The following is a 44,710-nucleotide window of genomic DNA, read 5'->3' on the forward strand; positions in this document are numbered from 1 at the left end:
TACCAAATATAAAAAATTAACTTTTATGAAAGCAGAATCATAAATATCTATTTTTTGGGCAATAGCTATTTCCTCAAATGAAACATTTGAAGCTGATAATGAGAGGGTAAACTATGAATCATATAAAAAGCTAAGCCTTATTTGTGGTGAATGTAGGGAAGCTATCTTTCTTAAAAAATGTGAAGTAAGGATCGCGAATTAAATAATTTACACTCTTGAAAGTGGGATGGGCGTCCCGCCCGTCCAGAAAAGACGGGCGGGACGCCCATCCCACAAGAACCATCAAATTGTAAGTTATTTAATTCTCATTCCTAAGTAGTCCCCACTTTTCGCATTTCAGAGATAGCGGTAAAAATGGCCACTGGAGAAAAGGGAGCGATAGCAGTAAACAAGAGACTGATTCAGCGAATAGAAAACAAAGCTTAGGAAAGTTCCAAACTAAATTTAAAGGGATTATTGAACGGGGATAATTCAATATCAACAAATTTCATACTTTCAGATTCGTAATCAAATATAGCCTTTCGAGCGTAACATGAGGTACTATCTGGCATAAGGCTGACGAGCCCACGGGCTCGCGGGCATACCTCAACCACGCGATCGAAGCGCTGTAGTAGTGGTTTCAACAAACAAAACCCCCATAACCTTTTGGATTACAGGGGCTTGTCTGATTTAAGTTGGTAGCGGGAAGTGGATTTGAACCACTGACCTTCGGGTTATGAGCCCGACGAGCTACCAGGCTGCTCTATCCCGCGTCGCTTTGTCTCTCTCTAGTGGTTTCCAAAAACAAAACCCTAAAACCTTAACGATTAGAGGGTTTGCTTGAATTTGGTGGCGGGAAGTGGATTTGAACCACTGACCTTCGGGTTATGAGCCCGACGAGCTACCAGGCTGCTCTATCCCGCGTTGCTTTGTCTCTCTAATATAAACATATCTTTCTGAAAATTGCAACCCCTAAATCCAAAAAACTTTTTAGATGATGGGAGGGGTTGCTCAAATCGACTCAGAGTGTCGTGAGCCCTAAAGCATCGAAACTTCGCCGACTACCTCCAAGCGCTTGAAGTCGCTGAGAGTCAGGTAAGTCTCCGAAAGAGTTTCGGCGATGGTCGGAGTAATCCACCCCAACTGCTTGAGCAAGTGAATCGCCACAGCAAATTGAGCGCGCTTTCCCCCATCCGTCACCTTAATTGCCAAGCCCATGCCTTCGCCAACGCGGCCAATGCACTGCACCCCTTCGGCGCCGGACTTGCTCACCAATTCCCCTTGAGTCAAGCGCATCAGTTCCGTATCAAATTTGCCCTCACCGGCAACCATCATCGGGTGGTGAGTCATAGCGCGGACAATCCGCTCCATATCCACATTGTGGCCGGAGGCTAACTGAGCGTACAAAGACGCCATTTGCCCCAACTGCAACAGATAGGTAGGAGCGCCGCAGTCGTCGCGAGCGCTGATAAACTCTTCGGCCGGCATGGCCAGCAAGTCAGCCACTTTGCCCAAAATAAGTTGCTGGACGGGATGTTTGCGGCGCAAATAAGTTTCCAGAGGCCAGTGCAGTTGCTGACAGACAGCGAGCATTCCGGCGTGTTTGCCGGAGCAGTTGTATTGCAGGGCGCTCTTTTTGCCTTCGGGAATGGGGCATTGAAGTTTAGAGGGGTCAATGTCGCAGCGCCACAGGACGTTAAATACTTGGCGCGATTGCTCGATCGTACCTTGATGGGAACTGCAAATAATCGCTAAATCTCGATCGGTCAATTCGTAGCGTTCTAAAGTGCCAGTCCCCGTCACCGCCAAAGCTTGAAAAGGCTTGAGTGAAGAACGGACAAAAGAGGCCGTTTCCGAGTTACCAGCAACGGACAGAACGCGGCCGCGGTTGTCGCAGACAGCGGCCTGGGCGCGGTGCCTCGATTCCACAATACCTTCGCGCAGCAGTGTGACTTCCAGTTCGGGAGCTTGGGTTCGTTTTCCCCTTGTCATATCAATTTTAGATTTTAGATTTTAGATTTTAGATTGAGGTCGGTGGAAGTTTTGAGTTGCGAGCTGCCTGTTACGAGTTATAAAGTTAATTTTTCTGCGATGTTTCTGACTCATGCAGGGGAGCGTGCACAGGGAGTGCCCTGCGCGGCCATCTCAAAACTCAAAACTTCCTTGCCGAACCGATTACAAACAACTCCAAGTTAGTCCCCCGGCAACCAGCAATACTGTCAAACCATAAAATGTCTGCCGCAGACGCCTGAGAATTGGTTCTAGTTGGTAGTTAACAATCAACTGGTCTTGAAGCAAAACTTCGGGAGTTTTAGGCCAAGATTGACAATCGTACCAGCCAGACTCTTCGTAGACGACCGTGGGATTTGAAAGGCGCGATCGCACGTAGAACCAACCCAAGTAGAGTCGCAGCAAAGCTAATCCTAGAATAAAACCGGCACCGGCGGCACTGCTGAGGACAAACTGAGCTGGATACTTGACAGGAGCAAAGCTAGAAGCAGCTATCGGCCCAGATACCAAGCAACTCCAAGCCCACACCCAAGCTAGTTTTGCCAGATATTGGGGCCAATTGAGTGTCACCCAGCTAAAAAACCAGGATTCTTTAAGTTCTTGGTATTCATTGATCGGTCGCTGTTCTTGCGGAACCGGACAAATAGAAACAGAAGCGTCTTTCACATTAGCCATCCTCAGGGCGCGGGGGAAAACTCAATGCGTTCGGCGTGTCCCCAGAACGCTTCTAAATTGTAGAATTCGCGCTCTTGAGGCTTCAAAATGTGAACGATCGCGTCGCCGTAGTCCATGACGACCCAACTAGCGTCTGATAGCCCTTGTGTACGTAGCGGCAAGCGTTGCCACTCTTCTTCAACTTTGTCTGCTATCGCTTGGGAGATGGCTCGTACCTGCACGTTGGAAAATCCGGTGATGATGGCAAAGTAGTCTGCCAAGTAGCATACTTCGGCCACCCGGAGCAATACAATATCTACTGCTTTGCGGTCTTCCGCTGCTTGGGCAACGGTCACGATCAGGCCGCGAGCTTCGTCTGGGGAGGTGCCGTCTGTTGCTGTAGACTGAGCCCTGGAGTATTCGAGTTGGGTTAGATCTGACATTAAGTGTTTAAGTTCCTAATTGATACGGTAAGGAAGAATGGGTGCGCTATTGGCTTGCGGTTGTTGGCAGTTTGAGACGGGAAATAGGAGTGAGGTTGAAGCCAAAAGTAAGGACAGGATTGCTGATAAATTTTACTTTTAACTTGTGATTTGTTCGATCGACTTTTCTGTCGAATTTCCTGTTTCCGGCGAGCGAGCCATAAGCAGCGCCCAATTGCGGGTAAGTACGGTGCGGGGGTGGATGTAGCAGCGAGTTTCTAGCAAATATTTAAGAGAATAATCGCTAGTTTGCCACACGGCTGCATAAAGATTTTGCAAGCTTGCCTCGCGCAGTGCTTCTAGTTGGGCTGTATTGCCGCGGCTCGGCTCTATGGTATCTGCTATGAATACGGTACAACTGAGCTGGCTCATGTTTGGTCTGCCGAGGGTGTGATTGGCTATGGCGTCCAAAATTTCTCGATCGACCACCCCGAATTCGTCTCTGGCGACGATCGCGCTCGCGTCTGCGTGCAGCAAATGCGGGTGTGCTTCCAACACTGAGTCTAACTCTAAACCTTCCTTCTGAGCCATTTCCAGCAGGAGTTGAGGTTTGAAGTATTTTGCCAAATCGTGCAACAAACCGGCCGATCGGGCTTTTGCTTCGTCGAGCCCGTAATGGCGAGCCAAGTCACCTGCTACTTGTTCGACTCCGAGGATGTGTTTGATTCGGGCAGCAGGAACGCGCTCAGAGAGCCAAGCTAGGACGTTTTCGCGCGCGGGTGCAAGTGTCAACTATTAACTCCGAAATTGTGTGATCTACTATTTTTATTTTAGCGTTTTGTTTCGAGCGGCTACTGCGTCGTCTGACAGGGGTGCGGTGACATCTGGGATGGGGAGGGGCGAAGGGGGCGATCGCATCAACACACCTCTCTCTGCTAGCTAGTTTCACACTTCACCCTTAAAAGCTCAGTCAATAATTTACTTCATTCTCGAACATCCACCTCATCATTCAATCCGAGTTCTTGCAGTGCAACTTTAGTCTCATCCCGCCTTTGCTGAGATACCTCGCCTTCGATAGAAACTTCTATTTTCACTGTGAGCTTAACATTTTTGTCACTGGCAAATTTACTCAGAACTTTAGTATAAAAATTCATCCACTTCTGAGGACTAATTTCACTAATCCATTTCAATCCTTTAGGTGGAAGTGGGATGGTTTGGTGGTCGGCTAATTGATAATTATTAGCATTTTCCTTGGCTCGAACCGCGGGAGATTTTACGGTAAATTCGGCAATAGCACTGATTGTTTCTACTGTTGCTGTCACAGTGAAATTTCCCTCATTTTCTCCACCCGTGAGTATGCCATTGGGTTCAATATTACCGCCTGTAGTAGTCCACTGTATTTCACCAATAGCAATTTCTTTATCATATTGATCGCGTCCCCGTGCGATAAAAGTTTGCTTTTTACCCGGTTCGAGTTGCACTTTGGTGGGGGAAATTATCAACGCGCTCAACTTTGGCGGATCTGTGATACGTTGCAGGTAAGCGGCGGCTACCTCTGATTTAATGATAAACAAATCGTCTGAAATTTCGATTTGGCTGGCTGTTAAATCTGTTTTGAACTCGAACGGTTCGTATCGATCGCCTGATGCTTTGCCAACTAATGCTAAAGTACCATCTTTGACACCGCGAGCGATCGCCTCTTTCACGGCATCCCCTTTCAAAAGTCGCGGAAACGAAGGTGAAGCAAAGAAGGCATCCCGCACCAACTTGGTACTCCACTCCTGGAAAGCACCAGACCAATTGCGAACTAAAAACCTAGGACTCACCGCATTTTCCACATCCCCATCCATACGCAACCGATTGATAATTAAGTCTACAATTGATTTAGCAGAACTCGACGTAACCAAACCCAAATCCACCACCCGTAACTTATTATCTTTCCCTAACAAGGCGACGTATTTATAAGCGCGCCACACAGTTTCAATCAAATCGCGCTGAGCCTTTTTCAGGTTTTCAGATAATTGCTTTTTCTGCACCTCATCTAAATTGGTTTCCTCATCCCGAATGTCTTCCCAGGATAGCATCTTGCGGGCTTCTTCGCGCAATTGAACATCTGAATCGGCGATCGCAAAAATTAGCGCACTCTTAAACGTTCTCGCTGACGCACCAGACTCGCGAATCATTGACTCCACCAACTTTAGGGTACTCTCATCATGTTTGGAATGGGTGGGAGACATCACTGCTAAAGTCAGCACAGCTTGATTGGGAAGATTGTTAGGTTGTTCGGGAAAACAGATAACCTGAATTCCCTGATTAAGAGCAAATAGCTTCTGAATCTCATGGAGAATTCGCTCATCAATGCGATGCCTTTGCACGTTAGCACGGCGATCGGCTAGAATTTTGTTGAGGTTTGGATAGAGACTGAATCGATACTTAGTTTGCCCGACAGTTAAGTAATAGCAATCGCTAGTTAGAGATTCCAAAACCGTTTCTACATTGCCAATATCTACATTTGGCTCACCTACAGCCAGTCGAATTTCTGGGACAGTTGCTTCTGTGCGAGTGCAACCACCATTAGACTCAAAAAAGATAGTCGTATTAACTTTGCGGTGCAGCCGTGATTTCTTAATATCTTCCGTAGCTTCTGCATCGAGGCGAATGGCGTGAGAGTCTTTTTTGCCGCAAATATCAGTTGTCACCGGCCCTTCTAGGCGATCGTTTCCCAGTTGATCGAATACTGCCGCTCGAAATGATAGGTCATCTAGGGGTGCAGTTCCTAATCCAATTAAGGCATCGCGGTGGTTGCCTTTATAACCCTCCTGATAGGCAATAGACACCCACAAAGCTAAGAGTCGCAGGACACCTCTGGTGCGTTGAAATCGAGGTAAAGCCTGCCATTTACGCTCGAATACCGATAGCACTGTGGGATGAAAAGGGTAAGTCGCGAGAAAGGCTTCCCGCGCACTTTCAATCTGGAAACTGGGCAACTGTTGCTTGTGTTCAATTACCCAATCTGCATACTCGTTACAGGTAGTAACAGCATCCTTGGGAAGCATGATTTTACCTTCAGGGGTGACAGCATTGGCTGTCCATTCAAATAAGCGACGGCGGATAATTTCTGATGTCTCAGATTCGGCAGACATCATAATTGCCTTACCCAATCTGTCGAGCACTTTCTTGAAGCGCTGTTCGTCGGCTTCGTCAGCCGCAGTATATTCCATCTCTGAAGCGGGAATAGATACTACTAAAACGACATTTTTTTCACCTCGGGCCGTTTCTGAGAGGGCTTGAATGAAATTATAAAGCCGATCGCCATAACCTTTGTTGCGATAGGTGCTGGCGTAGTTGATAATCTCATCCAACAAAATCAAACAGGGCTTATCTTTGGGGAGAAATTTGCGGATGACATCGCCCTTGGGTTCGATAAATTGATTTTCGTGTTCGGCGACAATATTAAAAGCCGCTTCCCCTCCTAATTGATAGGCAATTTCACCCCAAGGTGTTTTGCGTAGAGGAGTGCCATCATCGCCACCGCGCCCGGCGATCGAGTCAAATTCAGTGCCGACAAATACGGCTACAGCCGCTTCGGGGATAGCGGAAATGGCTGCTTGCTTTAAGATTTTATCGACTCCCGTCCATTTGTTAGCAGCAGCGCCGTGTTTTGCTAAGTGATAGAGTAGAGTTAATGCGTGAGTTTTGCCACCGCCAAATTGGGTAGAAAGATTAAATATAGCTGAGGTTTCTGTGGTTTCACCGGAGAGTCGCCGGACTACTTGAGCGGCGAGGTATGTTAAATATTTGGTAAGATAAGTGCGATCGAAAAAGCGATCTGGTTCTTGATAATCTGCGGGCGCTCGTTTGTCTCGCACTTGGTCGAGATGTACCGCAAATTCGGAAGCATCTAAAGGTTTGCCTTCGCGCAAATCTTCGCGGGGGATAAGTCCTTCAATTTTATACCAAGGTTTGATCGTTGCCATTGCTTATTATCCTAAGAGATTATCGTAAATTTTCCGGCATTTATTTCCAACTCCCACCATTTAAAAAAGCCGTAGGGAAAGGTAGCAGAATCGTCTCGGCTACCTACGACTACAAGGGTTTCACCTCCGAGTTTCCTCCTGTCGGCTAGACTCATGGCTTGCAGCACTTCATCACGCAGGAACGCCATCACAGAAGCGCGTTCCTCTGCACTGCGGCGGTAGCAAAATACTATTCGTAAATCTGCACGCACGCATAGCACTTTCCATAGTGAATAGGCACTGCGGTTAATATCGCTACTGTTCTCTAATTCCATCACGGCGATAGGGAACCGCCAGCGAGTATTACCAGGAGCAAAGGACATTACATCTAAGGCTAGGTATTCACTGGTTGAAACAGGAAACAAGCCTAGTGAATTTCCTCTAGCGGAAGACTGCCAACCCATTGCTGTAGAAGTGGCGACAACGGTAGTGGTTAAAGCTGTTGTCCATTTAGTAAGTTGTCCATTTAAGGCAGCTTGTTTTAAAGGGTCAGCATTTTCAGGTTGTTGCAGGGTTTGCCAGAATTTAGTTTGCCACTGGTAGGCGATATTTTGCATCATTAGAACCCCAACCCTTTTTTGCGAGCTAAAACTCCATCCACCCAGCGCTTTTCATCGGTGCCCGCGGGATACAAGGCCGAGAGGGACTGGGCTAATGTCCAGAAGCGCTTGTCACTTCCCACGCCGTCATCGACTAAGAAGCGTTTGAGGGCTTCGCTGCCTCCAGCGGCAAATAAAATCATGGTTTGGTGGATGCGATCGAGTACAGTTTTACCTTGATTCTCAATATTGGTATCGCCCCATTCTTCTGACACTTCATCGGCTGTGCTCTCTGAAGTATCAAAGAGACTCAATTGCTTGTGCTGTTTTTTCGGGCGCTTGACTGGGGCTTGGCTCGCGTCTTTGCCCAACAAATATTGCGCTCGCTCCGAGACGGGCAGCAGTCGGGCTTTATCGCCCTTGACTTGTACTAAACTGGTGAGGTTTTCCAAGTTAGCACCGAGTCCCTGAGCAATCTTGCGGGCGGCATCATATTCGAGGCTAAAACCTGTAATTTTTGCTTTTTTGCCACTGCTTTCGTCATCATCATCGCTAACATCTTCTTCCTCTTGTGGAACAGGCATCTTGCCTGTTTTTCCATCACCTTGTGGAACAGGCATCTTGCCTGTTTCTCCATCACCTGATGAAAGTGTCCACAACCACATGGCAGTTAATCGAGCATCTTCTTCAAAGCTGGAAGTGTCTGCATCTTTGAAGATGGTGCTGAGTGCTTCTTTGGAAATCGCAGCCCAGACATATTCGAGATATTCGCGCAGGGTGACAATTTCGCCGCTTGCTTTTTCGACGCTGGAATAGCGAGAGAAAATTTCGAGGGCGGGGCCTAAACAAGCAAAGATGGCATCGGCACCGACTACGCCTTGATCCGTGAGGCGCGGCATCCATTCTTTGATCCGTTGCGGTAGTTCTTGCAATACATCGCGCCAATCGCCAATTTCTTCGTGTAATGTGCCATCGGGGTTTTCTCTGGGGCGGCAAACAAGGTGAACTGATGAGGCAAGGGCGGCTGAATTTTGTGCGCGAAGTCTCGTTCCCCATTCCGTATCAATTGCCCATGATCCTGTAAAAATCCAACCTGCATCGATCATTGCTTGCAGTTGGGCTTCCCATCCTGCTGTGGATTTGTGGGCAAAAACAATTAAACCGATGCCATTTGGAGCAACAACTCGCCTCCCTTCTGCCATTGCTTTTTCCATTGTGCGCTCGAAGAAGGCTTTATCTTTTCCTTTTACTTCATCAACGATGCACTCTTCATCTTTAGGTGTAAGTTCATTAAAAAAACTTGCAGCAATATTGGGCGGTAAAGTTCTTTTTAACCAGACATAGAAGAAGTCGGATAAGTCAGCGTAGGGTACAGCATCGTAGTAGGGAGGATCAGTACAGAGAACTTGGGCAGCATCATCTGGTAGATAATAAAGATTGGTAGCTGAAGTTTGTTCCGTTGCTCCACTATTATAGAAGTTATTTACATCTCTCTCAAATACTTCAAGAAAGTTTTTTAACGTAACTTTGTAATCACCTGCTGCATCGGATATAGGAGATGTCTCTGCAAAATCCCAAGCCATTGGGATAGCTTGTCTCGTAAATAGATGTCCTATACGATCCATTGTTATTTGCCAAGTACAAAGTGAATTTACGACATCAGCTATTTTACTGGCAGCAATTGCCAAACAAGTTTGAACTGCATTTATTAACTCTCGATCATTTTCTAATTTATTGATTTCTCGATCGCCAAACTTTTTAACCAGTCTGGTTAGTGTCACTAATGCCAGCAATTGGCGTGGTGAGAACAAATCAGCAAAATTATCCATACCATAATTACGCTGTGAGAATGCTCTGCCCGCACCACTACCGCCCCCCATTGGAGTTGGTTCATTTGGAATTAGGTCTAAATTTGTAAATTCTTTCAGCGCTACAACTGCTTTTTCAGTCGCTTCTAAATCCTGTAAAGTAGGCAAACTATAAAATCTGCCCTGTGTACTCGGCTTGGTCAACACTACACAAAAAAGCCTTGCATCATTTGCCCCGCCCTTACGCTCTTTTAACTGCCTTCTTGTCGATGCTACAGGGGTTGTATATCCCGTCACAGGACAAGTAGCCGAACCCCTAGCCACCGTTCCCTTCTCAACTTCCTTCTCACTCTTGGGCTCAAAAATCTCCAACAAAGGACGGCGCACCTTGCGCGTTACCCCATTGGCATAAGTCACTTCTATCGTCTCAGTTTGCACAATAGCCGAAGCATCCCGTACCCAGCGCAAAGCCCTATATCTCCCAGCTTTCTTTGCCAACCAGAGACTACGCATTAACGGCACTTCCACAGGAATCCCCGTCCCATCATCAGGAGCCTCAGAAATAATTGTCCTAGCCCAAAGATAAGCAATCGGCGTACTTCCATCAGCGTCTTTCGGATAAAATTCAGCTAATTCTTTCTCTGCTTCTTCCTTAACCCACTGTCCCCACTTCCGCACCTCATCCGCTAACTTTTGCCCATATTTAGGAATATATTCCAACACCACTTTATTCAACAAAACCGCCACCGGATTCAAGTCAGAAGCAAAAGCATCCGCCCCCACCCGCAGCGCTTCCAAAGGAATCGAACCACCCCCAGCAAAGGGGTCAATAACTAGGGGACGAGTTCCCGGAACTCCGCCTAAAGCTTCATGAGCTGCTTGAGTTAAAGCGCGACTGGTTTCTAAATAGTCTGGCTGTGTGGAATTATCCCAATTAGCAAAATCCGCAATAAAATCCAATAACCGATAGCGGAGCATATTTAAATGCTGGGGATTATTAGGATATAACTGATTTTTTGGCTGAGCTAAAACCTTCCACTTACTCCAACTTTCTGTAGAACAATGATTAGCTAAATCCTTATCCGTCGCCACTTTCTTAGCAAAATCATTAATAATGCTGGCTGCTTTATCCCGAAATTCTTGAGGGCAGAGTTCATCAACTGGATCGATCCACAAGGAAGCACAAATCACCGCTCGACACGCGGCCAAAGGTCGCCTCGCCCACCAAATATGCAGGGTGGAAATATGCCCGTGACGGATAGATTTTTCCCGTCTGGCGTGGGCGGAAATCCGCTTGATGGGGAGGTCAACTTCGATGAGGCGTTTGGGATAATTAGTTTTGTTACTCACTTGCTGGACTCCAAAATTTTCTCTGCATCAACATGATAATGTTCAATCTTCACCAGCGCTTCCCATCCCAACTGCACGGGGTCTTGTATTGGACGCACTTCTGGAGTAGAAGCGCAGTTAAAGACTACATACAGCCAGTAGTCTTTTTTTAAGCGTTCTGCTGTCTTGTATTCGTTGGTGGTGAGGGCTACTTCACCCACCCGCGATCGCCCTTTAACCTCAATAAACCTCACCGCGATCGCCGTGTTTGGATCTTCTGGATGAGGTTTGCGGGAGATTAAATCAAAGCCGCGATTCTCCTTTTCTACACTCACCACCAGCCAGCCCCTCGCATTTTCATAGGCAATAACTGCCTCGACTGCAATTCGCTCAATTTCGCGATCGCTAACCATAGCAGCCATTTCAGGGGATGTGCGTTCTGGATGGGGAAGTACCCAAGCCCGTCCGTGATGTTGAATATCGGCGATCGTGCAACTGCGCTCTTTTTCCAGTTCCTCCTGTCGCGTTTCCAATCGCCCGTTTAACTCAAACAATCGGTCTTCCATTTGTTTGATGCGGCCGTCTAGTCCAGATTCCTTGGCACCAGATTCTTGTCGCGAAATTAACTCAGCAAACTGACACTGCACCTTATCAATAATAGCAAAAAAACTAATTTCCATGTGCTCGCCAATAATCTTAACTTCCTGCTCTCGTTGAGTCCTGATTTCTGTCAAAAAACGATTCAATTCTTGTTCGATCAACGCTTGTTCTGTTTGGTCGCGACTGGGTAAATCTGCATCGTTTGGCAAACCATCAACCAAATTGGTACTATCAGTTACTGGCACCAAATCTAAAAATAAAGTCGGCTGTCGCACGGTCATCGTCCCGTCGATTTCCGTCTGCACCACATAGACACGTTCGTGCAGCTTGTTACCGCGTCCATCGGCGATCGCAGCCGAAAACACATCCAATCTCGCAGGTCGATCGCGATGCAAATCGAAAAATAGTGCCCCGTGGCGCAAATCATCCTGTACCCGCCCTAGCACATCTTCCCGCACGCACTCAAACAGCGGATGTCCGGGCGTCACCCATTCCAGAGTTGGGTCATCTGTCAACTTATGTTTATCAAACGTAATCTTTTTGTATTCATGGCCCAATTTGCCAAAGCGAGTTTCCAAACGTTCCCCGAGAGACCACAGAGTACGGGGTACTCGCCCAATGCGGTACACCTTCTGATGCTGGCGCGTTTCCTTGGGGTGAATCCCCGAAATCGGGGCCGCTTGCACAAAAAAGTCATCAATCACTTCTGGCACTAAACGTCGCTCTTTTGCTTCTGCTGATTTACCAATAATCGCACTTAAGTTCAGTTCCCGCTTGGCTAATCCTTCTAAAGCGGAATTGGTGAGGCGGCGGAATCGATCGGTGTCCACTTGCTCGACAATGCGGTTCTTAATCACATCTTCCGTCAAGTTGTGAGCGTACATCTCCCGAATCATCCGTTCTAGCTGATTGGCCGGAAAAATATCGCCCAAAACATTAAACACTTTGCCAGTGCGTTCTGGATCGATGTCAATCTCGATCGCCCGGATGCGCTCAAACAACTTCCACAACACCCGTCCTTCGCGGGTATTCGTCGAAACAAAGTTAAAAATCAGACAATCCTTATCCTGACCGTAACGGTGGATGCGACCCATCCGCTGTTCCAAGCGCACCGGATTCCAGGGAATATCATAATTAATCAGAAACCAGCAGAATTGCAAGTTAATACCTTCCCCCGCCGCTTCCGTCGCCACCAATACCTGACAATCTTCCCGAAACTCGCGTTCAGAATAAATCCGCGTATTGGGCGTATCCCTGTCTCCAATTTTCATCCCCCCGTGAATCTGAGTCACCGATAGTCCCCACTCCCGCAGCTTACCCACCAAATAATCCAAGGTGTCTTTGTGCTCGGTGAAAAGCAGCAGTTTCATCAGCGGGTCTTGGAATATGCCTTTCTGGGTAATAGCTTCTTTCAGCTTCACCAGTTTCGATTCAACTTCTCGTTTTTCCAACGTCCGCGCTTGGTCGATCAGTTTGTTCAACTGATAGATTTCTTGTTGCAGCGCTACGGGGTCAATGGAAGCGACGACTCCTTCCAAATCTCCCAGAATTTTTTCCTGTTCTGCTTCAGTCAGTTCCTCAAAATCCTCTGGAACTTTCTTAGCAATCTGTTCGGCCCGATAAGCCTCTGGGTCTTCCAATATCCGCTGGCGTTTATCGCGCATTCGTTCTAAACTTCGCCGCACTGCGTAGACGCTAGACGCGAAACGACGCTGCAACATCGCCATCGTAAAACCCAATGCCCGACCGCGGGCGGAATCATCTGCCGATGCTTTGATTGACTGGTCTTCTACATATTTAGTCAAGTCGTCGTAGAAATCCAATTCTTCGTCATCAATTTGAAAGTCGATGGTTTCAACTTTGCGATTAGTAAATAGTTTTTTGGCTTGACCTGTCTCTGTATCGGGAAAAGTAACGAGAGCTTCTTTGGTGCGCCGCAGATAAAACGGAGCATTGTTCCGACGCATTGCCTCTTCTAGGCTAGTAACATCGCCATACACATCGCGGTCTAAAAGTTCTAGGAATAAACAAAAGTTTTTGGGGTCGCCTTTATGAGGAGTCGCGGTCATTAATAAGTAGTGGTCGGTGAGTTTGGAGAGTTCTTCACCTAGTTTGTAAGCCAAGGTTTTATCATCGGAACTATAGGCGCTCATCTTGTGGGCTTCATCCACAATGATTAAGTCCCAATGACTCCGCAGGAGACTATTTTTGGCATCTTCAATGCGGGAAACCCAGGATATTGAGGTGATGACTTGTTTCTTTTCTTTCCAAGGGTTAGAGCCGTAATTTGCCCGCAGGACATCGCCCCGAATCACCTCAAAATCTTCGCGGAATTTGTCTTTGAGTTCCCGCTGCCATTGAAATGTGAGGTTGGCGGGGGTGACAATTAAGGTACGTCTGACTAAGCCCCGGACTTTGAGTTCTTTGAGTAGCAGTCCGGCCATGATGGTTTTACCAGCACCGGGGTCATCGGCTAGCAGGAAGCGGATGCGGGGTTGTTTGAGAAAGTATTCGTAGACGGCTTCTAGTTGGTGGGGCAAGGGGTCTACATGGGCGATCGCCAGGGCAAAATAGGGGTCATACTCGTAGGCTAAACCCAAGCGCAGGGCTTCCACGCCGAGGCGAAAATGCAGGGCGTTGCCGTCAAATGGTTCTTGTTCTGGGGTAGCTTCTAGTTGAGCCAAATGTTCTTTGGACAGAATTGACTCGTAGACTTGATTGGTATTGATTCCTTTGCCGATGAGTTTAATGGCATCTCCCATCGGCACTGCCACAATTACTTTTACAGGTTCTGGGAAGAGGGAGCCTCGCAGAATTACATTAGACTTCATTTGCTCTACTTGCATCAGCTTTCCATTCCCAAAACAGGATTTTATTTAATAGGGTCTAGCTGCTATTTTTACTTTTATAGGTATAAATTAATATGACTTTAAGTTGCTGTTTTGCACCCATCTTACTAATTTTATCTTGTCAACTGGATCGATTTCATTTACCGGAGCGATCGCCCAAATGCGATCATTTCGGCAAAGGCTCCAATATTTTCTCACCATGACTCGCTGCCACCGCCGCAAATAAAGCTTCATAATGATTCAAAGCTTCCTCAAATCCGTAATTCTCCACAGCATAATTTCTGCCTTGCTCGCCCAACGCATCCACCTTAGCAGGGTGCAAGTACAAATCCTCAACAGCATCCGCCAAAGCCTGCGAATCTTCCGGCGCTACCACCACCCCGCCACCGCTTTGCTGCACAGCTTTCTGGGCCGTACCAGTTTCTGGAACCGAAGCCAAAATTGCCCTACCGCTGGCGAGAATTACTTGAATTTTTGAAGGCATATTGAAGTTAGTAACCCGGCGCTTTTGTACGACTAAACTAACGTCAGCAGCAGCCAACAATTCGGGGAATTTTTCTCGCGGTTCAAATGGTAGCAGCATTACATTATCAGCTTTGTAAGTTTCGCAATCTTGTTGCAAGCGCGCCAGTGCTGTTGGTTCCCCCACAATTACAAAAGCGATTTCGGGTATGTGTTTCAAACGAGCCGCTGCTTGGACAACTGTTTGCAAGCCTTGAGTGAGGGCAATATTGCCAGCATAGAGAACGACAAATTTGCCATTGAGTTTGTGAGTTTCTCGAAATGAGTTATTTTCCTTGGGTAAGGGGCGAATGAAATTAACATCAACCCAATTGGGAACGCAAACTATTTTTTCCGGGGGTACTCCCTGAGAGTGCAATTTTTTGACAAAACCGCTGTCGATGACGCTGACTTGGCTGGCTGTGCTGTAGGCAAATTTTTCTAAGGCGTCAGCAATCCGAATTAACAGTCCGTTTTTTTTGATCAAGCCGACGCGCACGGCTGCTTCTGAGACGATATCCTGAACGTTGAGGACGATCGGGCAAGCGCGAATCCAGGCGTAAAAGGCGACTGGGACGCAAATCGGTAAAGGGGGCATTGTCGAGAAAATCACGTCGGGACGCCAGCCTCTGAAGGCTTGGACGGCGCTAGAGGCAACAAAACTGCCGTCTAGCAAAAGTCGGTCTAGCAGGGTGGGGTGGGGACCGTTGACGCGCAGATAGCTGCGCTGAATTGTCACACCCTTGTGTTCTTCGGTGAGGTAAAATTTGCCCTCATATTGCGGATAAATCCGGCGCTGGGGATAGTTGGGCATTCCTGTCACTACTCGCACTTGGTGGCCGCGCTTGACTAGGCCTTGGGCTAGTTCTGTCATTAGGGGGGCAATGCCGATCGGCTCTGGATAGTAGTTATAGGAATAAATTAGAATACGCATAATATTTATCAAGCAAATTGTCCTGCAGCGGCCTGCGTAGAGCCTGCACCCCTGGAATTGCAGAGGATGTGGTTGGGTTCCCGGTAGCACAACAGGGGGCGACCTTGGGACCTTCCACTCCTTGCGAAAGAAGCCGCCCTGACCGGGCGGGTATCGTGCCCTCAGGTAATGTTTTTGCGCATTACCAGGCAGTTGCGGAGATCGTCGGTACGGATATACCGAAGGTCGTCTGTGAGCTTGTACATGAACAACAGTCCCCTTCCTCCTTCACTCTCCGGATTGTGCTGCTGTTGCACGATCGAGTGCAGCTTTGCTTCTAAATTGAAGGGTTGACCCCTGTCCCAAATCCTAATTTCTAAGTAATCGGCAAACACTTTTACCTCAAGGTCTATCGGCGTCGCGCGGGGCAAGTTCTCGTGAGCGTGGCCCACAGCGTTTATAAAGCCTTCGGTGATTATCAGCTTGCACTGCCACCGGAAATCCGCTGGTATCATGGGCAAAACGATATTCTCCAACCATTCCAAAACGGATGTTAAAGCGTTCTGGTGTGTTTCAACCTGAAGGTGCCACTCGGCCTTTGGTTGCTTGTCTTTCATCTTTCTTCTCCCTGGTAGGCCCCCACCAGCGCTGTACTCAGCCCCGGAGGGAGAGAAAAAGGAGGGCAAGGTCTTGGCAACATATTAGTTAAGTCAAGCTTGAGTTGAAGAAGCCCATTTTGCCTCAAGGTGAGCATTCCTTTCGCACCATTTACTCGCACAGCAAATGAGAGACTTCCGAGACTCTAACCCGTCTCGGTAGGGCGTTTAATTGACACTCTCCGACCTCAAGGAACGGAGATTTTTAATAAATTACCAAAAGGTAATTCAAAAAGGCGGTGTCAAGACGCCTCCTTACGTTCAAAACAACTACCTTTCGGTGCTGTAATTACGCTTACTTTTGGTTTATGCTTTCGTTGGCAATGCGTCAACACTAGCGAGTTCGGTACGCTCATCATCCTGCCTTTACTTACCTGTACCAAGCGTCTTACTCAGCGGTGCTGGCAGTGTCTTACTGGTCAGGATTGCACCCTTACTCTTGATGATTCATCGCGTAGTTGATACGGCTAATTGTTGGACACACTAACTATGACATAGATCGCTCGAAGCGATCCTTGCTGCTACTGCGTTTGATTAAGAGCTTGAAAGACCGGGGTTGGCGCGTGACGCCCTAGGCGTGAAAATTCCCGAGTCAGCTTGCGAGGCAGTGATTTGAGCTTGGACGATGTTAGCAGTCGGTACTTTTCTAAACACAGGTGAGTTCTTCTCGTCTGGGGAAATCATGCTGGGTTCATTCGAGTACGACCTCGAACGCGCAAATTGCTAATTATTAATGCTCTGATTCCAAAGCAGGCCACTAGCTGCGCATTTTTTTTCTGTGTGAATTTTAACACTTAATGCTAACGTAGGTATCGCTACCGATCGCCTGCTTGAGTAAGTATCTAGTTCAAGTCCCCCCCGCCCGTCGGCAACAGCACCTGAAAATTCAGCCGTGGGTTGTAGAGGGATTCTACACAGCGCCGCTATTTTTGTTAAACAGGACTGTTATGGTTTTAACAATTAGTTTCAAGTCATACATCAGGCTCCAATTTTGTTGGTATTTTAAATCTAAACGGATGACATCTTCAAAATCCCGGACTTTAGAGCGACCGTTGACTTGCCATTCGCCGGTCATCCCAGGCTTGACATCCAAACGCTGCCACTGAGGGACTTCGTAGCGCTCAACTTCGTCTGGGGTAGGCGGTCTGGTGCCGACTAGACTCATATCGCCTTTGAGCACGTTCCAAAACTGCGGCAGTTCGTCGAGACTGGTTTTGCGCAAGATGCGCCCGACTTTCGTAATCCGCGGGTCGTTGTCATTTTTGAAAAATGCGCCAGAAGCTTCGTTTTTGATTTGGGCTTTCATGGCTTCGGCGTTGGTACACATCGATCGAAATTTCCAAATCCGAAATCGTCTGCCCATCCAGCCACAGCGGGTTTGACCGAAAAATATCGGGCCTGGATCGTTGATAGTGATGGCTGCAGCTATGGGTACGAGCAAAATTCCTGTAATCGTCAAACCGACGATTGCCCCAACGATATCTATCAGCCGCTTCACCCACGATTGCACTGAGGGGTGGGTCATCGGTAGGTAATTGTCCGAGGGGTCGGTCTCTGTGGGAGTTGAGGTTGCAGAGGGCTGCTCGATCGTCAGCACTTGATCTAGGCTGGTGAGAGCAAATACTGCCATCACCTGCGGCTTGAGGCTTCGGAGCACCAAGTCGCTGCCGCGCTGTTTGGCAAATTTCAGATTGCTGACTAAAGCACCTATCCCGCTACTGTCGATGAAAGTCGTCTGACTGAAGTCTAGGACTATTTTGCTGGGAACGGTGCTTCCGGAGAAAAGTTGCTGGCAGGTTGTCTTGAAGTTTACGGCTTCAAGTACGCTCAAGCGCACGGGTATGTGAACGGAGGGAATCTCGTCCAAGTACGTAACCCGAAAATCTGCCTCTGGGGTTTGACTGACCATGAAGTCCTGGTTTCAAATTTCAAGCTGATGTCTTTAGCCTATTGTGTCTTAGCAGCTCCACCTTACGCTAGGTTTATATCAAAGCTTTATAAACCTGAAAACTGTGGCGCCGAGCGCGAGCTCAAAGGCAAGGGTAGAGTTGAGTTTACCAGTCCCAGTTTTGACCCAAAGATTTTTAAACGCAGTCGCTGCCAAACTTTCACTATATCGGCCTCAAGATTTTTGTGGAGGGGGCCGATTAATCTTGTCGTTAATAATTGAAGTGCCCCTCTTTGGGCGGATAGCCACCGCAGTTAACAGTTAACAGCTAACACAGAAGTCAACAGTTAACCGTTAACTGGAAAACCCCCGTACCAAGCGTCGGGGGATGAGGTTAAGAATTGTAGACGTTTTCTGACTGGGAGGTTTCGCGGGTGATGGGTTTGACTTTGGCTTTAGCTTTGGCTGCGTTGCGTTTGAGGGCCTGGAGACGAGCTTCGTATTTAGCCCGCTGCTGTTTTTTGGAGGTTTGCTCGATTAAGGTTTTTAAGGCGCTGCCGAGGCTTTTGTAGGCGTTTGGGAGAGTGTAGCCGAAGCGGGTGGCTAGGGCGAGGGCTTTTTCGTCGGCGTCTACTGCTTCTTTTAAACTTTTCTCTCCGTTGTTTTTTTGGTAAAGTCTCCAGCCGGAGACGCCGCACAGGGATAGGGCCAGTAACAGCAGCAAGCCGTCTTGCACCCAAAGTTCGCCGACGGCGCCGCCTAAACCAATGGCGAGGGCTGCCATTTCCCAACCGTCTCTGGGGATCGTGTCGTTTTGGATTCTAGCGACTTCGTGCCAAAATAGTAGGTTGCGCTGATCCATTGCTAGCTGTTCCCAGCGGATCAGGTCTATTTGGATTTCTACCTGGTCTTTGCCTATTTCTTCGCTGCGGATCAGCGTAGGATTAACTTCTATTGTTTTTTCTACTGTTACCCAACTTTGGAGTTCTGGGGGCAGTATGTTTTTCAAGCGCCGGATCTCACTCATCTCGGCTCTTGCTGTAGAGGTTGCATAGGATGTCATAGCTCCGGCCTATTGATTTTCCAAAGGTTAATATGTGTCTATTTCTGGAGTATAGCAAACCTTGAATCAAAATCCAGTCTAGCAACGGGGGTCGATCGACCAATACTTGCAATTTTACTTGATTTTACTCTCTGGGGGCGATCGCAACTGCCTGCTAGATCATTGAATTTCGACTATTTCATCAACGGTTCGATTTCTTGCCGCAATTTCGACCAAGCCGACAAAACTTCCGGCTTAGAAGTTATACCTTTTTGAACTAAAACAACTCCGTCCAATACTTCAGCAATTCCGTACAAACCTCGCCGTAGAGCTTCATCGGTAAAACGCACTCCCCCCCGAACTCTACCTCTGTCAACGGGAACTTTTAAATTATTTTGCTTCAACTGCCACAAATCTAACAGCGCATAATCGACATCGACTACTTTTCCCTGTTCGTCTTTCATCTGCATCACTTCTAAACGGATGATGTTCCGGCGGCCCGAAAGGTGGGAAACGATATAACCGCTGGTAGAAACGCTAGCATCTTGGGGAATCAAACTTAAGACTTTTTTGACATTAGCTGCGTGTCCGAGTTGAGCCGGCAAAGATTGATAAACCCAAGGTTGAAAAGAATAAGGAGAGATGAAATACAAAGCTCGATTCGGATTGGAAGTGTACGTAAGCAGTATTGACAGACCGATACACCCAATCCAGAAGCGGTGGAACCTGGGTTTGAATTTATCTTGATGTTGCGACCACCACAGGATTGTACCGTAAAATAACCCCGGAATTATAGCAAATGTGTAGCGAGTGTTGATAGAAGTAGCGGCCTTATTAACAACTTGCAGCAACAGAACCAGTAAAGGAAAAACAGTCATTAACCAGGCGCTAGGAGCGATCGTAGGTACAAATGCTAGCGGCAACCAATGACCTAAAAGATATAAAATTCGCCTACTTGCATCTTTAAAAAATACTTCAATTATGAGCTGAGGTTGACTGATAATCGCCCAAAGCAGTTCTAGTGTTGACGGGTTCTCGGTTTTAACAAATTGCCTAAAGTAATTAGCTAAGTACAAGCGGGAATTGTCAGCCGAAAACATCGGCATGATTCTATTAGTTATGAACACCACGTAGCTAAAGCTGAGAGCGCACAAAGCTATGCCGACGCGGGGGTAGCGCCGACTGACAATTAAATAAGCTCCGATCGCAAACAAGCTAATTCCAGCATCTTCGCGAGTGCCTAATGTTAAAACTGCGAACAGCCAAAATAGCGGCCAGCGCTGCTTTTCTAATGCTAGCAGCAAGCTAAATATAAATAAAGGAATTTGGCAGTGTTCGTAAAAATTTCCCAGCGTCGGGCCGATGACACCATTTGCTCCGTAATAGCTGGCTACTATCATTACCGACAGGGGAACAGATAGATAGTGTCTTGCTAAGAAATACAGCACTATTCCGGCTGCGGCAATTAAAGCAACTTGCAAAACTATCAGGGTAATGGGAGATGGAAATAAGGCATAAATCGGCATCCAAATTAGAAAATCGATGACGAAGTGTTGACCTAAATGGATATAAAATGGGTAGGAAAGTTGTCTGTCCATCAGCGAGGCGCTGGAGGCGGCTGAGGACATTGAACTTTGAAAAAACTTGCCGTGTATGCTATTCCAAAATACTTGGTTAAATAGACCGTGATCGTAGGTGGCTAAGAAGCTTTCGTAGCGGATTATGCTAAAAATTAAAACTAATATAAAAAAGATGGTGGCTAAAATTGTAACTTGACGCAATCCTGTTTGATTGTTCCAGTAGTCGAGAGGTTTAAATTTCATAGTTTTTGCTGAACCCGATATTTGCTCTAAGGTTGACTGAAGTTGTGCTTAAATTCGGAAATAGAAATAAATTTGCCTTGGGTTTTCAGCTTGGTGAGATATTTTTCTAGTTTTTCAACCATTTTGCTGCCTGAGTCTTTTTTGACGTAACTGGGTAATTTAAACTGGGAAATATCTGTGAATTCCCAGGGGTGAAAGTAGATGTTCAGATAGGAGTCTGTTTCTAGCGTTAGCTGGGTTGCTAATTCTATCATTGAGAGGGGGAAGTTTTTAAAGCTCAACCAAAATAAAGGAAATCTGATCAGAGGAGTGACTGAAATGGGAAGGTTGAGCAGTTTATTCGTATAATATGCAGTTCGGGGTTTAGATAGGTTGTTGTATCTGCCGGGGATGTAAGTTGGATTCATTGATGAGTTGTATTCGTAGCCTGCTTTTTCTATTTCTGCGTCGTCAACGGGCTGAAGTCTTGCCATCCTGAATCCAGTGATTTCAGTATTAGTTATTTGTTCTAAGGTTTGTTTAGATTTCTGTAAATCTTCTAGGCAAAATTGAGAGTGATAAAAGCCGTGGGAGGCGATTTCATGGTGTTTTGAAATTTCTCTGATTGTATCTGGGTTGTGGAGTGCAAAGTTAGCTGTCACAAAAAATGTGGCTGTAATATCTAATTTTTCTACAAGTGCAATAATCTTTGACAATCCTCGATTAGAAATTTCAAATTTGATGTCCGATTCCAGGGGTTGACCGTATTCTTCGGGGATGTCAAATTCTTCTATGTCAAAGCTCAACAAGATTGATTTATTCATAGTAGCCTGCGCGGTCGTTGGCTCTAATTTTAAATAAGCAGAGCAGCATATTTAGGGAATCTTTAAATATATTGACTTGAGAATTTTTGTAGAGATGGTGCTGGGAAATCTTGGCGGGAATTTCACCAATGGTATATCCTTTTTTTTTTGCTAAAAAAAGTAGTTCCGCATCAAATGAAAAGCCAGTAAGTGTTTGTATTTTAAATATTTCTTGGGCTGGCATTTTGTTAAATCCTTTGAGTCCGGCTTGCATATCTCTATATGGTAGATTCAGAATTTTTCCAGAAATTAAGTTAAATATTTTGCCTGATATTTTTCTGAGTAAGGTAAGATTTTGGAAGTTTTCTCGATCGAGGTTTCTGCAACCAATTACGACATCAAATTCTTCTAATTTTTCGACCAAGAGTTCAAGGTGTTCGAGGGAGTAAGCTAAATCGCCATCCATGAAGCAAATGCAGTCGGCGTCTACACATTCGCTGCCTTTTTTGACGGCATATCCTTTGCCTTGACGGTTGCTGTAAGAAATTAGTTTGATGTGATGTGTGGGGAAAGCTTTGAGTTGGTTTTCGAGAATTTGCAGTGTATTGTCGGTCGAGCCGTCATTAACAATAATAAAATTGTAAGCATGGTTTTTTTTGGAAAATTCTAAAATTCTGTCAAAGGTTTGGGCTATGCAATTTGCTTCGTTGTAAACAGGCAGAATTACCGCTATTTTCATCATGGTTGTGCGATCGGGCTTTCGGTCAAATATGGTACCACCTCGGGAGGTAAATCACAAGTAAAAAATTTACAGATAAAATTTGACAGAGAAATTTTCTGACGGGGAGAGGTATTGTTCACTGCTGCTGAAAAAATTGACTTTAACTTTGCCTTGAAAGTGCAAAGATGAAGTTGGACTTTTTGGAATCTTTGAACACCGGGCAGTTTAGGGGGTTGGAGGGTGCTGTCGGAATTGCTGCTGTCGATCGCCCATACTGGCTAATCTATCTCAAATGATGACTTTTGAGCAAGCGGACGATCGCCACTCCTCTAGCACCACTTCTGTCCTGTGAACCGGGGTTGCGGGATAAGTGCGATCGAGACAAATTGTATCATGCTGGAGTTGGGCCAGCTTATCTTTAGGGAAAACGCGGGCGATCGACAATCTAGATGCTCCCAGCAGCCAGAAAAACCCTCTTACTCCCACCCGAACCCTTTACCTCATGAGCTTGTAATTGTCAATGGTAAATTATTTAATTAACAAATTGCCCGAGTATTTTCAACCGCGTATTACGCTCCGAAAAAAACGCATTATTAGCTTTTTACTAGCATTTATCCTAACTTTCCTCACTTCAAAAGTAATCTTAGAAATCATCACAGTACAAATTCCGATTTTCGGCTTTCATGATATTGTTGACCTTCAGAATCTCCAGGAAATACCACCGCAGCGGCGAGAATTTCCCGGCGACTACAGCCAGCAAAATTTGGCACTTTTTTTAGATTACTTAGTGAGCAATAACTATTGGTTTTTGTCATCCCAAGAGCTTTACGAGTATTTCATAGCAAATCCCAAAAAGCCCGTGCCGAGTGAATATCGGGATCGCCCAAAAGTCATGATTACTTTTGATGACGGGAATAAAAGCATTTATACGCACTTACTACCGATTTTAGAAACACTCGAAAATAAATACGGCAAAAAAACCAAAGCAGTTGTATTTATCAACTCCGGCTTCTTGGGTCATCAGCACTCGCTCATAAAAAAGGTAACTTGTCAAGACTTGAGAGACGGAATGCAAAAAGGTTTTTATGATATTCAATCCCACGGACTGAATCACGAAAATTTAACAAAAATTTCTCTGACAGCATTAGACCGAGAATTATCTGAAGATCAAATTAGACTGAGGAAATGCACCCAAGATTTAGACCAAAATCGAACAGTCGCCTCACACATAGCCTACCCGTTTGGCGCTGTCAACAAACAAGTTGAAAAATACGTTGCCAAATATTTCTCATCAGGATACTTGTACGACAGTTCAAAATTAAAACTGCGGTTTTTTCCACCCAATAAATACCGAATTTCCAGGTTGACAGTCAATAAAAAACACTCCGCCCAAAGACTCAGCAGGCTAGCTTCAGGAAGCTGGCTGCACAAATTAATTGGCAAATAAGCCGGAGATATTCTATCATTTTTGAGCAAATAAGATTTTTAGTAATATCATGTGCCGTAAATTAACCGTGATTCCGATCCGGGCTAGGTTCACCATTATCTATCAAAAAGCGCAAAAACTCCAGTAAACCCGCCCCGGCCGATATCTGGCGGTCAACCAACCGTACTTGATATAAATTAGCATCCCAAAAATCAGAGGTAAAAGACATGGTGAAACAAGAAAATAGTTTAGCAGTTGCTGCCGTTTCCCAACGCGCAGACGCCCTGGATGCCCTGCGCGGACTAGCAGTTTTAGCGATGGTTTTATCCGGTACAATAGCCCGGAAAACATTGCCGGCGTGGATGTATCACGCCCAACTGCCACCGCCCGACCACATTTTTAATAACAAACTGCCGGGATTAACCTGGGTTGATTTAGTTTTCCCCTTCTTTTTGTTTGCAATGGGGGCCGCGATACCGCTAGCTTTGTCGCGCCGCATCGCCAAGGGATGGGATACAAAAAAAGTGATTTTATCTATTTTGCAACGAGGCTTTTTGTTAGCATCATTTGCGATATTTCTCCAACACATTCGCCCGACTACAATTAACCCAGACGCCTCCATCCCGCAGAAGTGGTGGATGGCCTTGTTTGGATTTTTAATATTATTTTTAATGTATGTTCGCTGGCCGTCCAGGTGGTCTGTGTGGTGGCGAACCTCCTTAACCCTTGCTGGTTGGAGTGCCGGGATTAGCTTCGTATCTCACATCAAATATCCCAACGGTGTAGGCTTTTTAGTTAGCCGTAACGATATTATCTTGATGGTACTAGCAAATATGGCTGTTTTCGGCTCGCTAATTTGGCTGTTTACTCGTTCAAATACGTGGTTGCGAGTGGGATTTTTGGGCTTGCTGTTGGCGGCGCGGCTGTCTTCTCCTACTGACGGTTGGATTAATTTAGTTTGGCGGTACTCTCCTGCACCTTGGCTGTTTCAATTTGATTATTTAAAGTATTTGTTTGTAGTGATTCCCGGTACGATTGTGGGCGATTTGCTGGGTCGGTGGATAGAGTATTGTTCGCCGGAAGAGGCGAGTTATGCTAGCTGGAAGAGTTGGCGCTATTTCAGCATTATGGTTTTGATGTTTGCTGTCAATTTAGTTTTGTTAATTGGACTGCAAGCTAGATGGGTGTGGCAGACTGCATTAGTGACGGTGGTGCTGTGTTTGGGCGCTTTGGTTTTGTTGAAAAAGCCAGGGAATGTCACGGAAAATTTATTGAACCGCCTTTACAAATGGGGGTTTTATTGGGTGGTTTTGGGTTTGATGTTTGAGCCTTATGAAGGCGGAATCAAGAAAGATTCAGCGACGATGAGTTACTTGTTTATAACGGCGGGAATGGCGATTTTGCTGTTGATTGGGTTGATGATAATTATCGATGTGTTTCACAGAAAATGGTTTTTGCAGTTGTTTATTGAGAACGGGGTGAATCCGATGATTGGCTATGCAGGATTTGCGAATATTATCTGGCCGATTCTGGTTTTAAGTAAATTGGAACCAGTGATTATTGAGATGACTTCCACCAATCCGTTTATGGGTTTTTTGAGGGGGTTGGGATATACGACGATTCTGGCGTTAATTGTGGTAGTGTTTACGAGGTTTAAACTGTTTTTGAGGACATAAATTTTGAGGCGGGTAGTAAGAATTTTAGTGCTTATTGATTCAAACTAAGGGAGAGGACTTCCGTCCTCTCTAGGAACTTATTAAGATTGGAGCGATTTCAAAATACCGCTTTCCAACTGATAAATTGCTGCCATAATCCCGCTTTCAGGATTTGTGAGCAGGGACTTTTTGACATCTTTTAAGTATTCTACAATGTGTGCCCGCAAAATCGGTCTTTCTACTTTGACTGTGTGATTGTAATCCCACAAGTCCCAGATGATAATCCCGATGCCGACAATCGGGTCGATTAAACTTACTCCCAACTGACTAGCAACTGTACCGCCTGTTTTTGTTGCCATTTTGGCGGCGGCTTTGCTGGCAACTTTTGCGGTAACTTTGCTGCCAATTTTAGTTGCTACTCCCAAAATTAAGGGTTTAGCAATTAAGTAGCCGCTGCCCCCAACTAATACTTTTAATGATAAATTCGAGACGTTTCCTTTGTCGCTAATTGTGGTAGCAATATCGTTCAGATATTTGTCCCACTGTACTTGCGGTATATTATAATTGTTTTGAACTACTTTCACATTCTTGCTAACTTCGGCTATGTACAAGTTAGCAGTATCTTGAGTGATTAATTGAAATCGCAGTTGAGCATTTTTGGGTACGAGTACGCGGTTAGCAAATTCTCTTTGAAAGTCTTCGGTTAATTTTTCGGAAACAGCACGAGATGCTGCATTCATATCAAATCTGTTGAGTACGGCAGATTTCACGAAATTAAAAGGTACGGTAAACTCCATCTTTTTTTGATTGAAGTAATCGAAGTACCAATCGAGGAAACTATTGTCTAGTCTTGCAATTACTTCGGCTTCCCATTTGTCCAATTCTTGGGAGGCGAAAGTTTCGGCTGTTGTATGGGATTGTTGGATAGCGTTTTTAATGTCTTGGTTGACTTTGCTAAAATCGTGTGGCGGCGAGACTACAACTGCTGTGGTTCCGGTATTTGTTAGTGACTGGGAAATTAGAAAGTTACCTAATAGGGGAATGATGACTACTAAAATTACGATCGTCCAAATCATCGGTGTGACAGTTTTGATAAACTGAGCGATAACTCTGAGACGTTCTGTTTTCTCTGAATAGCTAATTTCTTCCTTGTCTTGACTCATCTGTCTTCCCCCTTGGAAACTCCCGCTGTACCTGTACCCAGGTCAGCGGTGAGAGGAAAAGGGGGGCAATGTCTATGCTGCATACGAATAACCATCCTTTCTGTGAATAATTGAACAATATTTGTAGCTAATTCCCGACACCAATTCGGATGCGGAAATATTGAATGAGCCACTCGTTCTTACGGCAACACGTCCAACGTATGTACCAATTTTTTTGCCAGAGGTAACGACTGCTTTGACAATATCTCCCGTTTGAAACCCTTTAACAAACTTAAACCGGGGAACATAGCGAGATGGAAAGCCAAATTTGTCGGTACGGCACATTTGACGTGTCCCGTGACCAGTTGCTTTGATCAATAGTGGCTTGTTTGTTAAAATCTTCAACGACTCAACCTTTCCGACACAAGCTGCGTCTAGCCAGTGAGTTTTAGCTAAATTTAGTCGAGTACGGTTGAATTTTGTCAAGCCGCCACTGCCAGTAGAAACAGGCAAGTCAGTTGTACGGAGTCGATTAAATAATGCCCAGCGAGTCGAATTGACTGCTGCTGCGTCTTTTAATGGACGTTTTGCTTGAGATAGAATCCGCTTCAAAATCTCTGGTTTTTTAGACAAGAATTGCTCAACATCTTGAGTACCTTTCTTTTTGTTGCAAGCGTCGCAAGCAAGACAAAGATTAGAAATGCGATTAGAGCCGCCTTTGGCTTTGGGATGAATATGTTCGACTTGTAATGGTGTATTGGTAACGCCACAGTAAGCGCACGTTCTCTCCCATTTGTTTAGCAAATATTCGCGGATCTCGTAACCATGTAAAACGCCTTGTTGATACTCGATTCCAGAAATTTCTGGGTTTTCTAGCTGTTGTAGGTCAAATCGCACAAGTTCTTGAGTAATAGAAGCAATAGGAGCGACCTTCGTCAATCTAGTTACCCAGGTTAGAGTTGTTTCAACACGATGTTGTAGGCTTGGAGCTAGCCACCCTTTAGGGCGAGTTCTATTTGAAAATTTAGCTTTCCGATAGCGAGTATGGCGATTTCTCCGGCCTCTACGCAATGAACAACGAGATTCTATACTAGCTTTGATAGCTTGACCTCGGTGAGTTAATTCTGCACCAAAGATTACGTCCTCTTCTTGCACTAATGCGATTCCAGTAGTTTTGGAGCCAGGGTCTAATTTAAGAATGATTGGTTTTTGGGGTGCTATTACCTCTACTTTGAGAATGAGTGTGAATGGATACCTTTTAAAAACAGCAGCTTTGCCATTGCTTAGCAATTTACGAGCTAGTCCTGGGCGGATTGGATTGAGCGGTCTTTTTTGGGTATCAAGTACAAAAACTAAATTAGACATTGAAGTCCTCCCTTGTGGGGTAATGTTTGCTTCGTCAATGTTTAAGGTCGGTAACTATATCAAAAGCACTGGCTTAACCCTTACACCTGTTTAACTTCTGATTTCTAGGGCCGAAAACTAGCACGCATCTTCGGGTAGGTACTTGAACACTTGCCTTAAACGTAGTGGGCGAACCACTTAGACTGGTCAACTAGGCAGTTTCTGTGCCCGCACCGTATCGGTAATCCGATCGGTGCCGGGTGATTGACGGCGGTTTCTCAACTGATGAGAGTTGGGCTAGTTTCGATTATAGGCGATCGTACCTGCGATCGTGTTACGGGTGTGTGGCCTGAGATTCTGGAAAGGTTGGGGAAAAGTCCGCGCGAAGCTACCCCAAAGGGAATCGCCAGTTTTTAATTTTTGACTGCATAGAAATTAAAGTGGTACTATTTTTGAATATATCTCAAGCTGTTAATATGACCTTAGATCCTTATTCTAAATTGATTGAAAAGTACGATCGCACTCTTCATCCGCGTTAATCTGCGTTAATCTGCCTGCATCAGCGGTTCATAAAAAAATAAAAGAGCGATCCCCCTTGAAGCGTGCCTCAAACTTGATAATCCTTATCTGATTATCTTTTAGCCTGCTTTACTTAACACAAGCAGAATGTACTGGTCAAGACTAACTCCTTCCCTTTCTGCTTTTTCTGCTAAACTCAAATGTAGAGATTTAGGAATCTGTAAAGATAGACTTCCACTATACTCAACCTCCGTTGCAGGTAAAGGAATCTCATCGCCGCACTCATAAGCAGTCTCTATCCACAATTCCCTAGCTTCCTGAATATTCTCCATCGCTTCGGACAAAGTTTCACCCTGAGACATACAGCCAGGAAGGTCTTTTATTATAGCTGTATAACCTTCAGGTTCAGGATAAAAATTGATAGGATATTTCAGGCTCAAGTAATAATCTAGGGATTTAAGCTTGACTTTCATCTTCTGATTCATCGCTCCATTCCTCTAACTTCAATAATGCCACAATTTGCCTGACGTAGACTCCTTTTACCTTCTGACCGCCCTTTTTAGGGACTGTAATCTTTAATCCATCGGCATTTCGGAAAGAATGGTGACTTCCTTTCGATCGCTTTTCTTCAAACCCAAAAGCAGTTAGGATATAGCACACATCGTCAAACCGCACTTCAGACGGGTTTGATAAAAATTGTTCGATCAGTTTTCCTAACTTACTCATCTTAACCAAATTTTCCGACTATCTATCACAGCTTTCCATGACTTACGCAGTGATAACGATTTTTTGTCATTCTGAGCGATAGCGAAGAATCTTAAGGTCGGATACTACCGTTACAATGCGTAAGTCCTGTTTCATTAGGGGGTTGTACTTATATCTAATAAGTTATTGTAATCCTCGGGGAACTCTGGAGGAATTTCAATCTTTAAAAGAGACATATAGCGATGACATATTTCTCTCGCCTCATCGATCAGTTTTTGCAAGTCATCTTTGTCAAGCCTAGTCATCTCTTCAGGCATTGGCAAGAAGACCGGGTTTTCATCTTCCTCATTGTTTAATATATTCCAGTTTGTATTCATAACATCTAAAGCGTTTTTATATTTAAAATGTTCTTTCTTGTCATAGTGAGCTATTGCTTTGTCTCTCTGATTAAAAAGTATTTTTTTCAATCCATCTAGATTCGGATCGTAATCTTGGTCACCCGGTTTTTTATATGTTAATTTAGTTTGGTCTTTCTCTAATTGTTTTCTGTCTAACTCACCTATTTCCTGGGAGTGTTCTTTCCATGATTTATAATTACTATCAACAATATTTAAAATTTTGGGAAGGCTTACAGCATCTTTATGTTGGTCATATACTTGAGACACATATAATACACACAGGTTGCGAAATCCCAAGGCAGTCATCCTCCAGAAACAAGGTGCTTTCGCGTATTTTTCTGGCGTACTATTGCAACCATAATATAAATCATAAGCTACCGACAAATAGTATTGAGCCTCCGATAGCCTATCATCAATAGAGCGAACCATATCACCAAATTCTTCTTTTTCAACTGTCATTTTGATAGTCTTTTATTGATTAACTTATAAAGTAGGGTAGGCATTACCTACCCCACTTATATAATTATAGCGGTTTTTACAGCAGTGAAAACCGGAAGTAGATGAGCTAGAGATTAAACCTGAGCCTCATTCTTCACCAAATTACCCCAACCCAAATCCTTCAGCGAATTATTCCGGCGCAGCGGACGAGTCACCAACTCCAGAATATCCCGCGCATTACCAAAGCCGTGAATCTGAGCAAAAGTAAACTCAACAGACCACTTAGTATTAATTCCCCGCGCTTCCAAAGGATTAGCGTGAGCCATACCCGTAATCACCAAATCAATATTCTGCTCGTAAATCCGCTGAAGCTGATTGTAATTGTCCGGTTTCTCCACAATCCGAGGAGTAGGAACTCCCATCTCGTGACAAGTCTTTTCTAACAAAGCCAATTCCGCCGCCTGATAGCGCTTGTCCATATAAGGAATGCCAATTTCCGGGCAAGTCATGCCACAGCGAATCAAGAAACGTGCTAAAGAAATCTCCAGCAAATTGTCGCCCATAAAGAAGACAGATTTACCGCGAATTATTTGCAGGTAATCTTCCAAACCAGCCCAGATTTGCGCTTCCCGTTCGTCCAAACCTTTTGGTTCAATTCCCAACACTGAGCAAATCTTTTCAATCCAAGCGCGAGTTCCGTCAGGGCCGATCGGGAATGGCGCACCAATTAGCTTACACTTGCGGCGGCGCATCAACGTAGAAGCAGTACGCGACAAGAACGGATTCATACCCGATACATAATAACCTTCTTCCAAGACTGGCAATTCAGTGTAGCGCTTGGAAGGAAGCCAACCGGAAACTTTGATTCCTTGCTTCTTCAATTCTAGAGTTAGCTGAGTAACAACCGGATCGGGCAAAGAACCGAAAAGTACCAGCGGTGTGTGCTTGACATATTCCGATTCATCTGCTGCAACTTCCTCTTTTTTCTTACCGAAATTCAGCAGTTGAGAGATAGCATTTCTTTCTTGCTTCTGAGCTTCTACAACAGGAGCTTTGTCAGGGCATTTAGCAGCCATCGCTGCCAAAACGGTATCTTCCCCTTGAGTAAAAGCGTAATCCAAACCGTTAGCGCGCGCTGTGACGATGGGAATGCCAATTTCTGCTTCGAGTTTCGGCGCTAAGCCTTCCAAATCCATTTTGATGATTTCGGTGGTGCAAGTGCCGATCCAGACAATTACACTCGGGTTACGATCGCGCTTAATTTGCAAGCACAGCCGCTTCAACTCATCATAATCGTTTAACTGAGCGGAAATATCGCCCTCTTCCAACTCAGCCATCGCATAGCGAGGCTCAGCAAAAATCATCACGCCCATTGCGTTTTGCAAGAAATAGCCGCAAGTCTTAGTACCGATGACCAAGAAAAAGCTATCTTCAATTTTTTGATAAAGCCAAGCTACGCAGCTAATCGGACAAAATGTGTGATAATTGCCTGTTTCGCATTCAAAGTTTAAAGCTTCCGGTTCATTAGTAGTAATAGCAGTCATATGTCAAATCTTCTCCCTTTAAATTGTTTTTAGTCTGAAACAGGACTGGATCGCCTAGCCAGGAAATACCTGTATTTTGCGATCGCATCTGTTGCTGCAGACAAGCATCAGTAGTTTTTCAGGTTGTTTTTCCTCTCGATCGCGAACAGGCCGAGCGGCGAGAAAACACCTGTGAAAGTGCGATCGCCCCGAAGCAGCGAACAATAATAGAAATACCTGGTTTTCGCGTAAATCCTCTGAAAAATAGATGCAGCCCACTCAATATTTCCGCAGCAGCCGCAGCATCCAAAATTTTGGCTAAAAAATTCTGCGCGAGGGCATACAATCCCTCACAGCAGGGATTTAGTGTTCTTCAACTCCCTCGCGGCAAAAAGCCTTTTGGCAGTTGTGAGTTTGAGCTAATTAAAAATTAACAACTCGCAACTCACAACTCACAAATAGACCGGGAAACTTCAAGAGTAGGAGAGACGCGGGCGATCGCGCAACAACCTCACTTAAAATCCGACAAAAAGCCCGAAATTTCTTCATCCTCATCGTCGGAATCCAAATCGCCGAGATCTAAAGCATCTAAATCATCTTCCTCAGGATCTCCGGTAGTTGCTTCCCCGAGATCGTCAAGTCCGAGATCGTCGAGGTCATCGTCATCAGATACAGAGAAATCGTCAATACCGTCTTCGTCCAAGTCGCCCAGATCCATGTCTAGGTCATCTGAGGTCGCTGTCCCAAACGGATCGGGTATTTCTTCGGCGACAAAATCTTCATCTTCTTCCCCAAACGGATCTGATATCCCCCCTTCGATCTCCTCAGAGGTCAAAGTTCCAAATTGTGAGGATTCTTCTTCATCGTCATCGCCGAGGTCGAGACCGTCCAAAGCCGAGGCTTCTTCATCATCGTCATCGCCGAGGTTGAGACCGTCCAAAGCCGAGGCTTCTTCATCATCGTCATCGCCGAGGTCGAGTTCTTCATCCTCATCGCCGAGGTCGAGATCGCCCAAAGCCAAGGCTTCTTCTTCCTCGTCGTTACCGAGGTCGAAGTCAGATGCAGCCTCTTCCTCGTCGTTACCGAGGTCGAAGTCAGATACGACATCTTCCTCATCCTCGCCGATGTCGAAGTCAGATACGGCGTCTTCCTCATCGTCGCCGAGCTCAAGACCGTCCAAAGCCGAGGCTTCTTCCTCATCGTCGTCCATGTCGAAGTCGGCGACTGCTTCTTCCTCATCGTCGTCCATGTCGAAGTCGGCGACTGCTTCTTCCTCATCGTCGTCCATGTCGAAGTCGGAGACTGCTTCTTCCTCATCGTCGTCCATGTCGAAGTCGGAGACTGCTTCTTCCTCGTCATCGCCCAGGTCGAAGTCAGAGACTGCTTCTTCCTCATCGTCGTCGAAGGATTCCTCCTCGGAACTCAGTGCTGACGCAGCAGCAGCCAGACCTGCGGCTCCGGCGACTCCGGCGACTACTCCGGCTGCTGCTAAGGCCGCACCACCTAATTTATTAGATTTGGCATCAGCGGGTGCAGCAGTTGCAGTTTGAGTCGCTGCGGGTGCAGCAGTTGCAGTTTGAGCCGCTGCGGGTGCAGCAGTTGCAGTTTGAGTCGCTGCGGGTGCAGCAGTTGCAGTTTGAGCCGCTGCGGGTGCAGCAGTTGCAGTTTGAGCTGCTGCTCGTGCAGCAGTTGTTGGAGTTTGGCTGGCCGTCTGTTGCGTGGTATTTGAGGGTATACCCAGCGCCAGGTCCGGGTCAAAATTTAGCCCCAACACTTCGATCAGGCTGTCTGCATCCGGCTTGAGTTTTGAGAAGGGCAGCATTAATTGCTGGAGTTCCGGCTCCAGGGCAGCCGCAATTCCCAGGATGAGGTAAGAAACAGGCCTTTTCCCGCCGTCGGGTGTGGCGACCGTGTTGTCAGCCGTCATGTGCAGGAGCAGCCAAGCCCGATTAGCCTGGTAGTAGTCCAACCACTTCTGTTTGAGAGCAACTGAAAAAGTATCAAAAAAAGCCATAACCTCTTTATCCTCATCCTGATCGCTAGACCTATTAAACCATCATCAGGTCTAGCTCATCTTCCTCCTTCTTGACCACTGGTTGGACTGGATTTAGGTAAAAATCTGATAGCAGCGAGAATAATTCGCGATCGGGCGTGTCGTTGGGCACTACTCCTTCGGGCATTGCCAAAATCTGGTCGGCGATGTTGAGGTAGTAATCGCAGACGTAGTTGAGGGAAGGATCGCTCTGGGCCATCTCAAACAAGGTTTTACCTTTGACGCGAGAAACGCGGATGTCTTCAATCAAAGGCAGCACTTCCAGCACCGGCATGGGTACAGAGTCTATGTACTTGTCGATCAAGTCGCGCTTGGAGGTGCGGTTGCCAATTAAACCGGCGAGCCGCAGCGGGTGAGTGCGGGCTTTTTCGCGGACTGAGGCGGCGATGCGGTTGGCTGCAAATAAAGCGTCGAACCCGTTGTCGGTAACAATCATGCAGTAGTCGGCGTAGTTCAAGGGGGCTGCAAAACCGCCGCACACTACGTCGCCGAGCACGTCGAAGAGGATGATGTCGTATTCGTCGAAGGCATTGAGTTCTTTGAGCAGTTTGACGGTTTCGCCGACTACATAGCCGCCACAGCCAGCTCCTGCGGGAGGGCCGCCTGCTTCCACGCAGTCAACGCCACCGTAGCCTTTGTAGATGACATCTTCGGGCCAAACGTCCTCGTAGTGATAGTCCTTTTGCTGAAGGGTGTCAATAATTGTGGGGATTAAGAAGCCCGTGAGGGTAAATGTGCTGTCGTGCTTTGGATCGCAACCGATTTGCAAAACTTTTTTGCCGCGCTTGGCTAGGGCAACGGAGATGTTGCAGCTTGTTGTCGATTTGCCAATTCCACCTTTTCCGTAAACTGCGAGTTTCACTCTTTGTTCTCCTATAGGTTTCTATCAAAACTATGAGGGCTGGGGTTTCATGCTTTTTTTCGATCGCCCAACTGCAATAGCCCCATTGCAATAGCAGGCGTTGCAATAGCCCAACTGCCATGCCCTTACTGTCAGTCGATTTGAGCCTTCCGATTTGAGATTTTAGATTGACTCCACAGATGAATCTGATGGTTCTCCCTAATGTCTAAAATTTTTCGCTCTCGACGACTTTTGTTTGGGGCTTGTATCCGTCTTTCGGTTAGGCCAATTTTGGAGCCTGCCCTGAGTCACCTCGTTGAAAGCATTATTAGCTAACTTGCGATGAAAGGAAAGGGGGCGTCTAAATGAAAATGCTAGTAAATTTGTTTATTTTGCACCTTTTGGAATCTTAACTGGTTTTTTGACTTAAAAATCTATTTTTATATTTTTTTTACATTTTTAATTGATTTTAAAATACTTTTTTAATATAAAGAGGTACAAAAATAAAACACAAATTAATGAATCAAACAATCAGGGCTTTTGGCTTTGGGGCTAGGATGCTGGTCGTTGAGGGCTTGTACGGGTAACTTGAACACGCACAAAGGCGCTAGTGGATGAGGCACACGGGATAGTGAGTTCGGTCCAGTTGGATCAGGGGAGGGCAAAGTTATAGGATTTTTGATTTTTGATTTTTGATTTTTGATGGGGAAAGAGTCATTTTGCTGGGGTTTCTGGTGTTTTGTAAAAAATTGTGAATTTTTAGGAATTGGTGGGGCAGTGTCCGAGTGTCCGAGTGAGGGAGTGTCCGAGAGTGGGGGAGGGTCCGAGGGAGAGTGGAGGATTGTCCGTATATTATGTCTTCCCCATGACTACTGATACCAGTTAAAAAAAAGAATGCAACTGTAGGCCCGTGCTCCCAACCACGAGCTTCATCAGTCATTTCCAATTCTTCACTTCTTCAATTCTTTAATTCTTCAATTCTTTAATCGAAAATATAAATGACTACTGATACCAGTTAAAAAAAAGAATGCAAATGTAGGCCCGTGATCCCAACTACGAGCTTCAATTCTTCAGTTCTTCCATTTTTCAATTCTTCAATTCTTCAATTCTTCAATCGAAAATCTAAATGACTACTAATACCAGTTTAAAAAAAGAATGCAAATATATAGCAATCCTAAATGATTGTACTCGTTACCAGGCTCTTCCTGGTAACGCAGATCCGGAGGAAGAGCCTCCATAGTCTGGGCCGAGGCAGAGCAAGAGTGACATCGGTTCCCAGGAAGAGCCTGGAATTTAAAAAAAAGAATGCAACTATAAGCCCGTGCTCCCTCCCAACTATGAGCTTCCTCAGTCATTTCCAATTCTTCAATTCTTCAATCCTTCAATCCAAAATCTAAATGACTACTAATACCACTTTAAAAAAAAGAATGCAACTGTAAGCCTGCGCTCCCAACTATGAGTTCGAGCAGTCATTTCCAATTCTTCAATTCTTCAATTCTTCAATTCTTTAATCGGAAATCTAAATGACTACTGATACCAGTTAAAAAAAAGAATGCAACTGTAGACCCGTGCTCCCAACCACGAGCTCGATCAGTCATTTCCAATTCTTCAGTCGAAAATCAAAAATCGAAAATCGAAAATCCTCTGACTGCTGACTAATGACAGCTGACGATCGGAATCTCGATCGCAAACTCAGTGCCCAGTCCCGCTTCCGAAACACAGGTGAGCCGCCCCCCGTGCTGTTCCACCACTAAATGGTAAGAAATCGACAGTCCCAACCCAGTGCCCTTGCCGACTGGTTTGGTAGTAAAAAACGGGTCAAATAATTGGCGGCGAATCTCCTCCGGTATGCCCCGCCCGTTGTCGGAAATGCGGATCGCCACAAAATCGCTGCTAACAACTTCAGTGCGAATTGTAATAGTGGGAAAAGTCAATGGAGAACTAGGATTTGAGGGGGGTGAATTTTTCCCATTTTTTGTCGCCCATTTCCCTGTCTGGATTTCTTCATCCAAAGCATCAATCGCATTGCCGATAATATTCATGAACACCTGATTGATCTGACCGGCACAGCACTGGATGTGGGGCAGATTGCCGTATTCTTTAATGATGTGAATAGATGGATGTCCGCCGTAAGCTTTGAGCCGGTGCTGCAAAATCAACAAAGTGCTTTCGAGTCCCTCGTGAATGTCAACGAGCTTGATGTTAGATTGATCCGATCGCGAAAAATTGCGCATCGACACAACTATTTGGCGGATGCGCTCGGTTCCTACTTGCATAGAAGACACGATCTTAGATAAGTCTTCTACCAAAAAATCGACTTCCATGTCTGTTGCTGCTTCCCGAATTTCCGAGACTGGTTCGGGATAGTGCTGCTGGTAAAGTTCCAACAATTGGATCAATTCTTTGATGTAGTGGCTGGCGTGGGAAAGGTTGCCGTAGATAAAATTAACAGGATTGTTAATTTCGTGAGCGATACCGGCAATCATTTGTCCCAAAGAAGACATTTTTTCGGTTTGCACTAATTGAGTTTGAGTTAGCTGCAACTTTCGCACAGTTTGCTCTAATTGCTGCGCTTGATCTTTTAAGCAACTTTGCTTTCGCCGCAGCACTTCTTCAACTCGCTGGCGCTTGATAATATCCCGTCTCAACAATTCATTTGATTCTAAAAGTTGAGCGGTGCGTTCTTCAACTTGTTTTTTTAAGTCGTCGTGAGCTTGGCGCAGGGCTTCTTGGGCCCGCTGCCGCTCTAAAACTTCTTGCTGCAAAAGTTCGTTGGCGCGCTGCAATTGGGCGGCTCGCTCGTCCACTGCTTGCTGCAAAAGCTCGATCGTCCCGTAAACTTCAGATTGGTTAAAAACTTGCGGCAAACTTGTCTCAGAGACAACGCCCAAAAGTTCTCCCTGGCTGCCAACTACTACCAAACGCCGGACGCTGTGCCGCTGCATGGACTGGTGGACACTCCAGAGGGAATCGGCGGGAGATATGCAATATAAAGGCGCACTCATGGCCTCAGTTGCCGAGATTTCCGAGAGGTTTAATTCGAGGGCGTGAAACTGCACGATGTCGCGCTCGGTGACAATGCCGATCGGAATTTCGTATTTTTGTGTTGGTGCCATCGCCCGCTCAGGATGCTGAATTTGCTCTTCGACAATGACGACGGAACTAACTTGATGCTTGACCATGAGCTGGGCTAAATCGAGGGCTGAGGCAGTTTTTGGGGCCGAAATGACTTGGTGCGTCATGACATCTGCAGCACAGCGCAAATTGGTTAGCAAGTTAACCGGTTGCAGGGCTTCGTGGATGGCTTCGCGGGTGATGATGCCCAAAAGTCGCGAGTCCTCATCGACTACGGGCAAATGCCGGATCTGGTGCTGGCGCAACGCGAACATAGCTGTGAAAATATCTGGAGACTCGGATCGTTTGAGGGTAATGGGCTCACGAGTCATTACGTCAGCAATTGTCAGTCCTACCGCACAAGCTGCGACGGTAGTTAGCTTGACGATAATATCCCGTTCTGTAAAAATGCCGATCGGCCGATTATCTTCCACGACGATGACGCAACTGCGCTTGGCCTTGCTCTTGAGAGCGTTTTGTTTTTCGCCACAAAGCTGACAGGAAACGTGCATCGGGTTCATGAGTGCCAACACTTCGGCTATCGGGGTTTCTGGAGCCACGGTGAGGGGGTGGGGGTCGATCGCCCGATCTAAAGGTGACGAGTAGATCGGCCCGCTGTTGGGCCGTCCGGCGGGTTCTGATAATTTTATTGCTGGCGACGGCAGGGCTGAATCTAGGAAATGCTGTAATTGTTGTTGTTGTAGCATGGGTGATTATTAATTTTACTTAATCAATTGTTACAAATTTCCAGACAGGGGTTGGCAGACTTAGCATTAATTAAGGGGGTGACAGATTGTCGATCGCCTAAAATCTTATTGCTAGAACACCCTTATTTAATTTTTATTTTTAAATCCTATGTCCTGGACTCCCTTAATTCATCGAATTCATCATTTGCCGCTCATCCTTGCCGGTCCGATTTTGCGCCGGACTCAAACAGAGGTCGTGACTGTGTGGCTGGCTCTGAAAGCACCCCGCCAAGTCGAACTCAAGGTTTATGCGACTGAGGGCGGAACCGGCGAAATTGTCGATCGGCCCTTGCTCCAAGGTGCGAGCTCTACCGTGCAGCTCGGCAAATACCTGCACGTAGTGGCGGTGACTGCTAAACCAATTAACAGCAATGTCTTGACATACGGGCAGATTTATGCTTATGACATCGAGTTTGCTGGGAGTCGCGAGTCGCACTCCGGGGTTCGGGTCCCAGAAAATGAGAAAGAAAATCTCATTTCTTGCCTGTGGCCGGCCTCCCCTGATTTGTCGGCTTTGGGGCCGGAGACGATCAGTTATTTCCCTCACCAGTTGCCGACTTTTGCGCTGCCGCCGAAGGATTTAAATTATTTGCGTATCGTTCACGGTTCTTGTCGCAAGCCCCACGGAGACGGGAGAGATGCCCTGCCAATCTTGGATAATTCGATCGAACAGTTTGCAGGAACGGCAAATAGCAGACCCCACCAACTGTTTTTAACGGGCGACCAAATTTACGGCGACGACGTTGCCGATGCGATGCTGTGGGCTTTGACTGATGCTGGCGATACCCTGTTGGGCTGGGAAGAGAGTCTACCCCTGATGGATGACGCCCAAATTAAAAAGAATTTGTGTATCAGTATACCTAAAATTTCGGAAAACGAAAATGCAGGCGGCCCAGAGAGGGAAATTTTTAGAGAGTCGCCAATTCAAAAACCGTCTGATGTTGAGTATGAGTCCAAAAAACCAATTCAGTTACAGCCGGGGACTCGCAGCGATATTGCCAGAGATTGTGGCGGCTTTACGGCGATGTTGGTGAATCAACCGGAAAAATCTAAAAGTCATTTGTTCGGTTTGGGGGAATATTGCGCGATGTATTTGTTAGTTTGGTCGCCGATACTTTGGTGCGCGCGTTTTCCGAAGGGTAAGGATATTTGTCCAAATTCTAAGCAGGCAAAGGTCTGGGATAAAGAAGTTGTTGAACTTGAGGGTTTTGCCCGCAATTTGTGGAGGGTGAGGAGGGCGCTAGCGAATATTCCTACTTATATGATTTGCGATGACCATGATGTTAGCGATGATTTTTATTTGAATCGAGAGTGGTGTTACCGGGTGCTGGGGAAGCCGCTGGGTCGGCGGGTGCTGCAGAATGCTTTGCTGGCTTATGCTGTGTTTCAGGCTTGGGGAAATACGCCCGCACAGTTCGATCGCGAAAAACCGGGAGATAAATTATTAAAGGCGGCTGAAAAATGGTCTGCTTCGGCGGGGACTGATGTTGCTGTTTGGGAGGAGGCGGCTTCGTATTTGGGAATTCCCAGGCTCGATCCGAAAACTAATTTGCCTAAGTTGAAATTAGATGAAGATGTTTTTGTTTTGGATCGGGATGGTGAGGGTGTAAGTGAGGTTTTGAATTGGCATTTTACTGTCAGAAGTTTTAAGCACGAGGTGATTGTGCTGGATACGCGGACTTGGCGGGGGTATCCGGTGGAAAGCCCGACCGATCCGCCGATGCTTTTGACTCACAAAGGTTTTGAGGAGCAAATTCAGAAACCTTTGAAGGAGACTGATTTGCTGAATAAAACTGGGGAGTTTGAGATTGAGGCGACGCTGGTGGTTGTGCCGACAAATTTGGTGGGTTTGTGGCTTATTGATGTGGTGCAAAAGTGGGATTTGGCACAGGGGAAGGTTTTTAGTAGTGATGCGGGGGATGCTTGGAATTTTCATGAGTTGGCTTTTGTGAAGCTGTTGGTGGAATTTTTTAAACAGCGCGATCGGGTGATTGTGTTGACGGGGGATATTCACTATGCTGCTGCTGTGCGACTGAGTTATTGGTATGATTGTCATTTTGGTGAGTGTCGATCGAATATTGAGCCTTTGGGGGGGGCGAATTATAAGTCAAGCTGTCAATATTCTGTGCTGGCGCAGTTGACTGCTAGTGCTTTTATCAATGAGGAGTGGAAAACGCATTTAGTTCATACTAAGCTTAAGTCGTTGCTTCCTGAGCGATCGCACCAATGTTTGGGATGGAATGAGCCGCTGGAATTAATGAATATTGCGAGGATGAGCAGGAAGAAGGCTGTGGCGGCTGGTTTCAAAAAGAGACAATCTCTGCCTGATTGGGGCTATCGGATTGACTGGATTAAACGGCAAAGAGCTCGGGTGTTTTTGCGCGTCGAAAAGGGAACTGCGTCAGAGAGATCGCATAAAAATAAACAATTGTCTGTGCTGCATAGGTTGTGGAATTTGATAGCGATGTTGTGGCGCAATCGCTGGCTGCAAGAGGGTGATGAGATTGTGGGATATAGCAATATTGCGATCGTCAGTTTTCAGTGGCCGGCTGATGGTGATGGGGAGAAGGCGGTGATGCAAAATGTTTATTGGCGGCCGCTTTGGGAACCGGATAGTGTGGTTTACAGTCAATATTTTGTGCCGCTGGGATTGGATGAGCCTACGGTTGATTGATCTGGTGTTTGGTTGATTTATTGTTTTGGATGTGACGGCGCCGGGAGGGCACGGCATTGCCGTTTCCCTACCTCAAAATAATCGATCGCGCGATCGGATATAACCATCGACGACACGGCGGCGTCCGGACACGGCAGTGCCGTTTCCCTACCTCAAAATGTCGATCGCACAATCAAATATAACCATCGGGGACAGGGCCCTGGGAGGACACGGCAGTGCCGTTTCCCTACCTCACAATAATCGATCGCGCCATCGGATATAACCATCGACGACACGGCCCGGGGAGGACACGGCAGTGCCGTTTCCCTACCTCAAAATGTTGATCGCGCGATCGGATATAACCATCGGGGACAGGGCCCTGGGAGGACACGGCAGTGCCGTTTCCCTACCTCACAATAATCGATCGCACAATCAAATATAACCATCGACGACACGGCGGCGTCCGGACACGGCATTGCCGTTTCCCTACCTCAAAATGTCGATCGTGCGATCGGATATAACCACCGCCCGATTCATTGTAGGGAAACGGCACTGCCGTGTCCTGATTTCTGCTTTAAAAACGCGAATCTAACAAAATAGGGTGATTTTTCTGGTGTTCTAATTTCTCAGGATTGTCGCCCCAACGCTGAGGATTGTTGGTGATGTATTGCCTTTTGCAATTCAAAGATTCTTCATCGCGGATAATTGATTCGTAAAAACCATCTTGCCAGACAGGAAATTCTGTTGTTTCGCAGAACTTATGAATGAGTCTTGTAACAGCACTTTTATAGGAACGGATTGCCGTAGGAATAGAACCGCGAACGGGTTGGCCCAATCGTTCGGGGGTAGGGACACGCCTTTGCTGTGTTTTTACGGGGGTATTGTCAACGATCGCCAAAAGTCCGTGTATGTGATCGGGCATAATCACAAATGTATCTAATTGAAAGCGGGGAAAATGATTGGGAATTTCTAGCCAACAAGTGTGGGCAAGATGACCTAAAAGATTTAATTGCATTTGACCGTCAATCACTTCGCCGAATATACACTGTCGTGCTTCGGTGCAAATGGTAATGTAATAAACACCGGGTTGAGTATAATCGTATCCTTTAATCCTTACAGAACGGCGGTGGTGTTTGTTGGGGTCGTAAGGCATTGTATGAAAATAGAATAATATTTCCCTCATTATTCTATGGGCAATAGGGCATTGGAGGAAACGGCATTGGAGGACACGGCAGTGCCGTTTCCCTACCCTAAAATGTCGATCGCCCTCGGGAGGCAAAAGAGGACACGGCAATGCCGTTTCCCTACCCCAAAATGTCGATCGCCCTCGGGAGGCAAAAGAGGACACGGCAATGCCGTTTCCCTACCCTAAAATAATCGATCGCCCTCGGGAGGCAAAAGAGGACACGGCAATGCCGTTTCCCTACCCTAAAATGTCGATCGCCCTCGGGAGGCAAAAGAGGACACGGCAATGCCGTTTCCCTACCGCAAAATAATCGATCGCCCACACAGAGCACATCACCACCACCGGATTTGTAGGGAAACGGCACGGCGCCGTGTCCGAATTTCTTGGCGCTACCCCAAAATAATCGATCGCCCGCACAGAGCACATCACCACCACCGGATTTGTAGGGAAACGGCACTGCCGTGTCCGAATTTCTTCGCGCACAATCGCATATAACCACGACCCAATTCGTAGGGAAACGGCACTGCCGTGTCCGAATTTCTGCCGTGTCCTAATTTCGGGTAACGGGTAAAATTAACCGAATTGCATGATGAATTTGCCCGCAGAGAGCACATTTCCCGATCGCCCGATCGCCCGAGCGCACATTTCCCGATCGCCCGATCGCCCGAGCGCCCGATCGCACATTTCCCAATCGCCCGATCGCCCGGATGATCCAATCGGATGCAACCATCGACAATACGGCCCCCTCCGGACACGGCAATGCCGTTTCCCTACCCCAAAAATCATCGCCCGTCCCCAAAAATTCATCGCCCATGTCTCTCAAACATCTCCCAAATCCCCCATTCCCTCCAATCGCAGGAAATGCACCCGGCCCGATCGATCGCCCGCTACAACTGTCAGTCCATCAGGTAAAACTGCACAGCAATCGAAGCCAGAATCTCCGCTGAAACTAACAATTTCTTTGCCACTAAGCAAATCCCAGATTTTGAGAGTGTTATCCCGTGAAGCGGAAATCGCGGTGAGGCCTGAGGGTGCGATCGCCACTGCTGTTACCCGGCTAGTATGACCGATGAGGATTGTAACTTCGTTACCTGTCTCGGTGTCCCAGATTGTCAGGGTTTTCTCCCATGAAGCGGAAATCACTCGTTTACCGTCTGGTGCGATCGCCACTGCATTTACCAAGGTAGTATGATCGGTGAGGGTTCTAACTTCCGTACCTGTCTCGGTGTCCCAGATTTTCAGGGTTTCATCGTTTGAAGCGGAAATCGCAGTTTTGCCGTCTGGTGCGATCGCCACTGCTATTACCGAGTCAGTATGACCCGTAAGGGTTCTAACTTCCGTACCTGCCTCAGTGTCCCAGATTTTCAGGGTTTCATCGTTTGAAGCGGAAATCGCGGTTTTGCCGTCTGGTGCGATCGCGACTGCATTTACCCGGCTAGTATGACCAGTGAGGGTTCTAACTTCCCTACCTGTCTCGGTGTCCCAGATTTTCAGGGTGTAATCCCATGAAGCGGAAATCGCGGTGAGGCCTGAGGGTGCGATCGCCACTGCATTTAGCCACTTAGTATGACCGGTGAGGGTTCTAACTTCCGTACCTGTCTCGGTGTCCCAGATTTTCAGGGTGTAATCCCGTGAAGCGGAAATCGCGGTTTTGCCGTCTGGTGAGAGATCCACTGCATTTACCGACTTAGTATGACCGGTTAGGGTTCTAACTTCCCTACCTGTCTCGGTGTTCCAGATTTTCAGGGTTTTATCCCCTGAAGCGGAAATCGCAGTTTTGCCGTCTGGTGCGATCGCCACTGCATTTAGCCAGCTAGTATGACCGATGAGGGTTCTAACTTCCGTACCTGTCTCGGTGTCCCAGATTTTCAGGGTTTCATCGTCTGAAGCGGAAATCGCAGTTTTGCCGTCTGGTGCGATCGCCACTGCTGTTACCAAGATAGTATGACCGATGAGGGTTCTAACTTCCGTACCTGTCTCGGTCTCCCAAATTTTCAGGGTGCTATCCCCTGAAGCGGAAATAGCAGTTTTGCCGTCTGGTGCGATCGCCACTGCAAATACCAAGTTAGTATGACCGGTGAGGGTTCTAAGTTCGGTACCGCTTTCTGTGTCCCAAATTTTCAGGGTTTTATCCTCTGAAGCGGAAATAGCAGTTTTGCCGTCTGGTGCGATCGCCACTGCTATTACCGAGTCAGTATGACCGGTCAGGGTTCTAACTTCCGTACCTGTCTTGGTGTCCCAGATTTTCAGGGTTTTATCCCCTGAAGCGGAAATCGCGGTTTTGCCGTCTGGTGCGATCGCCACTGCTGTTACCGAGTCAGTATGACCGGTCAGGGTTCTAACTTCCGTACCTGTCTCGGTGTCCCAGATTTTCAGGGTTTTATCCCCTGAAGCGGAAATCGCGGTTTTGCCGTCTGGTGCGATCGCCACTGCTG

At 46.5% G+C, this 44,710-nt stretch carries 33 protein-coding genes, 2 tRNA genes and 1 pseudogene; 4 read left to right on the forward strand and 32 right to left on the reverse strand.

The genetic code is table 11. The annotated features are described in order from the left end of the window. Window positions 1–675 precede the first annotated feature (675 nt). The 18 genes from QUB56_RS11220 to QUB56_RS11305 form a co-directional block, all read right to left on the reverse strand. A tRNA-Met gene (locus tag QUB56_RS11220) sits at window positions 676–752 on the reverse strand. 74 nt (window positions 753–826) lie between these two features. After that, window positions 827–903, reverse strand: a tRNA-Met gene (locus QUB56_RS11225). A 114-nt stretch (window positions 904–1,017) separates the two neighbouring features. Next, window positions 1,018–1,971, reverse strand: coding sequence for an asparaginase (locus QUB56_RS11230; RefSeq protein WP_332955222.1), 954 nt, complete (start codon window positions 1,969–1,971; stop codon window positions 1,018–1,020). Between the two features lie 183 nt (window positions 1,972–2,154). Continuing rightward, a complete protein-coding gene (locus QUB56_RS11235) occupies window positions 2,155–2,664 on the reverse strand; it encodes a CGLD27 family protein (protein ID WP_332955223.1) in 510 nt (169 codons plus the stop codon). A 2-nt stretch (window positions 2,665–2,666) separates the two neighbouring features. Then, window positions 2,667–3,086 (reverse strand): ribosome silencing factor, encoded by a 420-nt coding sequence (rsfS, locus tag QUB56_RS11240; RefSeq protein ID WP_332955224.1) that lies wholly within the window; start codon window positions 3,084–3,086, stop codon window positions 2,667–2,669. Window positions 3,087–3,224: 138 nt separating this feature from the next. Continuing rightward, entirely contained in the window at window positions 3,225–3,857 is a 633-nt protein-coding gene (gene yqeK, locus QUB56_RS11245) for a bis(5'-nucleosyl)-tetraphosphatase (symmetrical) YqeK (protein ID WP_332955225.1), read from the reverse strand. A gap of 191 nt (window positions 3,858–4,048) precedes the next feature. Further along, window positions 4,049–7,042, reverse strand: a complete 2,994-nt coding sequence (locus QUB56_RS11250) for a DUF499 domain-containing protein (RefSeq protein WP_332955226.1) — start codon at window positions 7,040–7,042, stop codon at window positions 4,049–4,051. 11 nt (window positions 7,043–7,053) lie between these two features. Further along, entirely contained in the window at window positions 7,054–7,641 is a 588-nt protein-coding gene (locus QUB56_RS11255) for a hypothetical protein (protein ID WP_332955227.1), read from the reverse strand. Next, window positions 7,641–10,778, reverse strand: coding sequence for a DUF1156 domain-containing protein (locus tag QUB56_RS11260; RefSeq protein ID WP_332955228.1), 3,138 nt, complete (start codon window positions 10,776–10,778; stop codon window positions 7,641–7,643). Before QUB56_RS11260 ends, QUB56_RS11255 begins: the two co-directional genes overlap by 1 nt. Further along, window positions 10,775–14,203, reverse strand: coding sequence for a protein NO VEIN domain-containing protein (locus QUB56_RS11265; RefSeq protein WP_332955229.1), 3,429 nt, complete (start codon window positions 14,201–14,203; stop codon window positions 10,775–10,777). Before QUB56_RS11265 ends, QUB56_RS11260 begins: the two co-directional genes overlap by 4 nt. A 169-nt stretch (window positions 14,204–14,372) precedes the next feature. Next, window positions 14,373–15,641, reverse strand: a complete 1,269-nt coding sequence (locus QUB56_RS11270) for a WcaI family glycosyltransferase (protein WP_332955230.1) — start codon at window positions 15,639–15,641, stop codon at window positions 14,373–14,375. 161 nt (window positions 15,642–15,802) lie between these two features. Beyond that, on the reverse strand, window positions 15,803–16,237 hold the full coding sequence (locus tag QUB56_RS11275) for an ATP-binding protein (RefSeq protein ID WP_332955231.1): 435 nt from the start codon (window positions 16,235–16,237) through the stop codon (window positions 15,803–15,805). Between the two features lie 949 nt (window positions 16,238–17,186). Then, window positions 17,187–18,185 (reverse strand): sugar transferase, encoded by a 999-nt coding sequence (locus QUB56_RS11280; protein WP_332955232.1) that lies wholly within the window; start codon window positions 18,183–18,185, stop codon window positions 17,187–17,189. 373 nt (window positions 18,186–18,558) lie between these two features. After that, the gene (locus QUB56_RS11285) at window positions 18,559–19,227 is read right to left on the reverse strand and encodes a DUF3318 domain-containing protein (RefSeq protein ID WP_015178535.1); all 669 of its coding nucleotides are present in this window, start codon (window positions 19,225–19,227) and stop codon (window positions 18,559–18,561) included. Between the two features lie 173 nt (window positions 19,228–19,400). Further along, complete coding sequence (locus tag QUB56_RS11290; protein ID WP_332955233.1) at window positions 19,401–21,029, reverse strand: DUF2079 domain-containing protein; 1,629 nt, start codon at window positions 21,027–21,029, stop codon at window positions 19,401–19,403. 26 nt (window positions 21,030–21,055) lie between these two features. After that, entirely contained in the window at window positions 21,056–21,832 is a 777-nt protein-coding gene (locus tag QUB56_RS11295; RefSeq protein WP_332955234.1) for a polysaccharide deacetylase family protein, read from the reverse strand. Then, a complete protein-coding gene (locus QUB56_RS11300; RefSeq protein WP_332955235.1) occupies window positions 21,825–22,553 on the reverse strand; it encodes a glycosyltransferase in 729 nt (242 codons plus the stop codon). Before QUB56_RS11300 ends, QUB56_RS11295 begins: the two co-directional genes overlap by 8 nt. Before the next feature lie 267 nt (window positions 22,554–22,820). Continuing rightward, a complete protein-coding gene (locus tag QUB56_RS11305) occupies window positions 22,821–23,018 on the reverse strand; it encodes a hypothetical protein (RefSeq protein ID WP_332955236.1) in 198 nt (65 codons plus the stop codon). Between the two features lie 34 nt (window positions 23,019–23,052). Here QUB56_RS11305 and QUB56_RS11310 point away from each other — a divergent pair, with 34 nt between their 5' ends. Further along, window positions 23,053–23,979, forward strand: coding sequence for a polysaccharide deacetylase family protein (locus QUB56_RS11310; RefSeq protein WP_332955237.1), 927 nt, complete (start codon window positions 23,053–23,055; stop codon window positions 23,977–23,979). Window positions 23,980–24,040: 61 nt separating this feature from the next. Here QUB56_RS11310 and QUB56_RS11315 read toward each other — a convergent pair whose 3' ends face one another. After that, entirely contained in the window at window positions 24,041–24,187 is a 147-nt protein-coding gene (locus tag QUB56_RS11315; RefSeq protein WP_332955238.1) for a hypothetical protein, read from the reverse strand. Here QUB56_RS11315 and QUB56_RS11320 point away from each other — a divergent pair. Then, on the forward strand, window positions 24,186–25,634 hold the full coding sequence (locus QUB56_RS11320) for a DUF5009 domain-containing protein (protein ID WP_332955239.1): 1,449 nt from the start codon (window positions 24,186–24,188) through the stop codon (window positions 25,632–25,634). The two genes, QUB56_RS11315 and QUB56_RS11320, sit on opposite strands and share 2 nt — an antisense overlap. A gap of 80 nt (window positions 25,635–25,714) precedes the next feature. Here the strand turns inward: QUB56_RS11320 and QUB56_RS11325 are convergent, their stop codons facing one another. From QUB56_RS11325 to QUB56_RS11365, 9 genes are all read right to left on the reverse strand, one after another. Then, window positions 25,715–26,776 (reverse strand): hypothetical protein, encoded by a 1,062-nt coding sequence (locus QUB56_RS11325; RefSeq protein ID WP_332955240.1) that lies wholly within the window; start codon window positions 26,774–26,776, stop codon window positions 25,715–25,717. A 72-nt stretch (window positions 26,777–26,848) separates the two neighbouring features. Next, on the reverse strand, window positions 26,849–28,120 hold the full coding sequence (gene iscB / locus QUB56_RS11330) for an RNA-guided endonuclease IscB (RefSeq protein WP_332955241.1): 1,272 nt from the start codon (window positions 28,118–28,120) through the stop codon (window positions 26,849–26,851). A 617-nt stretch (window positions 28,121–28,737) separates the two neighbouring features. Further along, the gene (locus tag QUB56_RS11335) at window positions 28,738–29,091 is read right to left on the reverse strand and encodes a type II toxin-antitoxin system HicB family antitoxin (RefSeq protein ID WP_332955242.1); all 354 of its coding nucleotides are present in this window, start codon (window positions 29,089–29,091) and stop codon (window positions 28,738–28,740) included. Further along, window positions 29,075–29,344 carry a type II toxin-antitoxin system HicA family toxin gene (locus QUB56_RS11340; protein ID WP_332955243.1) on the reverse strand — a complete coding sequence of 90 codons (270 nt, stop codon included), beginning with the start codon at window positions 29,342–29,344 and terminating at the stop codon, window positions 29,075–29,077. The genes QUB56_RS11335 and QUB56_RS11340 overlap by 17 nt, the downstream gene beginning before the upstream one ends. Before the next feature lie 134 nt (window positions 29,345–29,478). Continuing rightward, complete coding sequence (locus QUB56_RS11345) at window positions 29,479–30,180, reverse strand: AbiU2 domain-containing protein (RefSeq protein WP_332955244.1); 702 nt, start codon at window positions 30,178–30,180, stop codon at window positions 29,479–29,481. A 113-nt stretch (window positions 30,181–30,293) separates the two neighbouring features. Next, window positions 30,294–31,703 (reverse strand): ferredoxin:protochlorophyllide reductase (ATP-dependent) subunit N, encoded by a 1,410-nt coding sequence (locus tag QUB56_RS11350; protein WP_006634711.1) that lies wholly within the window; start codon window positions 31,701–31,703, stop codon window positions 30,294–30,296. A gap of 490 nt (window positions 31,704–32,193) precedes the next feature. Further along, window positions 32,194–33,696 carry a DUF5331 domain-containing protein gene (locus QUB56_RS11355; protein ID WP_332955245.1) on the reverse strand — a complete coding sequence of 501 codons (1,503 nt, stop codon included), beginning with the start codon at window positions 33,694–33,696 and terminating at the stop codon, window positions 32,194–32,196. Window positions 33,697–33,730: 34 nt separating this feature from the next. Further along, window positions 33,731–34,597, reverse strand: coding sequence for a ferredoxin:protochlorophyllide reductase (ATP-dependent) iron-sulfur ATP-binding protein (bchL, locus tag QUB56_RS11360; RefSeq protein WP_332955246.1), 867 nt, complete (start codon window positions 34,595–34,597; stop codon window positions 33,731–33,733). A 1,634-nt stretch (window positions 34,598–36,231) separates the two neighbouring features. Continuing rightward, the gene (locus tag QUB56_RS11365) at window positions 36,232–38,397 is read right to left on the reverse strand and encodes a CBS domain-containing protein (protein WP_332955247.1); all 2,166 of its coding nucleotides are present in this window, start codon (window positions 38,395–38,397) and stop codon (window positions 36,232–36,234) included. 148 nt (window positions 38,398–38,545) lie between these two features. On the opposite strand from QUB56_RS11365, the gene QUB56_RS11370 reads away from it, so the two are divergent. After that, the gene (locus tag QUB56_RS11370; protein ID WP_332955248.1) at window positions 38,546–41,110 is read left to right on the forward strand and encodes a PhoD-like phosphatase; all 2,565 of its coding nucleotides are present in this window, start codon (window positions 38,546–38,548) and stop codon (window positions 41,108–41,110) included. Between the two features lie 295 nt (window positions 41,111–41,405). Continuing rightward, window positions 41,406–41,531 carry a hypothetical protein gene (locus tag QUB56_RS11375; protein WP_332955249.1) on the forward strand — a complete coding sequence of 42 codons (126 nt, stop codon included), beginning with the start codon at window positions 41,406–41,408 and terminating at the stop codon, window positions 41,529–41,531. Window positions 41,532–41,663: 132 nt separating this feature from the next. On the opposite strand, the gene QUB56_RS11380 is transcribed toward QUB56_RS11375, so the two are convergent. The 4 genes and pseudogenes from QUB56_RS11380 to QUB56_RS11395 form a co-directional block, all read right to left on the reverse strand. Further along, window positions 41,664–42,242 carry a transposase gene (locus tag QUB56_RS11380; protein ID WP_332955250.1) on the reverse strand — a complete coding sequence of 193 codons (579 nt, stop codon included), beginning with the start codon at window positions 42,240–42,242 and terminating at the stop codon, window positions 41,664–41,666. Window positions 42,243–42,393: 151 nt separating this feature from the next. Continuing rightward, window positions 42,394–42,732, reverse strand: coding sequence for a hypothetical protein (locus tag QUB56_RS11385; protein WP_332955251.1), 339 nt, complete (start codon window positions 42,730–42,732; stop codon window positions 42,394–42,396). 93 nt (window positions 42,733–42,825) lie between these two features. Further along, window positions 42,826–43,089, reverse strand: a complete 264-nt coding sequence (locus tag QUB56_RS11390) for a hypothetical protein (RefSeq protein ID WP_332955252.1) — start codon at window positions 43,087–43,089, stop codon at window positions 42,826–42,828. Window positions 43,090–43,094: 5 nt separating this feature from the next. After that, window positions 43,095–44,710: pseudogene (locus QUB56_RS11395) on the reverse strand (hypothetical protein); the annotation flags it as partial.

It is taken from the genome of Microcoleus sp. AR_TQ3_B6 (genome assembly GCF_036702785.1).
Taxonomy (GTDB): Bacteria; Cyanobacteriota; Cyanobacteriia; order Cyanobacteriales; family Microcoleaceae; genus Microcoleus.

What these genes read in the sequence shown, in the direction of transcription:
- QUB56_RS11230 (WP_332955222.1), bottom strand. Translation starts at nt 1,971, where the DNA reads ATGACAAGGGGAAAACGAACCCAAGCTCCCGAACTGGAAGTCACACTG.
- QUB56_RS11235 (WP_332955223.1), bottom strand. Translation starts at nt 2,664, where the DNA reads ATGGCTAATGTGAAAGACGCTTCTGTTTCTATTTGTCCGGTTCCGCAA.
- rsfS (WP_332955224.1), bottom strand. Translation starts at nt 3,086, where the DNA reads ATGTCAGATCTAACCCAACTCGAATACTCCAGGGCTCAGTCTACAGCA.
- QUB56_RS11250 (WP_332955226.1), bottom strand. Translation starts at nt 7,042, where the DNA reads ATGGCAACGATCAAACCTTGGTATAAAATTGAAGGACTTATCCCCCGC.
- QUB56_RS11255 (WP_332955227.1), bottom strand. Translation starts at nt 7,641, where the DNA reads ATGATGCAAAATATCGCCTACCAGTGGCAAACTAAATTCTGGCAAACC.
- QUB56_RS11265 (WP_332955229.1), bottom strand. Translation starts at nt 14,203, where the DNA reads ATGCAAGTAGAGCAAATGAAGTCTAATGTAATTCTGCGAGGCTCCCTC.
- QUB56_RS11270 (WP_332955230.1), bottom strand. Translation starts at nt 15,641, where the DNA reads ATGCGTATTCTAATTTATTCCTATAACTACTATCCAGAGCCGATCGGC.
- QUB56_RS11275 (WP_332955231.1), bottom strand. Translation starts at nt 16,237, where the DNA reads ATGAAAGACAAGCAACCAAAGGCCGAGTGGCACCTTCAGGTTGAAACA.
- QUB56_RS11280 (WP_332955232.1), bottom strand. Translation starts at nt 18,185, where the DNA reads ATGGTCAGTCAAACCCCAGAGGCAGATTTTCGGGTTACGTACTTGGAC.
- QUB56_RS11285 (WP_015178535.1), bottom strand. Translation starts at nt 19,227, where the DNA reads ATGACATCCTATGCAACCTCTACAGCAAGAGCCGAGATGAGTGAGATC.
- QUB56_RS11290 (WP_332955233.1), bottom strand. Translation starts at nt 21,029, where the DNA reads ATGAAATTTAAACCTCTCGACTACTGGAACAATCAAACAGGATTGCGT.
- QUB56_RS11295 (WP_332955234.1), bottom strand. Translation starts at nt 21,832, where the DNA reads ATGAATAAATCAATCTTGTTGAGCTTTGACATAGAAGAATTTGACATC.
- QUB56_RS11300 (WP_332955235.1), bottom strand. Translation starts at nt 22,553, where the DNA reads ATGATGAAAATAGCGGTAATTCTGCCTGTTTACAACGAAGCAAATTGC.
- QUB56_RS11310 (WP_332955237.1), top strand. Translation starts at nt 23,053, where the DNA reads ATGGTAAATTATTTAATTAACAAATTGCCCGAGTATTTTCAACCGCGT.
- QUB56_RS11320 (WP_332955239.1), top strand. Translation starts at nt 24,186, where the DNA reads ATGGTGAAACAAGAAAATAGTTTAGCAGTTGCTGCCGTTTCCCAACGC.
- QUB56_RS11315 (WP_332955238.1), bottom strand. Translation starts at nt 24,187, where the DNA reads ATGTCTTTTACCTCTGATTTTTGGGATGCTAATTTATATCAAGTACGG.
- QUB56_RS11325 (WP_332955240.1), bottom strand. Translation starts at nt 26,776, where the DNA reads ATGAGTCAAGACAAGGAAGAAATTAGCTATTCAGAGAAAACAGAACGT.
- iscB (WP_332955241.1), bottom strand. Translation starts at nt 28,120, where the DNA reads ATGTCTAATTTAGTTTTTGTACTTGATACCCAAAAAAGACCGCTCAAT.
- QUB56_RS11335 (WP_332955242.1), bottom strand. Translation starts at nt 29,091, where the DNA reads ATGAAAGTCAAGCTTAAATCCCTAGATTATTACTTGAGCCTGAAATAT.
- QUB56_RS11340 (WP_332955243.1), bottom strand. Translation starts at nt 29,344, where the DNA reads ATGAGTAAGTTAGGAAAACTGATCGAACAATTTTTATCAAACCCGTCT.
- QUB56_RS11345 (WP_332955244.1), bottom strand. Translation starts at nt 30,180, where the DNA reads ATGACAGTTGAAAAAGAAGAATTTGGTGATATGGTTCGCTCTATTGAT.
- QUB56_RS11350 (WP_006634711.1), bottom strand. Translation starts at nt 31,703, where the DNA reads ATGACTGCTATTACTACTAATGAACCGGAAGCTTTAAACTTTGAATGC.
- QUB56_RS11355 (WP_332955245.1), bottom strand. Translation starts at nt 33,696, where the DNA reads ATGGCTTTTTTTGATACTTTTTCAGTTGCTCTCAAACAGAAGTGGTTG.
- QUB56_RS11365 (WP_332955247.1), bottom strand. Translation starts at nt 38,397, where the DNA reads ATGCTACAACAACAACAATTACAGCATTTCCTAGATTCAGCCCTGCCG.
- QUB56_RS11370 (WP_332955248.1), top strand. Translation starts at nt 38,546, where the DNA reads ATGTCCTGGACTCCCTTAATTCATCGAATTCATCATTTGCCGCTCATC.
- QUB56_RS11380 (WP_332955250.1), bottom strand. Translation starts at nt 42,242, where the DNA reads ATGCCTTACGACCCCAACAAACACCACCGCCGTTCTGTAAGGATTAAA.
- QUB56_RS11390 (WP_332955252.1), bottom strand. Translation starts at nt 43,089, where the DNA reads ATGGGCGATGAATTTTTGGGGACGGGCGATGATTTTTGGGGTAGGGAA.